This is a genomic window from Pseudomonas sp. BIGb0278 (genome assembly GCF_024809895.1).
Taxonomy (GTDB): domain Bacteria; phylum Pseudomonadota; class Gammaproteobacteria; order Pseudomonadales; family Pseudomonadaceae; genus Aquipseudomonas; species Aquipseudomonas shirazensis.
Genome location: NZ_JANUEL010000001.1, coordinates 1 through 55934 on the forward strand (window position 1 = coordinate 1; position 55934 = coordinate 55934).

54 protein-coding genes and 1 pseudogene (1 of these 55 running past the window's edge) are annotated in these 55934 nt (G+C 57.5%); 40 read left to right on the forward strand and 15 right to left on the reverse strand.

Annotated elements, in window-relative coordinates; genetic code table 11:
- Positions 1-267 precede the first annotated feature (267 nt).
- From M2396_RS00005 to M2396_RS00115, 23 genes are all read left to right on the forward strand, one after another.
- A complete protein-coding gene (locus M2396_RS00005; RefSeq protein WP_259074200.1) occupies positions 268-2475 on the forward strand; it encodes a bifunctional prephenate dehydrogenase/3-phosphoshikimate 1-carboxyvinyltransferase in 2208 nt (735 codons plus the stop codon).
- Positions 2472-3158, forward strand: a complete 687-nt coding sequence (cmk, locus tag M2396_RS00010; protein ID WP_101321651.1) for a (d)CMP kinase — start codon at positions 2472-2474, stop codon at positions 3156-3158. Before M2396_RS00005 ends, cmk begins: the two co-directional genes overlap by 4 nt.
- Positions 3159-3281: 123 nt before the next feature.
- A complete protein-coding gene (rpsA, locus tag M2396_RS00015) occupies positions 3282-4961 on the forward strand; it encodes a 30S ribosomal protein S1 (RefSeq protein WP_101321650.1) in 1680 nt (559 codons plus the stop codon).
- A gap of 283 nt (positions 4962-5244) precedes the next feature.
- A complete protein-coding gene (ihfB, locus tag M2396_RS00020; RefSeq protein WP_101321649.1) occupies positions 5245-5544 on the forward strand; it encodes an integration host factor subunit beta in 300 nt (99 codons plus the stop codon).
- A gap of 22 nt (positions 5545-5566) precedes the next feature.
- Complete coding sequence (locus M2396_RS00025) at positions 5567-5830, forward strand: LapA family protein (RefSeq protein ID WP_150571398.1); 264 nt, start codon at positions 5567-5569, stop codon at positions 5828-5830.
- A gap of 103 nt (positions 5831-5933) precedes the next feature.
- On the forward strand, positions 5934-7352 hold the full coding sequence (locus M2396_RS00030; RefSeq protein ID WP_259072230.1) for an MBL fold metallo-hydrolase: 1419 nt from the start codon (positions 5934-5936) through the stop codon (positions 7350-7352).
- Between the two features lie 216 nt (positions 7353-7568).
- Positions 7569-8618 (forward strand): LPS O-antigen chain length determinant protein WzzB, encoded by a 1050-nt coding sequence (locus tag M2396_RS00035; protein ID WP_259072231.1) that lies wholly within the window; start codon positions 7569-7571, stop codon positions 8616-8618.
- A 127-nt stretch (positions 8619-8745) separates the two neighbouring features.
- Positions 8746-10161 carry a Wzz/FepE/Etk N-terminal domain-containing protein gene (locus tag M2396_RS00040; protein WP_259072232.1) on the forward strand — a complete coding sequence of 472 codons (1416 nt, stop codon included), beginning with the start codon at positions 8746-8748 and terminating at the stop codon, positions 10159-10161.
- A 545-nt stretch (positions 10162-10706) separates the two neighbouring features.
- Positions 10707-11984 carry a Vi polysaccharide biosynthesis UDP-N-acetylglucosamine C-6 dehydrogenase TviB gene (gene tviB / locus M2396_RS00045; protein ID WP_259072233.1) on the forward strand — a complete coding sequence of 426 codons (1278 nt, stop codon included), beginning with the start codon at positions 10707-10709 and terminating at the stop codon, positions 11982-11984.
- Positions 11985-12042: 58 nt separating this feature from the next.
- Positions 12043-13065, forward strand: coding sequence for an NAD-dependent epimerase/dehydratase family protein (locus M2396_RS00050; protein WP_259072235.1), 1023 nt, complete (start codon positions 12043-12045; stop codon positions 13063-13065).
- A 64-nt stretch (positions 13066-13129) separates the two neighbouring features.
- Positions 13130-14323: a hypothetical protein gene (locus M2396_RS00055; protein ID WP_259072236.1), complete on the forward strand. Its 1194-nt coding sequence runs from the start codon at positions 13130-13132 to the stop codon at positions 14321-14323.
- A 1-nt stretch (position 14324) separates the two neighbouring features.
- Positions 14325-14861 (forward strand): acyltransferase, encoded by a 537-nt coding sequence (locus M2396_RS00060; RefSeq protein ID WP_259072238.1) that lies wholly within the window; start codon positions 14325-14327, stop codon positions 14859-14861.
- Complete coding sequence (locus tag M2396_RS00065; protein WP_259072241.1) at positions 14858-16186, forward strand: hypothetical protein; 1329 nt, start codon at positions 14858-14860, stop codon at positions 16184-16186. Before M2396_RS00060 ends, M2396_RS00065 begins: the two co-directional genes overlap by 4 nt.
- Positions 16183-17691, forward strand: a complete 1509-nt coding sequence (gene murJ / locus M2396_RS00070; RefSeq protein ID WP_259072244.1) for a murein biosynthesis integral membrane protein MurJ — start codon at positions 16183-16185, stop codon at positions 17689-17691. Before M2396_RS00065 ends, murJ begins: the two co-directional genes overlap by 4 nt.
- A 37-nt stretch (positions 17692-17728) precedes the next feature.
- Positions 17729-18643, forward strand: a complete 915-nt coding sequence (locus M2396_RS00075) for an SDR family oxidoreductase (RefSeq protein ID WP_259072247.1) — start codon at positions 17729-17731, stop codon at positions 18641-18643.
- 29 nt (positions 18644-18672) lie between these two features.
- Positions 18673-19683, forward strand: coding sequence for a polysaccharide biosynthesis protein (locus M2396_RS00080; RefSeq protein WP_259072249.1), 1011 nt, complete (start codon positions 18673-18675; stop codon positions 19681-19683).
- Positions 19676-20803 carry a non-hydrolyzing UDP-N-acetylglucosamine 2-epimerase gene (gene wecB / locus M2396_RS00085; protein WP_259072251.1) on the forward strand — a complete coding sequence of 376 codons (1128 nt, stop codon included), beginning with the start codon at positions 19676-19678 and terminating at the stop codon, positions 20801-20803. The genes M2396_RS00080 and wecB overlap by 8 nt, the downstream gene beginning before the upstream one ends.
- Positions 20804-20869: 66 nt before the next feature.
- On the forward strand, positions 20870-21994 hold the full coding sequence (locus M2396_RS00090) for a glycosyltransferase family 4 protein (RefSeq protein ID WP_259072253.1): 1125 nt from the start codon (positions 20870-20872) through the stop codon (positions 21992-21994).
- 40 nt (positions 21995-22034) lie between these two features.
- A complete protein-coding gene (locus M2396_RS00095) occupies positions 22035-22631 on the forward strand; it encodes a sugar transferase (protein ID WP_259072255.1) in 597 nt (198 codons plus the stop codon).
- Entirely contained in the window at positions 22628-23260 is a 633-nt protein-coding gene (locus M2396_RS00100) for an acetyltransferase (RefSeq protein WP_259072258.1), read from the forward strand. The genes M2396_RS00095 and M2396_RS00100 overlap by 4 nt, the downstream gene beginning before the upstream one ends.
- A gap of 81 nt (positions 23261-23341) precedes the next feature.
- A complete protein-coding gene (locus tag M2396_RS00105; protein ID WP_259072261.1) occupies positions 23342-24523 on the forward strand; it encodes a DegT/DnrJ/EryC1/StrS aminotransferase family protein in 1182 nt (393 codons plus the stop codon).
- Positions 24524-24626: 103 nt separating this feature from the next.
- Positions 24627-26624, forward strand: a complete 1998-nt coding sequence (locus M2396_RS00110) for a nucleoside-diphosphate sugar epimerase/dehydratase (protein ID WP_259074201.1) — start codon at positions 24627-24629, stop codon at positions 26622-26624.
- 703 nt (positions 26625-27327) lie between these two features.
- Positions 27328-27654 carry a ComEA family DNA-binding protein gene (locus tag M2396_RS00115; RefSeq protein WP_259072262.1) on the forward strand — a complete coding sequence of 109 codons (327 nt, stop codon included), beginning with the start codon at positions 27328-27330 and terminating at the stop codon, positions 27652-27654.
- Between the two features lie 40 nt (positions 27655-27694).
- Here the strand turns inward: M2396_RS00115 and M2396_RS00120 are convergent, their stop codons facing one another.
- Positions 27695-27862, reverse strand: coding sequence for a DUF2897 family protein (locus M2396_RS00120; RefSeq protein ID WP_103438184.1), 168 nt, complete (start codon positions 27860-27862; stop codon positions 27695-27697).
- 179 nt (positions 27863-28041) lie between these two features.
- Here M2396_RS00120 and pyrF point away from each other — a divergent pair, with 179 nt between their 5' ends.
- The gene (pyrF, locus tag M2396_RS00125) at positions 28042-28743 is read left to right on the forward strand and encodes an orotidine-5'-phosphate decarboxylase (RefSeq protein WP_259072265.1); all 702 of its coding nucleotides are present in this window, start codon (positions 28042-28044) and stop codon (positions 28741-28743) included.
- A 223-nt stretch (positions 28744-28966) separates the two neighbouring features.
- Positions 28967-29728 carry a lipopolysaccharide biosynthesis protein gene (locus M2396_RS00130; protein ID WP_409035084.1) on the forward strand — a complete coding sequence of 254 codons (762 nt, stop codon included), beginning with the start codon at positions 28967-28969 and terminating at the stop codon, positions 29726-29728.
- 40 nt (positions 29729-29768) lie between these two features.
- Here the strand turns inward: M2396_RS00130 and M2396_RS00135 are convergent, their stop codons facing one another.
- The 3 genes from M2396_RS00135 to M2396_RS00145 all read right to left on the reverse strand — a co-directional run bounded on the left by M2396_RS00135 (position 29769) and on the right by M2396_RS00145 (position 33025).
- Entirely contained in the window at positions 29769-30770 is a 1002-nt protein-coding gene (locus M2396_RS00135; RefSeq protein ID WP_101321610.1) for an NADP-dependent oxidoreductase, read from the reverse strand.
- Positions 30771-30934: 164 nt separating this feature from the next.
- Positions 30935-31783, reverse strand: coding sequence for a lipopolysaccharide kinase InaA family protein (locus M2396_RS00140; protein WP_259072269.1), 849 nt, complete (start codon positions 31781-31783; stop codon positions 30935-30937).
- Between the two features lie 48 nt (positions 31784-31831).
- Positions 31832-33025, reverse strand: a complete 1194-nt coding sequence (locus M2396_RS00145; protein WP_259072272.1) for an MFS transporter — start codon at positions 33023-33025, stop codon at positions 31832-31834.
- A gap of 124 nt (positions 33026-33149) precedes the next feature.
- Here M2396_RS00145 and M2396_RS00150 point away from each other — a divergent pair, with 124 nt between their 5' ends.
- From M2396_RS00150 to M2396_RS24215, 3 genes and pseudogenes are all read left to right on the forward strand, one after another.
- The gene (locus M2396_RS00150) at positions 33150-34574 is read left to right on the forward strand and encodes a PLP-dependent aminotransferase family protein (RefSeq protein WP_259072274.1); all 1425 of its coding nucleotides are present in this window, start codon (positions 33150-33152) and stop codon (positions 34572-34574) included.
- A gap of 1006 nt (positions 34575-35580) precedes the next feature.
- Positions 35581-35736: pseudogene (locus tag M2396_RS24210) on the forward strand (HAMP domain-containing protein); the annotation flags it as partial.
- On the forward strand, positions 35734-36597 hold the full coding sequence (locus M2396_RS24215; protein ID WP_375140281.1) for a methyl-accepting chemotaxis protein: 864 nt from the start codon (positions 35734-35736) through the stop codon (positions 36595-36597). The pseudogene M2396_RS24210 and the gene M2396_RS24215, both read left to right, overlap by 3 nt.
- Before the next feature lie 187 nt (positions 36598-36784).
- Here the strand turns inward: M2396_RS24215 and M2396_RS00160 are convergent, their stop codons facing one another.
- A complete protein-coding gene (locus tag M2396_RS00160) occupies positions 36785-37975 on the reverse strand; it encodes a benzoate/H(+) symporter BenE family transporter (protein WP_259072276.1) in 1191 nt (396 codons plus the stop codon).
- A 142-nt stretch (positions 37976-38117) separates the two neighbouring features.
- On the opposite strand from M2396_RS00160, the gene M2396_RS00165 reads away from it, so the two are divergent.
- Positions 38118-38720: a glutathione S-transferase family protein gene (locus M2396_RS00165; protein WP_207073721.1), complete on the forward strand. Its 603-nt coding sequence runs from the start codon at positions 38118-38120 to the stop codon at positions 38718-38720.
- A 40-nt stretch (positions 38721-38760) separates the two neighbouring features.
- Here the strand turns inward: M2396_RS00165 and M2396_RS00170 are convergent, their stop codons facing one another.
- The 5 genes from M2396_RS00170 to M2396_RS00190 all read right to left on the reverse strand — a co-directional run bounded on the left by M2396_RS00170 (position 38761) and on the right by M2396_RS00190 (position 41552).
- A complete protein-coding gene (locus tag M2396_RS00170; RefSeq protein WP_150571373.1) occupies positions 38761-39132 on the reverse strand; it encodes a glutaredoxin in 372 nt (123 codons plus the stop codon).
- A gap of 61 nt (positions 39133-39193) precedes the next feature.
- Positions 39194-39739: a GTP cyclohydrolase I FolE gene (folE, locus tag M2396_RS00175; RefSeq protein WP_101321602.1), complete on the reverse strand. Its 546-nt coding sequence runs from the start codon at positions 39737-39739 to the stop codon at positions 39194-39196.
- A 70-nt stretch (positions 39740-39809) separates the two neighbouring features.
- Complete coding sequence (locus M2396_RS00180) at positions 39810-40370, reverse strand: Smr/MutS family protein (protein WP_101321601.1); 561 nt, start codon at positions 40368-40370, stop codon at positions 39810-39812.
- Between the two features lie 188 nt (positions 40371-40558).
- Positions 40559-40879 (reverse strand): hypothetical protein, encoded by a 321-nt coding sequence (locus M2396_RS00185; RefSeq protein WP_101321600.1) that lies wholly within the window; start codon positions 40877-40879, stop codon positions 40559-40561.
- 82 nt (positions 40880-40961) lie between these two features.
- The gene (locus tag M2396_RS00190) at positions 40962-41552 is read right to left on the reverse strand and encodes a cysteine hydrolase family protein (protein WP_101321599.1); all 591 of its coding nucleotides are present in this window, start codon (positions 41550-41552) and stop codon (positions 40962-40964) included.
- A 178-nt stretch (positions 41553-41730) separates the two neighbouring features.
- Between M2396_RS00190 and prmB the strand changes: the two genes are divergently transcribed.
- Positions 41731-42639, forward strand: a complete 909-nt coding sequence (gene prmB, locus M2396_RS00195; protein WP_101321598.1) for a 50S ribosomal protein L3 N(5)-glutamine methyltransferase — start codon at positions 41731-41733, stop codon at positions 42637-42639.
- A gap of 134 nt (positions 42640-42773) precedes the next feature.
- On the opposite strand, the gene M2396_RS00200 is transcribed toward prmB, so the two are convergent.
- Both M2396_RS00200 and M2396_RS00205 read right to left on the reverse strand, forming a co-directional pair.
- Positions 42774-43559, reverse strand: a complete 786-nt coding sequence (locus M2396_RS00200) for a hypothetical protein (protein ID WP_259072281.1) — start codon at positions 43557-43559, stop codon at positions 42774-42776.
- 90 nt (positions 43560-43649) lie between these two features.
- Positions 43650-44609, reverse strand: a complete 960-nt coding sequence (locus tag M2396_RS00205; RefSeq protein WP_188036508.1) for an alpha/beta hydrolase — start codon at positions 44607-44609, stop codon at positions 43650-43652.
- Between the two features lie 157 nt (positions 44610-44766).
- On the opposite strand from M2396_RS00205, the gene aroC reads away from it, so the two are divergent.
- The 3 genes from aroC to M2396_RS00220 all read left to right on the forward strand — a co-directional run bounded on the left by aroC (position 44767) and on the right by M2396_RS00220 (position 47612).
- Positions 44767-45858: a chorismate synthase gene (aroC, locus tag M2396_RS00210; RefSeq protein WP_101321595.1), complete on the forward strand. Its 1092-nt coding sequence runs from the start codon at positions 44767-44769 to the stop codon at positions 45856-45858.
- Between the two features lie 63 nt (positions 45859-45921).
- The gene (locus M2396_RS00215) at positions 45922-47076 is read left to right on the forward strand and encodes an MFS transporter (RefSeq protein WP_188036507.1); all 1155 of its coding nucleotides are present in this window, start codon (positions 45922-45924) and stop codon (positions 47074-47076) included.
- Positions 47076-47612: an oxidase gene (locus M2396_RS00220; RefSeq protein WP_188036506.1), complete on the forward strand. Its 537-nt coding sequence runs from the start codon at positions 47076-47078 to the stop codon at positions 47610-47612. The genes M2396_RS00215 and M2396_RS00220 overlap by 1 nt, the downstream gene beginning before the upstream one ends.
- A 103-nt stretch (positions 47613-47715) precedes the next feature.
- On the opposite strand, the gene M2396_RS00225 is transcribed toward M2396_RS00220, so the two are convergent.
- The gene (locus M2396_RS00225; protein WP_101321592.1) at positions 47716-47988 is read right to left on the reverse strand and encodes a DUF3509 domain-containing protein; all 273 of its coding nucleotides are present in this window, start codon (positions 47986-47988) and stop codon (positions 47716-47718) included.
- A 270-nt stretch (positions 47989-48258) separates the two neighbouring features.
- On the opposite strand from M2396_RS00225, the gene M2396_RS00230 reads away from it, so the two are divergent.
- Both M2396_RS00230 and M2396_RS00235 read left to right on the forward strand, forming a co-directional pair.
- Entirely contained in the window at positions 48259-48780 is a 522-nt protein-coding gene (locus M2396_RS00230) for an ankyrin repeat domain-containing protein (RefSeq protein WP_101321591.1), read from the forward strand.
- A 59-nt stretch (positions 48781-48839) separates the two neighbouring features.
- On the forward strand, positions 48840-49370 hold the full coding sequence (locus M2396_RS00235) for a hypothetical protein (RefSeq protein ID WP_101321590.1): 531 nt from the start codon (positions 48840-48842) through the stop codon (positions 49368-49370).
- Between the two features lie 21 nt (positions 49371-49391).
- On the opposite strand, the gene M2396_RS00240 is transcribed toward M2396_RS00235, so the two are convergent.
- Complete coding sequence (locus M2396_RS00240; RefSeq protein WP_101321589.1) at positions 49392-50342, reverse strand: ZIP family metal transporter; 951 nt, start codon at positions 50340-50342, stop codon at positions 49392-49394.
- 124 nt (positions 50343-50466) lie between these two features.
- Between M2396_RS00240 and M2396_RS00245 the strand changes: the two genes are divergently transcribed.
- The 4 genes from M2396_RS00245 (at position 50467) to M2396_RS00260 (ending at position 53832) form a co-directional block, all read left to right on the forward strand.
- On the forward strand, positions 50467-50658 hold the full coding sequence (locus tag M2396_RS00245) for a PLDc N-terminal domain-containing protein (protein ID WP_101321588.1): 192 nt from the start codon (positions 50467-50469) through the stop codon (positions 50656-50658).
- A gap of 188 nt (positions 50659-50846) precedes the next feature.
- A complete protein-coding gene (locus M2396_RS00250; protein WP_259072282.1) occupies positions 50847-52922 on the forward strand; it encodes an LTA synthase family protein in 2076 nt (691 codons plus the stop codon).
- Between the two features lie 147 nt (positions 52923-53069).
- Positions 53070-53306, forward strand: a complete 237-nt coding sequence (locus M2396_RS00255; protein WP_101321586.1) for a hypothetical protein — start codon at positions 53070-53072, stop codon at positions 53304-53306.
- A gap of 193 nt (positions 53307-53499) precedes the next feature.
- Positions 53500-53832 carry a ribonuclease E inhibitor RraB gene (locus M2396_RS00260; protein ID WP_101321585.1) on the forward strand — a complete coding sequence of 111 codons (333 nt, stop codon included), beginning with the start codon at positions 53500-53502 and terminating at the stop codon, positions 53830-53832.
- A 48-nt stretch (positions 53833-53880) separates the two neighbouring features.
- Here the strand turns inward: M2396_RS00260 and M2396_RS00265 are convergent, their stop codons facing one another.
- Positions 53881-54681 (reverse strand): cytochrome c, encoded by an 801-nt coding sequence (locus M2396_RS00265; RefSeq protein WP_259072284.1) that lies wholly within the window; start codon positions 54679-54681, stop codon positions 53881-53883.
- Positions 54682-55208: 527 nt separating this feature from the next.
- Here M2396_RS00265 and M2396_RS00270 point away from each other — a divergent pair.
- A protein-coding gene (locus M2396_RS00270; protein ID WP_103438161.1) for an amidotransferase crosses the window boundary here: on the forward strand, positions 55209-55934 show its 5' portion. It continues 12 nt past the right edge of the window; 726 of the gene's 738 nt are visible here — the first part of the coding sequence; its start codon is at positions 55209-55211; its stop codon lies beyond the right edge, outside the window.

Genomic DNA, 55934 nt, shown 5'->3' on the forward strand with positions numbered 1-55934 from the left:
GGGGGGCGGCGGGCCCCCCGCCCCGCCCCCCCACCCGGCCTCGGCCGCCGCGGGGCGGGCGCGCGCCGCGCGGGGGGGGGGGGGGTGGGGGGGGGGGGGGGGGGGGGGGGGGGGGCCCCCCCCCCCCCCCCCCCCGCCCCCCCCCCCCCCCCCCCCCCCCCCGGCCCCGGTGCGGCAATCGATCAGCATGGTTTGATCCGGCACATGCTGCCGTTCTGAACAGGGTTCGCACTCGTGGTTGATGTGGTAGCAAACAAATCCGCGCCGATTATCGGCCGCCTGGTCGTGGTCGGCCTCGGCCTAATCGGCGGCTCGTTCGCCAAGGGCCTGCGTGAAAGCGGCCTGTGCCGCGAAGTCGTCGGTGTCGATCTCGATGCCCCGTCGCGCAAGCAGGCTGTCGCCCTCGGTGTAGTCGATCGCTGCGAAGAAGACCTCGCCAGCGCCTGCGTCGGCGCCGACGTGATCCAGCTCGCCGTGCCGATCCTGGCCATGGAAAAACTGCTCGCCGTGCTGGCCAGGCTCGACCTTGGCAATGCCATCGTCACCGACGTCGGCAGCGCCAAGTGCAACGTGGTCCGTGCCGCCCGCGAAGTGTTCAGCAGCAATCTGCCGCGCTTCGTTCCCGGCCACCCGATTGCCGGCTCCGAGCAGAGCGGGGTAGAGGCCTCCAACGCCGCGCTGTTCCGCCGGCATAAAGTCATTCTTACGCCACTGGCTGAAACCGACCCTGCCGCACTGACCATGGTCGACCGCCTGTGGCGCGCATTGGGCGCCGATGTCGAACACATGACGGTCGAGCGTCACGACGAAGTGCTGGCGGCTACCAGTCACCTGCCACACCTGCTGGCCTTCGGCTTGGTCGATTCGCTGGCCAAGCGCAATGAAAACCTCGAAATCTTCCGGTACGCTGCAGGGGGCTTTCGCGATTTCACAAGAATCGCCGGCAGCGACCCGATCATGTGGCATGACATCTTCCTCGCCAACCGCGAGGCGGTGCTGCGCACGCTAGATACATTTCGCAGCGACCTCGACGCCTTGCGCGACGCGGTCGATGCAGGGGATGGGCACCAGCTGCTGGGGGTATTTACCCGCGCACGGGTTGCCCGCGAGCATTTCAGTAAAATCCTGGCCCGCCGGGCCTATGTGGACGCTATGAACGCCAACGATCTGATTTTCCTGGCCCAACCTGGTGGCCGCGTGTCCGGACGGATCCGCGTTCCAGGCGACAAGTCGATTTCCCATCGCTCGATCATGCTCGGCTCGCTGGCCGAAGGCACCACTGAAGTCGAAGGCTTCCTTGAAGGCGAGGACGCTCTGGCGACCTTGCAGGCCTTCCGCGACATGGGTGTGGTCATCGAAGGCCCCAACCATGGCAAGGTCACCATTCACGGTGTCGGCCTGCACGGCCTGAAAGCCCCGCCCGGGCCGATCTACGTCGGCAACTCCGGCACCTCGATGCGCCTGCTGTCGGGCCTGCTCGCCGGCCAGCCGTTCGACGTGACCATGACTGGCGATGCTTCGCTGTCGAAGCGGCCGATGGGCCGTGTCGCCAACCCGCTGCGGGAAATGGGCGCAGTGGTCGAAACCGGCGCCGATGGCCGGCCACCACTGACCATTCGTGGCGGGCAAAAACTCAAGGCACTCAACTACACGCTGCCAATGGCCAGTGCCCAGGTCAAATCCTGCCTGCTGCTGGCCGGCCTGTATGCCGAAGGCGTGACCACCGTCACCGAGCCTGCGCCAACCCGCGACCACACCGAGCGCATGCTGCGCGGCTTTGGCTATGCGGTCGAGTCCAACGGCCCGGTCGCTTCGCTGCAAGCGGGTGGCAAACTCACCGCAACCCGTATCGAAGTGCCGGCAGATATCTCGTCTGCTGCGTTCTTCCTGGTTGCCGCGTCGATCGCCGAAGGCTCCGACCTGCTGCTTGAGCACGTCGGCATCAACCCAACCCGCACCGGTGTCATCGACATCCTGCGCCTGATGGGCGGCGATATCACTCTGGAGAACCAGCGTGAAGTCGGTGGCGAGCCGGTAGCCGACCTGCGTGTGCGCGGCGCCAAGCTCAAAGGCATCGAGATCCCTGAAGAGCTGGTACCACTGGCTATCGACGAGTTCCCGGTGCTGTTCGTCGCCGCGGCTTGCGCCGAAGGCCGGACCATCCTCCGTGGCGCCGAAGAACTGCGAGTGAAGGAATCCGACCGCATCCAGGTAATGGCCGACGGCCTGATCACCCTGGGCGTGACGTGCGAACCGACCCCGGACGGGATCATCATCGACGGCGGCCCGATTGGCGGTGGCGAAGTACACGGCCACGGCGACCACCGTATCGCCATGGCTTTCAGCATCGCCTCGCTGCGGGCCACTGCGCCGGTGCGTATCCATGACTGCGCCAACGTTGCCACCTCGTTCCCGAACTTCCTCGCGCTGTGCGCCGAAGTCGGCATTCGTGTGGCCGAAGAGGCCAAGTCGTGAACGCCCAGGCCCCGGTCATTACCATCGACGGCCCGAGTGGGTCGGGCAAAGGCACCGTAGCCGGGCTGCTGGCACGTGAGCTCGGCTGGCGCCTGCTCGATTCCGGCGCGCTGTACCGTTTGCTCGCCTTCAGCGCGCGCAACCATGGCGTCGACCTGACCAACGAAGAGCTGCTGACCAAGCTGGCCGCTCATCTGGATGTGCAGTTCTACCCGGCCGAGGAGGGTAAGCTGCAGCGCATCATGCTCGAGGGTGACGACGTCAGCCTCGACATCCGTACCGAAGCAGTCGGCGCCGGCGCCTCGATGGTGGCCTCGCTGCCCGCGGTGCGCGATGCCCTGCTGCAACGCCAGCGCGCGTTTCAGGAGGCTCCGGGGCTGATCGCAGACGGCCGCGACATGGGCACTGTGGTGTTCCCGGACGCGCCGTTGAAAGTGTTTTTGACCGCCAGCGCCGAGGAGCGGGCGCGTCGTCGTTATTTGCAGTTGAAAGCGAAAGGCGACGATGTTAGGCTGGCGAGTCTGCTAGATGAGATTAGTGCGCGCGATGAGCGCGATACCCAGCGTGCGGTGGCCCCGCTTAAACCGGCGGCCGACGCGATTCAGCTGGACTCTACCGAGTTGTCCATCGAGCAGGTGTTGCAACGCATCAAAAGCGAGATCGCCCTGCGCGGTATCGCCTGATGATCAGGAAAGCAGGCAGGGGCACCAGTCAACGTCTTGCCGGTTTTCCTTTAAATAACGAAACCCACATTGTCTGGAGTGTGGTTAGGGGCGTCTTCTTCGCCCAAATCTACAGGAATTAAAATGAGCGAAAGCTTTGCAGAACTCTTTGAAGAAAGCCTGAAAACCCTCAATCTTCAGCCGGGTGCGATCATCACCGGTATCGTTGTCGACATCGACGGCGACTGGGTTACCGTACACGCTGGCCTGAAGTCCGAGGGCGTCATCCCGCTCGAGCAGTTCTACAACGAAGCTGGCGAGCTGACCATCAAGGTCGGTGACGAAGTTCACGTTGCGCTGGACGCGGTCGAAGACGGCTTTGGCGAAACCAAGCTGTCCCGTGAAAAAGCCAAGCGCGCCGAGTGCTGGATTGTTCTGGAAGCTGCTTTCGCTGCCGAAGAAGTTGTCAAGGGCGTTATCAACGGTAAGGTTAAAGGCGGCTTCACTGTCGACGTTAACGGTATCCGTGCGTTCCTGCCAGGTTCGTTGGTTGATGTCCGCCCAGTGCGCGACACCACCCACCTCGAAGGCAAAGAGCTGGAATTCAAGGTCATCAAGCTGGACCAGAAGCGCAACAACGTCGTTGTTTCGCGTCGCAGCGTCCTCGAAGCCGAGAACAGCGCCGAGCGTGAAGCTCTGCTCGAAACTCTGCAAGAAGGCCAGCAAGTCAAAGGTATCGTCAAGAACCTCACCGACTACGGCGCATTCGTGGATCTGGGCGGCATCGACGGCCTGCTGCACATCACCGACATGGCTTGGAAGCGTATCAAGCACCCGTCGGAAATCGTCAACGTTGGTGACGAAGTTGATGTTCGCGTCCTGAAGTTCGACCGTGAGCGCAACCGCGTTTCGCTGGGTCTGAAGCAGATGGGCGAAGATCCGTGGGTAGCTATCACTGCTCGTTACCCAGAAGGTACTCGCGTACAAGCTCGCGTTACCAACCTGACCGACTACGGCTGCTTCGCTGAGCTGGAAGAAGGCGTTGAAGGTCTGGTACACGTTTCCGAAATGGACTGGACCAACAAAAACATCCACCCGTCGAAAGTCGTTCAGGTTGGCGACGAAGTGGAAGTTATGGTTCTGGACATCGACGAAGAGCGTCGTCGTATCTCCCTGGGCATCAAACAGTGCAAGTCCAACCCATGGGAAGACTTCTCCGGCCAGTTCAACAAGGGTGACAAGATCACCGGTACCATCAAGTCGATCACCGACTTCGGTATCTTCATCGGCCTGGACGGCGGCATCGACGGTCTGGTTCACCTGTCCGACATCTCCTGGAACGAAACCGGCGAAGAAGCCGTACGTCGTTTCAAGAAGGGCGACGAGCTGGAAACTGTCATCCTGTCGGTTGATCCAGAGCGCGAGCGCATCTCCCTGGGCATCAAGCAGCTGGAAGACGATCCGTTCTCCAACTTCGTTGCTGTCAACGACAAAGGTGCAATCGTCAAGGGTATCGTCAAAGAAGTTGACGCCAAAGGCGCCATCATCACCCTGGCCGACGACATCGAAGCTACTCTGAAAGCTTCCGAAATCAGCCGTGACCGCGTTGAAGACGCGCGTAACGTTCTGAAGGAAGGCGAAGAGATCGAAGCCAAGATCATCAGCGTTGACCGTAAGTCGCGCGTTATCAGCCTGTCGATCAAATCGAAAGACGATGCTGAAGAGCGTGAAGCTATCCAGAGCCTGAAACAGGCTCCTGAGGCAGCTGCTGCCGACACCACCATGGCTGCGCTGCTTCGCGAAGCAATGGCCAAACAGAACTAAGTTCTGCTTGATCGGTAGAAAAGGGGCGACTTAGGTCGCCCTTTTTTATTGCCTGCGATTTGTCGCCTGTTGCCAGAGGGTTGCGCAACTGCCCGCGGCGTCTGCGCCCAACTGGTGCAAACCCCTCTACCCAGCGCTGCCTAACCCGGTGCACCGAAAAAGTTCCCCGCGCACCAATCTTGAATTTTTTTATTAAGTCAAGAACCGCCCTGTTCAAATCCCCCTGAGCGTGCTACAAACTGGTTAAGCAATGATCTAGCTGCTTGATAACGAAGGGAAAAACATGACGAAGTCGGAGCTGATCGAACGTATTGTCACCCATCAGGGTTTACTCTCGTCCAAGGACGTCGAGTTGGCCATCAAGACCATGCTCGAGCAGATGGCCCAGTGCCTGGCAACGGGCGATCGCATCGAGATCCGCGGCTTTGGCAGCTTCTCGCTGCACTATCGCGCACCTCGCGTAGGTCGCAACCCCAAGACCGGCCAGTCGGTAAGCCTTGAAGGCAAGTTCGTGCCGCACTTCAAGCCGGGCAAGGAATTGCGCGACCGGGTCAACGAAGAAGAGCACGAAACCGAAGCCTGAGTGCAATCAAAGGATCAGACCGATGCGTAACCTCAAGCGCGCCCTGGCGCTGCTGTTCGTCCTGCTGCTGGCAGCAGTGGTGATGTTCTTCGTGCTGGAGAACCAGCAAACCGTCGCCCTGGTATTGTTCGGCTGGACTGCCCCTGCAGTGCCTGTAGCGCTGCCGGTACTCGCCGCCTTGGTGGTGGGGTTGGCCCTCGGTCCATTGCTTGGCGCCTACGGCGTCATGCGCAGTAAACGCAGGATTCGTGCATCGGCACGTCAGGCGGCCTTGGCAGAGAGCTGAGGAAACGTCCTACAGCTTTAGCAGATATAGCTGATATGAAATCTGCGAATAAAATGGAGTAATAGCCCGCTTCGTTTTCAACCCTGCGCAGGGCTTCAGCAGCATGACTTTCCCCGTTATCACGCATAATGGTGGCACCCGCGGCGTCACGGGCTCCTGTCATCAGCTGCACCTAGATTCCGCCACCAGCCTGCTCATCGATTGCGGGCTTGAGCAAGGCACCGATGCCCGCCCTGATTCCTCCGCGCTGGGCTTCGATATCAGCGGCATCCAGGCGTTGGTGATCACCCATGTGCACCTCGACCATGTCGGTCGCATTCCGGCACTGCTGGCCGCAGGCTTTCGCGGCCCGATCTTCTGTAGCGTGCCTTCCGCGAAGCTGCTCCCGCTGATTCTTGAAGATGCCTTCAAACTCGGCATCAGTAGCGAGCCCGCGCAGGTAGCGCGTTTTCTGCACCTGCTGAAAAGTCTGGTTGAGCCGATCGCCTTTGGTCAGTGGCACAGTCTGATCGAGCAAGGGCACCTGCAATGTCGCATCCGTCTGCAGCGTGCCGGCCATCTGCTCGGTTCAGCGTACGTCGAGTGTGACATCAGTACCCCTGCGCAATCGTGCAGCACCCGTGTGGTGTTCTCTGGCGATATCGGCGCGCCCTACAGCCCCTTGCTGCGTCCAGTCCAGCCGCCAGAGCGCGCCGATGTGCTGGTGCTCGAAAGCACCTATGGCGACCGCCTGCATCCTGACCGCAGCGACCGGCGCCAGCGTCTGGAAGCAGCGATAGATCGTGCCTTGGCTGACCAGGGCACGATCCTGATCCCCGCATTCAGTCTCGGTCGTACGCAAGAGTTGCTCTATGAGATTGAAGAGGTCCTTCACCTTAAAGGCCTGCTCGACACCTCGGGCGCGGCAGCCTGCGATGATCAGGTCGACTGGGCGCAGTTACCGATCATCCTCGACTCGCCGCTGGCTCAGCGCGTGACCCAGGTCTACCGGGAGCTGCATCAGTACTGGAATGACGAAGCCCGACTACGCTTGAGCGAAGGGCGCAAGCCGCTTGGCTTTTCCCAGTTGGTGTGTGTGGATAGCCACGCCAAGCACCAGCAAGTGGTCAATTATCTAAAGAGTACTGGCCGGCCAGCGATTGTGATTGCCGGCAATGGCATGTGTTCGGGTGGGCGGATCGTTAATTACCTCAAGGCCATGCTGGGTGATCCGCGGCATGAGGTGGTTTTTGTCGGGTATCAGGTCAAGGGGACGCCTGGGGCGGTTTTGCAGGCTGGTGCTGAGAAGGTGGAGTTGGATGGCGAGGCCTATCCGCGGCGGATCAAGGTCACGACGCTGACGGGCTATTCGGCTCATGCAGATCAAGCTGGATTGGTCGATTTTGCGTTGGGTGCGGGGAGGGCGGCCAGGCGGGTGGTGCTTGTGCATGGGGAGGGTAGGGCGAAGCGGGGGTTGGCGTCAGCGCTGCGCAGCAAATCTGCGGAACTCGGGTGCGAGGTGGGCGTCACAGTCCCAGCTTGACCGTTTGGCAGAGCACGCTTTGAAGCCAGTACGGAGTGGAACTTCCCAGGCTCAGACCTCTCTATAACGGATTAATGCTAAAGATATGTAATGGGCCATGCACATTGCTGAATTGCCGCTACGCTTCATCTTTACAGGTAGCAAGCCATGGGTTGGCGAAGGTCGTACCTGTTCAGGGAAGTCTGACTTCGACGGATCCAAGGAAAATTAGAATAAATGCGCAATGAACGTGAGCGCCTGAGTGGTGAGGGTGAAATTGATCTGGTCGAGTTGGTGCAGGGTGTCTGGAGAAGGAAGCTCTGGGTTGCACTGGTTGCGCTGCCGATAATTGGACTGAGCATCGCCTATGTGCTGCTCGTACAACCGGTATATGAGGCCAAGCTTTATGTTCAGCCGCCGTCGCAGAGCGAGATTGCTCAACTCAATAACGCTCGGGGTGGAGATTCAGGGTTGCCGATCTATTCCGTCAAGGATGTATACGACATCTACTTGAAGGCCCTGCAGTCAGAAGCACTACGTAACAAATTTTTCCGCACGGAATATTTGGCGCACCTCACGGATGAGCAGCGCAGTGGTTCGCGTGATGCTTTGTACAGTCACTTCAACAGTTTGATCAAAGTGTCTCAGGCCGGCAAAGACATGCCCTCTCGTTATGTCGTAACCGCTAATCTCGAAGACCCCCGTAGAGCTGCCGACTGGGTCACGACATACGTGGAAATGGCGTCTGAACGCGCTAAGCGAGAAGTGTTGAAGGGTAGCCACAGCGACCTCGCGATCATGGCTGACAACCTCGAGCGACAGATTCAAGCTGCTCAGGCCGGCGCACGCAAGCAGCGTGAAGACCAGATTGCTCAGCTGCAGGAGGCGCTTGCTGTGGCTGAATCCATTGGGCTGAAGAGGCCACCGATTCTTGCAGGTGACTTGTCGTCAGAAATTTCAGCGGGCATGGGAGGCAGCCTGACCTACATGCGCGGGAGTGAAGCGCTCAGAGCTGAAATCGATACCCTCAAATCGCGCGTCTCCGATGATCCATTCATCAGTGAGCTCAGGTCCAGGCAGGAAAAGCTGGGTATTTATCGCAGTATCAGCATTGATCCATCAGCCATCGCGGTATATCAGCAGGATGGCGCTGTCGAGCAGCCTGATAAGCCAATCAAGCCTAAAAAGTCGTTGATCGTTCTGCTGGCCAGTGCGGCGGGCTTGGGTTTGGGGGTGATGGTCGCGCTTGCCAGAGATGTCTGGATAAGGCGCCGTGTCATGGCTTGAGTGCTGTGACGTGGCCGGTTCTTGTCCCCAACCGTTGTTGGAAATTGCGAGAAATGCAACAATGCTCGCGGTCACCGATGGCATGGAAAAGCTGGACGCGCGCATGATGCGCTAAGCAGTGCCTGTCGTGGTAATTCTCAATCTATCTATCAGGCAAAGTGCATTGAACAGCGTCACGCGTGTACCGCCCGCTATCCCTACCAGCGAAATAGACCTTTTCGATCTCGTCCGCCGGCTGTGGCGACGTCGAGTTCTGATCCTCGGTGTAGCTGCCGTAAGTGCTGCGCTTGGCGTTGTCTATGCTCAGGTTGCAACGCCGGTCTATGAAACATCGACTATTTTGCGCCCGGTTGCCTTGAACGAGCTGGACGCCCTGAACCGCTCGCAAATCTACACCCTGCCGCCGGTTGAGGCGCTCAAGCGGGTAGGCGCGACCCTGGATTCCTATGACGCGCGGCTGGCCTTCTTCCGCGCTCGGCCGGAGCTGATCGAGGCGTTCGCAAGCCCGGGCCAGAGTCTGGAGCAGGCGTTCGATGCGTTCAACAGCGATGCACTGATGCTCATGCAGCCAGACCCCAAAAAGACTGATCTGCTCAGTACTTATATTGGTCTGAAGATTCGCTACGACCGGGGGCTTGATGGCGCCAGTGTGCTCAATGACTTTGTCGCTTATGCGGCCGAGCGAGAGCGAGCTCAGTTGGTCCAGGACCTGCAAATCATCAAGGCCAACCGCCTGACCGAAGTTGATGCCCAGCTGAGTTCGGCGATGGAGCAATACAGCGCTGGCAAAGAAAGCCGAATAGCGCGCCTGGAAGAGGCCGACGCCATCAAGCGTGCGGAGTTGAACGACGAGTTGAGCGCTCTCCGTGTGCAATCGAAACTGCGCAGAGAGGCGCGGCTGGCTCAGTTGGATGAGGCAATTGCCATTGCGCGAAGCCTGGGCCTGAGCCGGCCCTCTACACCGTCCCTGATGGCCAATGCAGATTCGGAAAGCAGCAATATCATTCGCACCGAAGTCAACAGCCAGCAAACGCCGTTGTATTTCCTTGGCTCGAATGTGCTCGAGGCAGAGCGCAATGCGTTGCGCCGACGTACTTCCGACGATTTCACCGAGCCGCGCATCGCGCAGATTCGCAAAGAGCTCGTCATGCTGTCCACTAACCGCAAGGTGCAGATGCTCAAAGCTCGGGCTAATGACGCGGCCTTCCTTGAAGGGATAGAGACCCTCCGAGCAGAAAAATCCCGCTTGCTTAACCTGGATACCAGCCTGCAAGGCCTGCGTTTGGTCAGTGTTGACCAATTAGCGGTTGAGCCGGTTCGTCCGATCCGCCCCCGCAAAGCCCTCATTGTCCTAGTTGCCTTGGTAGTCGGGTTGATGCTGGGTGTGCTGACCGCCTTGATCCGCAGCCTGGTCAAGGACCGCTTGCGGCAGATCCGGGTGCTTGAGATCAAGGGGACGGCAGAGCGAGTTTCTCCTAATGCAGGCGCAGAAACCGGTGCGTCCCGGATCAATAATGGGGAAACGAGCGGCGCGGGGACTTAGCATCGAAGCGCTGACCGCAGGAACTTGGCCAGCTTCGATGCGGTAGTGCTGGCGACCGACCACTGTCCTGATCGAGAGCAAGGCCAGAGCTGCGCGGGCGGTTCGCTCAGCCTGGGAAAACTGCGGATTTGGCATTTTGCCCCATTGAAAGGAAAACGCAGTGGTTGCTGGAGCTCTCAAGATTACCGTTGATAGGTTGCTGAAAGAAATTTAGGCTTGGTTGGTGTTCGCTCATCTCATACGCTCAAGTGTCTGGCACGCTCGAGATCGATTGGCTCCAGTTGATGTCAAATTGATATCCTGGGCGCAGTCGCACAGTGGTAGCTCTCGGCTAAGCAGCACGGTGGAAAGCCTGGGTGATTTGGCCTGTCTCGCTGACCGCGCACTGAAAAATGAAAATAGGCGTAGGCCAATAGGTCCGCCGAAGCTGGTAGTTAACGAAATTCGACAATCCATTGGCAGTACAGCAGGTGGATTATCAAAAAAATGAGTGGGCGCGTGGCTCCTCACCACTTGACTCAATTTGCAACAGGGTTGGATGAAATATGTTTTCACTTAAAGACGTGAAGCTCGCTGTAATCGGCCTTGGCTACGTCGGTTTGCCCTTGGCAGTTGAGTTTGGGAAAAAGCGTTCTGTTATTGGTTTTGATATAAATCAATCTCGAATCGAAGCATTACAAAGCGGCCACGATTCGACGCTGGAGGTGAGTGGCGAAGAGATGCGCGAAGCCCACCACCTACTTTACAGTGCCTGTCTCGACGATCTACGCGCCTGCAATGTATACATCGTAACGGTGCCAACTCCGATTGATGATTACAAACAACCGGACCTAACACCGCTGATCAAAGCCTCTGAGACGATTGGTAAAGTTCTGAAACGTGGCGATATCGTTATTTATGAGTCCACGGTCTATCCCGGCGCGACCGAAGACGATTGCGTACCAGTGCTTGAAAAAATTTCGGGTTTAGCTTTCAACTCAGATTTCTATGCAGGCTATAGCCCAGAAAGGATCAATCCAGGTGACAAAGAACACCGCGTCACCACCATTAAGAAGGTGACCTCGGGCTCTACTCCTGAAGTGGCCGAAGTAGTAGATGCTTTGTATCGTGAAATTATTATCGCCGGTACGCATAAGGCTAGCAGTATCAAAGTAGCTGAAGCCGCCAAGGTAATTGAGAATACTCAGCGAGACCTGAATATTGCCCTGATTAACGAACTGGCCTTGATCTTTAATAAGATGGGAATCGACACTGAGGCTGTCCTCGACGCAGCGGGTACCAAGTGGAATTTCCTGCCCTTCCGTCCAGGGTTGGTAGGTGGTCACTGCATTGGGGTAGATCCCTATTATTTAACGCATAAGGCCCAAAGCATCGGCTATCACCCAGAGATCATCCTCGCGGGTCGTCGCCTAAATGACAGTATGGCAGCGTATGTTGCATCCCAGTTGGTCAAGACCATGGTCAAGCGTCGGATTCATGTAGACGGCGCACGCGTATTGATTATGGGTCTCACGTTCAAGGAAAATTGCCCGGACCTGCGCAATACTAAGGTCGTGGATATTGTCAAAGAGCTGCAAGAATACAATATTCATGTAGATATTCATGATCCATGGGTCAATGTGGAAGAGGCCCACCATGAGTATGGCATCACTCCAATTCATGAAGGGGTCGGCGGTACCTACGACGGAGTAATTATCGCTGTAGCGCATCGACAATTCAAAGAGATGGGTGAAGCCGGTATTCGCGCCTTGGGTAAGCCTGAGCATGTACTTTACGACCTGAAGTATTTGCTGTCTGCTGATGAGAGCGATCTGCGTTTGTGACCGATGAGGTGGCCCGCAAGGGTGACCTCCCTAACTATCTCTGTGCGAGCGTGGATATATGACTACTTACGAGGATTTAACCCAGCGTCTCATGACCGAAAAAGCCACATGGCTCATAACGGGTGTAGCGGGTTTCATAGGTTCCAACCTACTCGAAAAACTACTTAAGCTAAATCAAAAGGTGATCGGCCTAGATAATTTTGCGACGGGTCACCAGCGGAATTTAGATGAAGTCAGAGGCGCGGTGACGCTTGAACAATGGGCTGCATTTGAGTTCGTTGAAGGCGATGTTCGTAACCTCGATGATTGTCACAAGGCTTGTAGGGGTGCAGATCATGTACTTCACCAAGCTGCGCTCGGTTCAGTGCCTCGTTCGATCAACGACCCTATCACTACCAATGCGACGAATATTGATGGTTTCCTGAATATGCTGGTCGCCGCTCGCGATGCAGGCGTGAAGAGTTTCACCTATGCGGCAAGTAGCTCGACCTATGGTGATCACCCAGCGCTCCCCAAAGTAGAGGATAAGATTGGCAAGCCACTTTCTCCGTACGCAGTGACGAAATATGTCAATGAGTTATACGCTGAAGTATTCGCAAAGACCTACGGTTTCAAAACAATAGGGCTGCGCTATTTTAACGTGTTTGGACGGCGTCAAGATCCCAATGGCGCGTATGCAGCAGTGATACCAAAGTGGACTGCGGCTATGTTAGCCGATGAGGACCTGAAAGTTAACGGAGATGGTGAAACCAGTCGAGACTTCTGTTTCATCGAGAACGTAATTCAAGCCAATCTCTTGGCTGCAACGGCAAATGAGGCAGCGAGAAATCAAGTTTACAACGTTGCGCTCGGTGATCGAACTACGCTGAATCAACTATTCTCATACTTGATTGAAGCGTTGGCGGAAAATGGTGTTAGTTACAAGCGGCCGCCAGTATATGTGGATTTCCGCGAAGGCGATGTGCGCCACTCACAGGCCGATATCAGCAAAGCAAATAACCTTTTAGGTTACGATCCCAGAATTGATATAAAAGAGGGGGTCAATAGGGCCATGCCGTGGTACGTAGAGCTATTTAAGTGAAGCTGAGGAACGGTGGCATATGCAGGCTCCTTACTGTAATTAGCACATTTGAAACGGGGGCGGAATGAGTAAGGGTACTGTTTTCTATATCGGTGGTTTTGAATTGCCTGATAAGAACGCAGCAGCACTGCGTGTTATTGCAAACGGCAAGATTCTTCGTTCACTTGGATATGAAGTGGTCTTTGTTGGTGTTGATAGCTCGCTGCGAGCTGGGTCAGATGCTCAGCGTGCCCTTTATTCAAACTTCGAATGTTGGTCGGTTCCTTACCCCAAGACGAGTGTCGAATGGGTACGTTATATTTGCGGCCTTCAAAGCGTTATGGGTGTTCTTCGAAAGTCTCGCACAGACAAAATGGTCGCTGCTATTTGTTATAACTACCCGGCTGTCGCAAGCCTACGAATCCGGCAACACTGTCGCAAGTTCGGTATGAAATTTATAGCAGATGCTACGGAGTGGTACGATGCCAGTGGCGGCCAATTAGTTCATCGACTAATCAAGTTCGCTGACACAGGCTTGAGGATGCATTTGGTAAATCAACTCTGCGATGGCGTTTTCACCACGAGTAAATATCTTACTGATTTTTATTCGAAAAGGGGGAAGACTACAGTCGAACTGCCTACACTGTTCGATGCAACTGTATTCTCGGCACCGCCCCTGCGAGACCCAGAGTCGCCTAAAAAATTTATCTATGTGGGCTCACCGTTTGATGTCGGTCGAGTAAATCGAGATCGCACAAACTTGAAGGAACGTTTAGATTCTTGTATCGAGCTTTTTTACGAGCTGTATCTCAAAGGTAAGATTTTCAGTTTTGATGTATATGGGATTTTAGAGGCAGACTATCTAAAAGTTTTCCCCGAACACGTGTCTGTCTTAAAGAAAATGATGGGCGCTGTGCGATTCCACGGACGAAGGCCTAATGCTGAAGTTTTATCATTTATCGCACAGAGCGACTTCAGTATATTTTTTAGAGACAAGACCAGAGTGACCCTTGCCGGGTTCCCTTCGAAATTGGCAGAGTCGATTACCATCGGTACTCCGGTAATTTCAAATACAATGATGAGTTTGGAACCCTATAGTGATGCTCCTGGGGTCATGCTCTTTGAAAAGGGTGGGGCGGTGAGAGGTGTTGAGTCGCTAATTGACCTCTCAAGTGATGGGGTTGACCAACTCAAGCGTAGGGCGTTCGAATCTAAAACTTTCAGCTATGAACAGTACGTATACGCAGTCTCAGACTTTATAGAAAAAGTGAGAATCTGACATGAATTTTCGTCGACTTCTGAAAATATTTACAGTTCCCTTTTCTAGGTTCTATGCTGTTTACGACCCCGTGGGGTATGCGCGGTATCGAGGAGTAAATATTAAGGGGGCGGTGAAGATCTATGGCTCCAGCTACTCGATGTTTAGTTCAGAGCCATATTTAGTAACGCTTGGTGATAATGTATTCATCAGTGTCAACGCAAATTTCGTATGTCATGATGGTTCCACGTTGCCCTTCCGTAGAGACATTCCAGACTTGGAGTTGGCTGGTGAGATTAGTGTAGGTAACAACGTCTTCATTGGTATGGGTGCACTCGTGCTTCCGGGAGTTAGTATTGGTAATGACTGTATCGTAGGTGCCAATTCTGTGGTAACTAAGAGTGTGCCCGACGGTTCTATTGTTGCTGGTAATCCAGCTCGAATAGTTGGTGAGACGGCGGAATTTGTCGAGCGGGCACAGGTTAAGTCTTTAAAAATAGGTCACCTAAGCGGCAACGAAAAGGTGGCGGCTTATAAAAGGATATTTAACAAGCCATGAAGATATTAGGCTATCGGTATTTGCCTGCAAATATGTACATGGCGTATTCGGTTTTTGTGTTGTTGAGTCTTTATATTGGCCCTATAGAATATATAGGGATGGACAGCATTTTGCTTTTAGCTTTCCTGGGGCCAGTATTGCTCTTGTTTTATTTGGGGTTCATACTCGGTGCACGAGGAAGCCTCCCTGAAAGCGCCAACGCTTTTCAACAACGCCGCCATTCTTTCCGCCAGATAAAAAAACTCATGGTAATGATGTTGTTTAGCGGGGCAGTGTCGGCGATTTTGCAGTGGTACTTTTTCCTGACTACGGGAGGAGGGTTATCATTCAATTCTATAGGCGAAAGTTATGTAGCTGGCTACGAAGGGTATGAGCGTGGGCGGGCGAGTGTGGATGCTGCCTATGTTCTTAATATTTTACAACAGAGTTTAACTCTGCTGCTATTGCTGTTTGGGTTTTACTATTACTCATCGCTGGGTCGGATTTCCAAAGCGACATTTATTTTTGTGGTTTTAACTTATTTATTGGTAAATGTTCTGGGTGCGGGTAAGCAAAAGTACCTAGGCGACCTTGTGATTTTTACATTTTTTGGTCTTGCAGTGAACTTTGCTGCTAGTCGCCGCCGATTTAAAATTTCAACTGTAATTCTGTCAGTTGCAGCAGGGGTATTGATATTTGCGTTGTTTGTCGAGATTCTTCGACAACGTTATCAAGCAGCGGGTATCAATATCGATAATATTTACGATAAAACTCATGCATTGATTGTTTGGAACAGAGATGCCTCGCTATTCGAGCTGGTGAATACCGATTACGCGCTCGCGTTAGGCATCTTTCTTGGGTACTTTACTAACGGTTTGAACGGGCTATACCTAAGTCTGACGTTGCCATTCGAATGGTCGTATTTTGTCGGTAATTCATATTCCCTGGGTCGTATCATAGAAATTATATTTTCAGCAGACGGAGCCGTGCTTCATCATACTTACCCCTATCGGGTTGGAGAAGTCTATGGATGGGGTTTTGATAAATGGCACTCAATGTTTGCTTGGTTGGCGTCTGATATTACCTTCCCGGGTGTAGTTATGTTCGCGCCACTGTTTGCATTCGTTTACGCGCGTGTCTGGATTCAGGCGATTAGATCTAGTAATCCTTTTGCGGGCGCGCTATTTATTTATCTGTCCATGGGCCTTGTCTTTAGTTACTCAAATAATCAATTGATGCACAGCCTTTCCGGCGTGCTGGTGTTGTTTTTTCTGCTGGTGGGTTGGCTTATTTTTCCAAATCGAAATTTTTCGACTGATCCCACAATTGAGAGGGGCGAGCCATGATAGGAAAACGCCACGGATTAATCGTGTTAGTGTTTTTTATCGTGATTATGGGGAAAGTAAGCGGATTATTTAAAGATTTGATGTTTACCTATTACTATGGAGTGTCAGATATAACGGATGGTTATTTTTTAGCTAACTCCATGTCTTCATTGGTTTATATTGCACTGTATGCGACCGTGCCTGTGTTAGTCGTGCCTCTATATTCGCGGCTACTCACTCAGGGAAATCAGAAGGTAACAGACTCTAGTCTTACAGTATCGATATTTTTTTTATGTTTTGTATCGGCGGTGTTAGCAGTTGTTGTAGGTTTTTTTTCTGATTATTTGATAGAAGTCATCACGGGTGGGGCAAGCGAGCAAGTCAAAGCGCTCGCAAGTGATTACTTGCGGATAATGGCGGCAACGTTTGTGCTATCTACTGCGGTGGGTTTTTTCAACGCGTTGCAAACGGTCAGGAAGTTATCCTTGCCCAGCTATATAGTCCCGCTAGTAAATAACATGGTCTTTTGCTCAGGACTGGTATTGTTCAGCCCGGAAGAGGGGTTGTCTAAGGTTTTATGGTTAGGTGTTGGAGGTTGGGGGCTATTACTAGTAAGCAACATCCTATTGTCCAAGGGGTACTTTTCGCTATCGACTTCCGGCGCTTGGCGTAGACTCAAGGAAATATCGCTGTTGGTGTTGGTCATGCCCGCGCTGCTTGCGTTTTTTATTGAGCAGGTTAATGGATTTGTTGGTGTGTATTTTGCCTCGAGTCTAGAGGCTGGAGCGATTTCTGTACTGGGTTATGCTGGTAAGCTGAATCTAATCTTTATATCGATTTTTCTAGTGTTCTTGACAGCAAAGTTATTTCCTAGAATTGCAGCGCTGGCAACCATCGAGTCAGGACGTGAATTGGGTGCTTATTTGTCACGTTGTGTGCGAATTATAGTGCTTGTGTCCTTGCCTGTTATTAGCTACATGATCTTTTACAGTCAATCAATAGTGGGTCTGCTCTTCAAGCGTGGAAAGTTTCTGGAAGAAGATGTCTCTCAGGTTTCCAGTCTCCTATCAATTTTACTGATCGCAGTTCCATTGGGATTGATTCGAGACCTTATGAATCGATTTTTCTTTGCTCGCGGTCGTAATGGTACGCCGATGCTGTTGTCACTCTTCGCTCTGATAGTGAACTTCATAATAAGTTTTTATATTCATGCCGACTTTGGCTTGAAAGGGCTGGCTACAGCCATGGTGGTATCTACACTCATTTGCTGCGGCGCCTCCATACATTTGGTCGCGCGGGATATCGGCGTGCGCTTAATGAAAAATAATTTTTGGGCATTACTGGTGGCAGCAGTCAGCCTGTTAGTCTCATTCTTGTTGTTAATGCTCCTGGATAACACCCTGTCAACGTATTGGATTGTTCTGTTCTTCCCATTCTCCTGCTGTTATATCGCTGTTCTGTATATATTCCAGGTGGAAGAGTGTGTCAACGCTGTCAATTGGATCAAACGCAGATGTGTTTTATAGTCGCCTTGATACAGGCTGAAATTTTAAGGGGTCACAAATGCGAGTGCTAATACTGGGTGCTTCGGGTATGCTCGGAAGTGCCATGATGCAGATATTCAGGCGCGATGTAGATCATGAGGTTTTTGGGACGCTACGCAGTCCATCCTCACTGCGTCTCTTGCCGGTAGCAATGCACAGTCAATTGCTAACCAACATTGATGTACTTGATCAAGACGTATTGGTGCGTACGCTGCAACGGGTCCGGCCTGATGTCGTCATCAATTGTGTTGGCCTGATTAAGCAGCTCGGTGATGCCAAAGATCCTCTTATCGCTCTACCGCTGAATACTTTATTTCCTCAGAAACTCTCACGGCTCTGTGGTTTGGCAGGCATTCGACTGGTGCACATTAGTACGGACTGTGTGTTTTCCGGGCGTGATGGTATGTATAAAGAGGAAGACATATCTGACTGTGAAGATTTGTATGGGAAATCAAAATACCTCGGCGAAATTCATGATGAGTCGTCTGCGATCACTCTTCGTACCTCGATCATTGGTCATGAGTTGAACTCGGCTGTTTCGCTCGTAGATTGGTTTTTGGCCCAGACTACCAGCGTGAAAGGCTACGCGAAGGCCATTTTTTCAGGGCTGCCTACAGTAGAGCTTGCTTCTATAATTAAGAATCAGGTCCTGGTAAACCCTCATCTATGTGGCCTCTACCATGTAGCGGCGGCGCCAATTAATAAATTTGATTTGCTGCAATTGGTCGCATCTGTGTACGAAAAGTCTATTGACATCAAACGAGACGAGTCAGTAGCGATTGATCGGTCGCTGGATGCCACCAGATTTTTGGTAGCGACTGGCTATCGAGCTCCTTCGTGGCCCGAACTCATTCGCAAAATGTACAATGAACAAAAGCTACGTGATACAGACCTGGCCGTGCTTAAACCGGTCACTATGTCTCCGGATGCATGACAGTTATAATTTACTCGGGTGGAATACGCATGTTTGATAATAAAATCTTGATGATTACCGGCGGTACTGGATCGTTCGGCAACACAGTGCTGAAGCGTTTTCTGAATACGAGCGTAAGTGAGATACGGATTTTTAGCCGAGATGAAAAGAAACAAGAGGACATGCGTATTGCCCTCTCAAATGACAAAGTGAAGTTTTACATTGGAGATGTACGCGACTATCAAAGTCTAGCTCAGGCGATGACCGGCGTGGACTATATCTTCCATGCAGCAGCTTTGAAGCAGGTTCCGTCCTGCGAGTTTTATCCTATGGAGGCGGTCAAGACCAACGTGATTGGTACTGAAAACGTACTCAACGCTGCGGTGGCGATGGGGGTCAAGCGGGTTGTGGTGCTTAGTACGGACAAAGCAGTTTATCCAATCAATGCAATGGGTATCTCCAAAGCCATGGCCGAAAAGATTATGGTGGCTAAATCACGGATGATACCTAATGATGGTCCGGTTGTTTGTGCAACGCGGTATGGTAACGTAATGGCGTCTCGGGGCTCAGTTATTCCTTTATTCGTAGAGCAGCTTAATCGTGGAGAGTCGTTGACAGTAACTGATCCGGAGATGACGCGATTTTTAATGTCATTGGAGGACTCGGTTGATTTGGTTTTGCATGCATTCGAACATGGTCAACAAGGGGACATATTTATCCAAAAAGCGCCTGCTTCAACAGTGGGTGATTTAGCAGAGGCGCTGAAGCAACTGCTTGGTAAAACTGCTCCTTTGAAAATAATTGGCACTCGCCATGGTGAAAAACTCTACGAGTCCCTTGTGTCACGAGAAGAGATGGCCAAAGCAGAGGACATGGGCCGATACTACAGAGTTCCTGCCGATAATCGCGATTTAAATTACAAAAAGTACTTTGTAGAAGGTGAGCAAAAGATATCTGATGGCGACGACTATACCTCTCATAATACCGAGCGGCTTGACGTCGAAGGTGTCAAGCGTATCCTGCTTCAACTCGAATTCATTAAAGGAGTGCTCAATGCTTAAGGTAATAACTCTAGTCGGCACCCGCCCTGAATTAATCAAGATGAGCCGTGTTATTGCGGAACTGGACAGGCAGGTTAATCATGTGCTTGTCCATTCTGGTCAAAATTATGATTATGAATTAAATCAGGTTTTTTTCGAAGAGCTCGATATCCGTAAACCTGATCACTTCCTGGGAGCAGTAGGTGAGACGGCCGCGCAAGCGATCGCGGAAGTAATTCGTAAATCTGACGAAATTTTCGAACTTGAGAAACCGGATGCATTGTTGCTGTACGGGGACACCAACACGTGCCTCGCAGTAATATCGGCCAAACGCAGGAAAATTCCGGTCTTCCACATGGAGGCAGGAAATCGTTGCTTCGATCAACGCGTACCTGAAGAACTTAACCGGAAGGTCCTTGATCACCTAAGCGATGTTAATATGGTGTTGACCGAACACGCACGCAGATACTTGATGGCCGAAGGTATTCGCCCAGAGACAATTTTCAAGACGGGTTCGCACATGAGTGAAGTCCTTGATCATTATCTCCCCAAAATTCGCCAGTCTGACGTTTTGGAACGAATGGGGCTTACTGCCGGGCGTTACTTTGTTGTCAGCACCCATCGTGAAGAAAATGTTGATAGTCCGGAAAATCTTAAGGACCTGATTGATTCACTGAACGCGCTGGCCAACTATTATGATATGCCAATAATCGTGTCAACCCACCCTCGTACTAGGAATAGACTGGAATCCAGCGGGGTGACGCTTGATAATCCACTGATAAGTTTCATGAAACCCTTTGGTTTTTTAGATTACATTAAACTGCAGATGTCGTCATTCTGCGTGCTTTCGGACAGCGGGACCATAACCGAAGAGGCCTCGTTGTTAAACTTGCCTGCTATTACGATCCGTAATGCACATGAGCGCCCCGAAGGTATGGACGAAGGTACATTGGTCATGAGCGGCCTCAAGCCAGAACGTGTGCTTGAGGCCGTCAAAGTAGTTACTAGCCAGCATGACGTAGATCGCCCCATCGTCTCTGTGGTAGGGGATTACCAAGGCGGAACGGTTTCCGTAAAAGTTGTCCGCATCGTGCTCAGTTACGTTGATTATATTAATCGAACAGTTTGGTCTAAGTCATAAGCCCAACAGATCTATCATTGTTATATGATTGCGGTATTACTTACACATAACTTTGCGATTTTGACTATGAAATATTTGATCATTGCCAGCTTCCCCGAGTCATTGTTGAACTTCCGCGGTGCACTTATGGAAAGCTTGAAGAGCAAAGGTGTAAGTGTTCACATAGCCGCGCCTGATCTGCCCGTGGATTCCGCTGTCAGGAAGCAAATCGAAGACCGCGGATATATTGTTCACCCTATCGAGTTGCAGCGAGTGGGTATGAACCCTTGGAAGGACCTCCTCTGTCTGATAGGGCTATGTCGCTTGCTCCGAAAAATCAAGCCAGATGCCGTTCTCGCCTATACTGTCAAACCTGTGGTGTATGGCCTGCTAGCTGCTCGTTTGATGGCTGTTCCTAAGCGCTTTGCCTTAATTACCGGGCTAGGTTACGCATTTCAGGGAGATGAAAGCGGCCGGTCCTCTAGGAGTGGTTTGCGCTCACTGGTGCAGAAACTCTATGCATTAGCGTTGCGGGGCTCATGCAAAACATTTTTCCAAAACCCCGACGATTTGAAGTTATTCAAGGAAAGAAAATTAATCTCTTCGTCCGCTCAGACATGTGTCGTCAATGGTTCCGGCGTCGATCTCAATAAATTTGAGTTGACTGCTCCTCCAACACCAATCAGTTTTTTGTTGATTGCGAGATTGTTAGGAGATAAGGGTGTTCGTGAATATGTTGCTGCAGCTCGGTTGATTCGACAATCGCAACCCGAGGTTATATTCAATTTGGTGGGATGGATCGATGATAATCCGGACGCTATTAGTGCCAATGAATTGGATGCTTGGGTAAAGGATGGCACTGTCCAATACTTGGGGCGCCTTAATGACGTTCGACCTGCGATCCGTGCAAGCAGTGTCTATGTATTGCCTTCCTATCGAGAAGGAACGCCTCGTACCGTGCTGGAGGCAATGGCGATGGGCCGCGCGATCGTGACAACAGATGCGCCGGGTTGCAGAGAAACAGTGCTCGATGGCGTCAATGGTTACCTTGTAGAGGTCAAGAATTCTGACAGTTTAGCTCAAGCCATGCTACGTTTCTTGCAGGATCCGAGCAAGGCTGAGACTATGGGGCAGGCTTCTCGTAAAGTTGCAGAAGAAAAGTACGATGTGCACATGGTTAATCAGATGATGTTACGCGAGATGGGTGTTTAAGACATAGCTATTAATTATTACACTTGTATGTAGGTGTTTCATGTTCAAACGTATTTTTGATGTGGTTTTTTCGTTGCTGGGCTTACTCGTGCTTTCACCAGTTATCCTATGGGTAATTTTAAAAATCAGGCGGAACTTGGGATCTCCAGTTTTTTTTCGGCAAGAACGTCCTGGTTTAAACGGTCGCCCCTTTGAAATGGTTAAGTTTCGAACGATGCGTGACGCGTTCGATGCTTCGGGAACTCCGCTATCCGATGCGGAACGTATGACAAAATTCGGCGCCTTTTTGCGAGCTACCAGTCTTGATGAATTACCAGAACTCTGGAATGTGCTCAAAGGAGATATGAGCCTGGTCGGCCCTCGTCCATTGTTGATGGAGTATCTACCACTCTATAATGAACGTCAGTCCAGACGCCATGCTGTGCGGCCGGGTGTCACGGGCTGGGCCCAAGTTAACGGGCGCAATTCGATAAGTTGGGAAGATAAGTTCGACTTGGATCTTTGGTATGTGTCCAATCATTCTTTGATATTGGATATGAAAATTATTCTGTTAACGTTGAAAAAAGTTGTCAAACGCGATGGGATCAGCGCTGAGGGGGAAGTGACAATGAGCAAGTTTACGGGTACTAAACCGTGAAAGTTCTTGCCATTCTCGGTGCCGGCGGACACGGAAAAGTGGTTGCAGATACTGCGGAAAGCAACGGCTGGGATTCAATTGTTTTTTTCGACGATGCTTGGCCTGTCTTGCAAAAGAATGGTGTTTGGGCAGTCGTGGGTACGTCGAGTGACCTCATCAGAACAGTCCAGGCATTCTCGGGCGTCGTTGTCGCGATTGGTAATAATGCGATTCGGCGCGCGAAACTAACCGAATTAGCGGCTATCGGCGCATCTCTCGTGACTTTAGTTCATCCGAGTGCGATCATCAGCAGGTATGCTTCACTCGGTCTGGGCTCTGTTGCGTTCCCGGGTGTCGTAGTGAATGCAGAGGCAGTTGTCGGCGAAGGCGCGATCCTCAATACTGGGTGTAGCGTCGACCATGACTGCCGGGTGGGCGCTGCTGTGCATCTATCGCCGGGAGTACGTTTGGCAGGCGGGGTAGAGGTAGGAGATTGCTCTTGGATTGGAATCGGTGCAACTGCTCGCCAGTTAGTCAAAATTGGTAATAATGTCGTTGTTGGCGCATCGGCTGCAGTGGTCAGTGACCTACCAGACGACACAGTCGCTATGGGCGTCCCGGCACGTATTGTAGTAAAACAGGTCCGTTGAGGTTCGCGCGCGTATTAGATATACAAATCTAGGTCAGCAACGCTGTTGGCCTCTGACTACTCTTTTTTCAGGAACGGTTCAGTGCTAAATTCTTCGTTTTCTCCTTGGCCATCTTTCACCGAAGAAGAGGCTGATCGCGCGCGCGATGTTATTTTGTCTAATAAAGTGAATTATTGGACCGGTCAGGAATGCCGCTTATTCGAGCAAGAGTTCGCAGCATGGGCCGGGGTGAATTATGCAATTGCGCTCACTAATGGAACGGTGGCTTTGGACCTTGCGCTGTATGCACTGGGTATAGGTCCTGGTGACGAAGTTGTTGTAACCTCACGCACTTTCCTTGCTTCCGTCTCAAGTATCGTCAATTCTGGCGCAACCCCTGTCTTTGCAGACGTCAATCGTGATTCTCAGAATGTGGATGTAACCAGTATCACTGCGGTGATAACTGAGCGAACAAAAGCCATCGTCTGTGTTCACTTGGCCGGCTGGCCATGCGATATGGATCCTATCATGGACCTCGCGGCAAAGCGTGGCTTTAAAGTCATTGAGGACTGTGCTCAGGCCCACGGTGCAACCTACAAAGGGCGTCCGGTCGGTTCCATTGGGCATATCGGAGCTTGGTCTTTTTGCCAGGACAAGATAATGACCACAGCCGGTGAGGGTGGCATGGTCACCACTCGTGATCCGGATCTGTGGGCTCAGATGTGGTCGTATAAAGATCATGGTAAGAGTTGGGAGGCTGTTTACGAGCGTCAGCACGAGCCCGGTTTCCGCTGGCTTCACGAAAGTTTTGGCACTAATTGGCGTATGACCGAGGTTCAAGGCGCGATCGGGCGCATACAATTAAAGCGAATGCCGTTCTGGCATACTCAGCGACATGCTAATGCCAAACTTATCTGGTCGTGCGCTCGTCGGCTCCCTGGATTGCGCGTTCCTGCCCTGCCTGATGACATCACGCATGCTGCCTATAAATGCTATATCTTTGTGGATCCGGAGCAACTGTGTGCAGGTTGGACAAGAGATCGCATTATTAATGAAATAACCGCGCAAGGAGTGCCATGCTTTTCTGGATCCTGCTCTGAAGTGTACTTAGAGAAAGCGTTTGAGGGCACTATATGGAGGCCTGCAACTCGGTTGCCAGTCGCGAAGGAGCTCGGTGAAACTAGCCTTATGTTTTTAGTTCACCCTACTCTAACGCCAGATGAAATGTCTCAGACGTGCGTTGCTCTGGAAAACGTTATGCGACAAGCTTGTAAAACCTCCTAGATAGAGACTTGTGCATCGCTGGACGTGGGGTGTTCGTTGCGCCTTGAGCTTATTGAAATGGAGGTTATTTAGAGTGGTTCGTAATCAGGAGGGTGGGTACATGATGGGGAAAATTCGAACAGGGATGCTCTCATTGCCCCGCCGTCATAAACGTGCGCTCCAAGTCGTCACCGATGTTGCGCTGGTGTGGTTTGCGCTCTGGATGGCGTTCATTGTTCGTCTTGGTACCGACGAAATTTTTGAGACCATCAGTCTACATTTTTGGCTTTTTGTAACAGCGCCGATTATTGCCATTCCAATATTCATTCGATTCGGTATGTACAGGGCTGTTATGCGGTACTTTGGTAATGATGCACTCATTGCGATCTTTAAGGCCGTCTCCCTATCTGCTCTATTGTTTGCCGTTTTTGTTTATTGGCATAGTAACCACTCTGTTATCGTACCCCGGTCCATTGTCTTCAATTACTGGTGGCTTAGCCTCGTGATGATTGGCGGACTCCGACTCCTCATGCGTCAGTATTTTCTGGGCGACTGGTTCGCCGCGCGTCAGCATGTGCCTTTTACTAGTCGGGACAACGGTCTGCCTAAAGTCGCGATTTATGGGGCGGGTGCTGCGGGAAACCAGCTGGTCGCGGCGCTGCGAATGGGGCGGGTCATGCGCCCTGTGGCTTTCATTGATGACGATGAAGGTGTTGCAGATCGGGTGATTTCTGGACTTCCGGTATGCCGCAGCAAAGACATTCAAAAGATGATCGACATGACCGGTGCCGAAGAAATTCTGTTAGCCATTCCTTCCGCCACGCGTGCGCGTCGCCGTGAAATTCTTGGGTTTTTAGAAGGTTATCCGCTACACGTACGTAGTATCCCTGGTTTTATGGACTTGGCTAGCGGTCGAGTGAAGGTCGACGACATTCAGGAAGTGGATATCGCAGACCTGCTTGGTAGAGATCCTGTGCCAGCACAAAATGAGCTTCTGGCGCGCTGTATTTCCAAGAAAGTCGTCATGGTTACAGGTGCCGGCGGGTCCATTGGTTCGGAATTATGTCGTCAGATTCTCATGCTGAAACCCAGGGCACTACTACTTTTTGAACACAGTGAGTTCAATCTCTACAGTATTCATAGCGAGTTGCAGCAGCGGATTGATCGTGAATCGCTACCTGTTAATCTCGTTCCCTTCCTCGGCTCAATTCGTAATCAAAAGCATATTTTTGACACCATGACAATGTGGCGCGTTGATACAGTGTATCATGCAGCAGCCTACAAACATGTGCCGATGGTGGAGCACAATATTGCTGAAGGCGTGCTCAATAATGTCATCGGGACATTGAACACTGCTCAGGCGGCACTGAAGGCGAATGTTTCCAATTTTGTGCTGGTATCGACGGATAAAGCTGTGCGTCCGACCAATGTTATGGGCGGTACTAAGCGGTTAGCCGAAATGGTATTGCAGGCGCTGAGCCAAGAGGCGCAACCTCTATTATTTGGTGAGTCCGATCATGTTTTTCGGTTAAATAAGACTCGTTTTACAATGGTTCGCTTTGGAAACGTGCTCGGCTCCTCGGGGTCTGTAATTCCGCTTTTCCACAAACAAATCAAGTCCGGTGGTCCGTTAACTGTTACCCATCCGAAGATTACTCGCTATTTCATGACGATTCCTGAGGCTGCTCAGCTGGTGATTCAAGCCGGTTCAATGGGACTGGGGGGCGACGTATTCGTACTGGATATGGGAGAGCCCGTCAGGATTGCCTCATTGGCTGAGAAAATGATTAACTTATCAGGCTTGAGCGTAAGATCGGAAACTAATCCACATGGTGATATTGCCATTGAGTTTAGTGGTCTGCGGCCAGGTGAAAAACTTTATGAAGAACTATTAATTGGCGATAATGTCTCGCCAACACAACACCCCATGATTATGACGGCGAACGAAGAATGCCTTACCTGGGAGCCTCTCAAAGAGCACCTTTCGGCTCTGGTTCAAGCTGTGACTAGGGAGGATTTCACTTTGGTAAGGCAGATACTTCGTGATCTGGTCAGCGGATACGAACCTGAGGGAGAAATAGTAGACTGGGTACACTTGCAACGTCGACTTGACATTTCTTAGATCGATTCGCAGCGCTTGATTGGTGGCGTTTACTCTTTCGGGCAGACCGTTGGAGTTCTGAGTACGACTATCAATGGGAACCCGGCCACCTCCGCGAACCGCGTGGATATTTCTTCAGCGCGCTAGATATACCCTATTGCCATAGACGGAGTAACCCTAGCCCCAGGTAATGTCGTGAGGGTCCATACTTATCACAATTATTGGCCCGGTGACGAACCGATCGCCGCTAATTAAGTTAGCTGGCCTAATGAGCGGCGTAGCTAGGTACACAGGTACTTTTCTTGATGGTTCGGGGCAGGCAGGAATATTGCGAAGGGCTCGAAAGTTTGCATGTAGAAGTACACTGATAAATAACCGGCGGAGTTCACCAGAAGCACGCCCAGTGCATGACATCGATAATGAGGTTCGCATGGACAGGGATTTTACTGTTGATGCTATTGCTCTGTTTTCAAATATGTTTCCATCAGTTGCGCTTGCATGAGAGCATTTTGCTGATGCTCGTATTGAGATCGTGCCTGCTTGGAATTATCCTACATATACCTTATCTCTTTCTGCAGTGATGGCGGACGATATTGGAATCGCTGTTTAAATCAGTAACGCATTCCCTTAGGTGCTCGCTTCTAAAGTGACCTGTTCATCGCTATTTTAATAGGGCAGCCAAGGAACGCTGCCAATATTTTATTAGCCGACAGGAGTATCCTATATGCCCAGTACTGTTCTTTCCTATCTGTTGCTCCCTTTATTCGCAGGCCTTTCATTCTCTGTAAATGCCGCACCAGCCGCAGTACCTGAGCCATTTCCGGTAGTAGCTCAAGCCGCCACAACGCCATTGGCCAAAACCAACCTAAACACTGCCGACGCCTCCACCCTCCAGCGCGAACTAAACGGCATCGGCCAAGCCAAAGCCCAGGCCATCGTCGCCCACCGCGAGGCAAACGGCCCTTTCCAGTCCGTTGATGAGCTTCTGGAGATCAAGGGAATCGGAAACGCCCTGATGGAGCGTAACCGCGACAGGCTCACCCTGGAGTAAACCCCAAGCGATGGCCGGCCTTGCGCCGGCCATCAATCATTCATAGGTCTTTGGATTCCTTGGCATCCATCTGCGCGTTACGTTCATGCACCTTGCGCAGCTGCTCCTCTGTCAACGGCAGCTTCTTCGCCGTATCACGCAGCATCATCAAACCACCCACGATCGAGCCGATGGCAACGACCAATATCAACCAGGCATACCAAGGCATCGTCATTCTCCTACGGGCAGTAAAAAGCTTCGCTAGTACCAATTACGAGCGGACGCCTCGCCCTTTGGTTCCATTATAGCCCTCGCAACCCCGGCCATTCTCGTGACCTGCGGCCTGCAAAGCGCACCCCACTTGGTTTACAATGCGCGCCGTTTACGACCCGCCATGAGACCCTGCCAATGCCTGCTTGCCAGACGCCCCTGATCGTCGCCCTGGATTTCCCTACCCGTGAAGCTGCCCTGCAGTTGGCCGACCAGCTCGACCCTGCACTTTGCCGGGTAAAGGTTGGCAAGGAACTGTTCACCAGCAGCGCTTCGGGTATCGTCGAGACCTTGTGCGCCAAGGGCTTCGAGGTGTTCCTCGATCTCAAATTCCATGACATCCCCAATACCACGGCGATGGCAGTCAAGGCCGCGGCCGAGATGGGCGTGTGGATGGTCAACGTGCACTGCTCGGGCGGCCTGCGCATGATGGCGGCGTGCCGCGATGTGCTGGACAAGCGTAGTGGGCCGCAGCCGTTGCTGATCGGTGTGACTGTGCTGACCAGCATGGAACGTGAGGACCTGGCCGGTATTGGTCTGGATATCGAGCCACAGGAGCAAGTGCTGCGTCTGGCGGCATTGGCAGAGAAGGCAGGGATGGACGGGCTGGTCTGCTCGGCGCTGGAGGCCACTGCACTGAAAGCGGCCCATCCGTCGCTGCAACTGGTGACCCCGGGGATTCGTCCTGCCGGCAGCGCACATGACGATCAACGCCGCATTCTCACCCCGCGCCAAGCACTGGATGCCGGGTCTGATTACCTGGTTATTGGTCGCCCGATCAGCCAAGCGGCCGATCCCGCCCAGGCACTTGCGGCAGTTGTTGCCGAGATTCGCGGCTGAATACAGCCCTGCACAGCCCCCGATAGATGAGTTTTATTTCATAGTCTTCGGGGGAACTACGACCAGCGCCTGAACTCCTCGCCGATTTTTCTGTCAGAATTGTCCGAAAATTCGGATTGGGGCAGACACTTTGGCGGCTACATCGGGCGGTACTGAGACTTCTAAGCCAGTCATTGGTGACTTTGCTGATGTGCGCAACATCGCCAACGGCTCGGTCATCATCATGGCCTCGGGCAGCTCCGCCAAGGACTTCCCGCTGGAGCGCTTCGCCGGTGTGCCGGTAATCACCATGAACGGCGCCATCTCGATGTTCGCCGACACGGCGATCAAGCCGTTCTTCTATATCTGCACCGACACCAGCTTCCCCAAGCAGCAGCCCGAGTTATTCGCCCAGGCGTTGAGCAGCAGCCAGCATGTAGCCTTGTGGTCGGAGCAGATCGCCGAGGTGGCCGGTACTTGCTCTGCCAAACTGTATCCGTTGCAGAAAGCCGCTGGATTTTCCTTGAAACAGTCGATGTCGCAAGGGCAGTCCGCGTGCGTGCGCCCTCGTTTTGCCTGGAATGCGCGTGCACGCTCGATCGGTTTCAGCAAGGACCTCAGTGAAGGCTTTTTCGATGCGCGCACAGTGGCATATGCGGCGTTGCAGCTAGCTTATCATCTGGGCTTCAGCAAGGTATTCCTGGTCGGGGTGGACTTGAACCAGGCCGCTGGACGCTTCTATGAAACAGCCGATTCTGCCAAGTCGCCCTGTGGGCTTGATCAGCATTATGAAGGGCGGGTATTGCCGTCGCTCAAGCTGATGGCCGAGCGGGTGGTGGACGAGCGTTTTGCCGTGTTCAACCTGTCTGCAGCGTCACGCATCCCGGCTTCGGTGATCCCAAAGATCACTGTCGAGCAAGCGCATTCGATGGTTTTCCGCAAAGGTGGTGCCAGGCCAAGGTCACTCAACGCTGAGCATCCCCAGCAGCAGCTGATGGCGGGGTAACGCCCAAAGGCGCTTCGCCCGCCATCCAGTGGCTACTTGATCAGACCTTCAACACCAACTTGCCGAAGTTCTCGCCGTTGAACAGCTTGAGCAGGGTTTCCGGGAAGGTCTCCAGCCCCTCGACCACATGCTCTTTGCTCTTGAGCTTGCCGCTGGCCATCCAGCCGGCGATCTCTTGTGCGGCCTTGCCATACTCCTTGGCGTGGTCCATCACCACAAAGCCTTCCATCCGCGCACGGTTGACCAGCAACGACAGGTAGTTGGCCGGGCCTTTGACCGCTTCCTTGTTGTTGTACTGGCTGATAGCGCCGCAGATGACCACGCGGGCCTTGAAGTTGAGGCGGCTGAGCACGGCATCGAGGATGTCGCCGCCGACGTTGTCGAAGTACACGTCGACACCTTTCGGGCATTCGCGCTTGAGCCCGGCCAGCACGTCTTCGGCCTTGTAGTCGATGACTCCGTCAAAACCGAGTTCATCCTGCAGGTATTGGCACTTGTCCTTGCCACCGGCGATGCCGACTACACGGCAGCCTTTGAGCTTGGCGATCTGGCCGGCGATGCTGCCAACCGCGCCGGCGGCGCCGGAGATGACTACGGTCTCGCCTTCTTTCGGTTGGCCGACGTCGAGCAGGGCGAAGTAGGCGGTCATGCCGGTCATGCCCAGTGCCGACAGGTAACGGGGCAGGGGTGCGAGATTGGGGTCGATCTTGTGCAGGCCCTGCGGCTCGCCGGTGAAGTAGTCCTGGATGCCGAGGGCGCCGCTGACGTGGTCGCCGGGCTTGAAGTCAGGGTGTTTGGAGGCAGTTACCTCGCCGACGCCGAGGGCGCGCATGACCTGGCCAAGGCCCACTGGCGGGATGTAGGACTTGCCTTCGTTCATCCAGCCGCGCATGGCCGGGTCGAGCGAGAGGTACAGGTTGCGGACCTGGATCTGACCCTCGGCAGGCTCGGCGGCGGGCCCTTGCTCAAAGCTGAAGTCTTCGCGGGTGACGGCGCCGACAGGGCGTTTGGCGAGCAGGAAGCGGCGGTTGGTCTGGGTCATGGGGGCTCTCACTGAAAAATGGACACTGCCTTTGATAGAGGTACGGACAGCCGCTGGCAAGGCTTGTGCGCGGGGCGAATGGCCGGTGATCCATCAGGGTGATGGCTGTGAGTCGCCCTGGTTCAGGATATACGGTTGGCTCAAGCGTCCGGGCTGACAGCCTATTAGCAGCCGGCTACCTGGCCCGTAAGAAAAATCTCGCGACGATCCAGGCGCCCGATGTGCTCATGCTTGGCGTATTCATAAACCCGACGGAAGGCGGCCTTATCAATCTCCGGGGCAAAGTTGCTCAGCGCAATGTCCACCCACGCGTCGTACTTGGCTTCGGTGATGTAACGGTAGATTTCGCGCAGGTAGAGAAAGCCAAACTGGAAGCCGAGGGTTTCACTGGCGAATGCAGTGGGTACGAAGAAGCTGTTTTCCAGGTCGATGGCTACGGGTGCACCTTCCTGGCGGTCGCAGAGCATGACGTTGCCGGCCCATAGGTCCATATGGGTGATGCCTTGCTTGTGCAGGCTGAACATCAGTTCGGTCGAGGCATCGAGCACGCGGTAGACGCTGCTGGGGTCTTGCTGCAGCACGCTGAGGCCATCGCTGTAGCCCTGCAGCAGGCGGGTGATGACGAACAGGTCCTGCACCAGCCCAAGCCGGGAGCGGGTGTAGCCAAAGCCCACCAGCTCGGGCACCGGGGCGCCGCGTTGATGGGCTTTGTAGGTATTGATGATTTCTTCGACGGCCCAGTCATAGGTGCCATCACTGCGCGCCGCGCCGCGCTGCACGCGCCACTTTTTCTTCAGGCTGTCGAGCTGCTCGCGCTTGGCGAACAGCTGGCTGCGCTCACAGTCCAGCGGTGCACTGATGCGCTTGGCGCCGGGCACGCGGGCGCGCTCGACCAGGCGTTCAAGGGCCGTACGGGTGTGCTCTGCCAGTGGCGTCTGGAAGTGCAGCGTGGTCCGGTGATGCTTGAGAGTGTAGGGGTACTCTTTTGGCCAGGTACTTGGGTCCGGTGACACACTGCATCCTTGCTTAATAGATCGGTTTTACAAACATTCACACTATTTTCACATTTCTTTCAGATTTGTCCTATAGGCACTGTGCTCTTTTTTGGATCCAAGACGTTTGCTGTGTTGCCGAGCCAGCGCGACGGCGATAGCGACACTGCCCGCCAGCAATGCCATGCCGAACAGCATCAACGCCATGCGCATGCCCAGCCAGTCGCCGATCAAGCCGGTAACGATCACCGGCAAACTGAAGCCGACATAGGCCAACAAAAAGAACCCAGCAGTGGCGCGGGTCTTTTCTTCGCTGGCCAGTTCATTCACCGCCGCCAGCCCGCCCAGGTAGATAAAGCCGTAACAGGCGCTGCTGGCGGCGACGGCGCCGAGCAGCACCGCCAGCAGCGCGCCGCGTTCTGCGCCCCAGGCCAGCAGCGCATAGCTGCAGGGCAGGATGACCAGCCCGAGCAGCACCGCCGTGGCACTTGGCAGGCGCTTGGCCAAGGGCTGAAACAGCACACCGCAGCTGATCACGCAGAACGTGGAAAACCCTGACCAGGCGCTCAAATCATGCTGACGCAGTACTGCCGGCAGCAGCCCGGTGACCAGCCCGACGCAGGCCCAGGCGAGCAGAATGGCGCACCCATACACCAGGCTGCCGGGCGGGTAGCAAGGCAGGCGCAGCATGGCCGCGCGTGCTGCCTGGCGTGGCTCCGGCAGGCGCCAGACCAGTATCAGCGCCAGCGCGGCCAGCAGCAGGTGCAGATAAAAGCTGGCCGGGCTCAGGCTGGGCCCGCGTAGCAGGCACAGGCTGGTCAGCGCAGCGCCCAGGCCGAAGCCCAGTGAGGTGCTGGCAGTGACCCAACTGGCGGCGTTGCTGCTGCGCTCGGCAGGCAGCAGTTCGCTCATGTACACCGTAGCGGTAGCCGAGGCGAGGCCGGTGCCGATACCCAGCAGCAGCCGCGCGACACCAATGCTGTACAGGCTGGGTAGGCTGAGCGCGAGTAGGGTGGCAATGATCGACAAGCTCAACGCGGCGATGATCATCGGCCGCCGGCCAATCCGGTCGGCAAGCCCGCCCAGAGCCAGCAGCACCGGCAGCACGCCCAGCACATAGGCGGAAAACGCCACGGCGGTAGCCGTCGCGCCCAGCCCGGAGAGTTCGGCATAGGTGGTGTAGAGCGGCGCCTGCAGGTTGACTGCAAGGGTGATGATGCACAGGGCGAAGGCGAGCAGGGCGGGGGCGTGGCGGTCGCGCATTGACGCAGGTCCTTGATTGAACGGGTACTGGCTGCAGGCTGCTCTTGCTGTGGGCGCGCAACAAGGCACAGCGGGCAGCCATTTATGCTTAACTGTTCGCATAAAAATCGCGAACAGTTGATCTATGCACCTCACCCTCGATCGCCTCAGCGCCGTGTCGCTGGTTCAGCAACTCACCACCCAGCTGCAAGCGTGGGTCGAGCAGCAACGCCTGCGTCCGGGCGCGCGGCTGCCGTCGATCCGGGCCTTGGCGAAAACCCACGGGGTCAGCGCCGCCTGTGTGATCGAGGCCTACGATCGGCTGGTGGCCAGCGGTTGGCTGGAGGCGCGCCACGGCACCGGCTTTTTCGTCGCCGAGCGCAAGGCCGGGCGGCCTGAGCAGGACGCAGCGCTGTGGGGCGAGACGGTCGATGGCAAGTGGCGGCAGTTCGATGAAGGCCAAGAGGCACTGCTCAAGCTCGGCTGCGGCTGGTTGCCGTCGGCCTGGCGCGCCGCAGATGAACTGGCCCAGGCCATTCGCCAGGTCAGCCGTGGCAACCGGGCTGACCTGTTCGACTATGCGCCGCCGCTCGGCCTGGCCAGCCTGCGCGAGCAGTTGCACAAGCGTCTGGAACGGCTGGATATCGCCGCAGGCACCGAGCGCATTGTCACCACCCACGGCGCCAGTCAGGCGCTCGACCTGCTGGTGCGCGCGTTGCTGCGTCCGGGCGATACGGTGCTGGTGGAAAACCCAGGGTACTACAACCTGTTCAACCTGCTGCGCAGCCACCAGGTAAACATGCTTGCCGTGCCGCGTACCGTCCATGGGCCGGATCTGGACGCGCTGCAGCGCCTGCTGGTCGAGCACCGGCCGCGCTGCCTGTTCATCAACAGCCTGTATCACAACCCGACCGGCACCAGCCTCACGCCCAAGGTCGCCTACCGCCTGTTGGAACTGGCCCGCGAGCATGACCTGCGGATCATCGAAGACGACATCTATGCCGACTTTCAGGAAGGCCCGGCGACACGGCTGGCGACCCTCGACAGTGAGCAGCGGGTAATCTACCTGGCGAGCTTTTCCAAGACCCTGAGCAGTTCGCTGCGGGTCGGCTATGTGGTCGCCGATGCAGCGCTGATCGCGTGCCTGGCCGAGTTGAAGATGGTCAGCGGCATCGGCACTTCGCGGTTTGCCGAGCAGGTGCTGGCGCAGATGCTGGCCAACGGCAGTTATCGCAAGAGCACCCAGCGCCTGCGTGTGCGTCTGGGTCAGCACAGGGCCAGGCTGTTGGCCCAGCTCGAGGCATATGGCTGGCAGGTGTTCGCCGAGCCCAATGGCGGCATGTTCGTCTGGGTGCGGGCGCCCGGGCACGATTTTGCCAGCCTCGAGCGCCTGGCGCTGGCGCATTCGGTGCTGCTCACGCCGGGTGCTGCGTTCGATTATCAGGGGTACAGCAGCGACTGGCTGCGGATCAATGTCGCCTATGCTCAGGACGTGCGCGCCCAGGGGTTTCTGCGCGCGGCGGGTGAGGCCAAAGGCGACCTCGATCATGCTCTGGGCGACATCACATAGCTATTTGACACTATTGTGGCGTCAATCCCTTGTGAGGGGGCTGGCGGCGTTGTCACTCTTGGCGTTCGCAACCGGGGGATGAGCAATGACGGCGAGCAAGCACGGTGTTCTGGCCAACCTGGGCATGGCCCGCAAACTCGGCCTAGGCTTTGCCCTGGTGCTGCTGCTGACCTTGGCGGTGGCGGCGATTGGCGTGGCTTCGCTGTACAGCGTCAGCCAGCGCTTCGACAGCCTGCGGCAGATGACTCAGTTCAACAGCGACCTGCTGCGCCTGCGCCAGCATGAGCAGGGTTTTGCCTTGCGTTCCGACAGCGAGGAGGCCGACAAACTGCGCAACGGCCTGCAAAATCTTCTTGAGCGAGCCCGCGGCGTGCCCCAGTTGAGCGCCACCGAAGCGGATCTGAGCGCCTATGGCCAGGCGTTCGACGCCTTTGTCGAGGCGGTTCAGGCCAAGGAGCTGGCGCTGGACACGGCCAGTTGGTCGGTCTCAAGCGTGGCCAACAACCTCGACGTGCTCCAGGCCGGCCTGGCTGATGACGGCGCCTACACCCTGAAACAATCCCAGGGCCAGCAAGGCAGCGAGTTCCTCGATCAGGCCACGCAGGTGGCAGCCGTCTCGCGCCTGATGCTGCAGGCGATGGACGAGGCCCGTGTGCGCCTGGAGCAAAGCCGCAAAGGCGAGGAGGTCAACAGTGGCCGCATCGCCCAGACCGTCGAGGCGGCCAGCCTGGTCGAGCAACTCAGAAGCGCAGTTGCCGACAGCGGCTATCAAGGTGTGCTCGCCGAGGTCGCCGGGCATATCGCCAGCTTTGCCGACAAGCTCAATGAATACACCGACCTGCTTGCGCAAGAGCAGGGCATCAAGGCGCAGTTGCAGGCGCGCGCCAACCAGGCCACCAGCGCGGTCGACCAGGCTTACGCCAGCCAGGAGCAGGCCATGCACAGCGAGCTCAAGCGCAACGGCGTGGCGATTGCCATTGCCACCGCGCTGGCGCTGCTGGTCGGCATGCTGGCGGCCTGGTTGATCACCCGGGCGATCGTCGGCCCGTTGCAGCGAGTCATCGGTCGCGCCCAGCGGATTGCCGCCGGTGACCTGGCCGGCGACGCCGAGGTGCCGCGCCGCGATGAGGTCGGCCAACTGCTGCTGGCGATGCAGCAGATGGCGGCGGGCTTGAGTGGCATTGTCAGCGGCCTGCAACAGGGTATCGAGCAATTGGCCGGCAGCGCCCAGTCGTTGTCGGCGGTCACCGAACAGACCAATCGCGAGGTCGGCAGCCAGCAGCAGGAGACCGAGCAGGTCGCCACCGCCATGCAGCAGATGAGCGCGACCGTGCACGATGTCGCGCGTAATGCCGAGCAGGCGGCGCAGGCGGCCGAAGTCGCCGACGGCAAGGTCGACTCGGGCCAGCAGGTGGTGCGTCAGAGCCTGCAGCGCATCGAGCAGCTGGCCGTGGCGGCAGAAGCGGCCAGCGCCGGCATCGACAGTTTGAGTGCCGAGATTCATACCATTGGCGATGTGCTTGAAGTGATCAAGAGCGTTGCTGGGCAAACCAACCTGCTGGCGCTGAATGCCGCCATCGAGGCGGCGCGGGCGGGCGAGCAGGGTCGCGGTTTTGCGGTAGTCGCGGATGAGGTGCGGGCGTTGGCCAAGCGTACGCAACAATCCACCGAGCATATTGAGCGCTTGGTCGCCAGCCTGCGCGGCAATGCCGAGCAGTCGGTGGCGCAGATTCGTGGCAGTACCGAGCTGGTGCGCCTGGCAGTGGCCGACACCTTGCAGACTGAAAGCGCCCTGGCCAGCATCGCCGTGGCAGTGTCACAGATCCAGCAGATGAACCAGCAGATTGCCGCTGCCGCCGAGCAGCAGAGTTCGGTCAGTGACGAGATCAGCCGCAGCGTCACGCAGATCCGCGGCAGCGCCGATCAGGCCGCGCTGGCGATGCAGGGCAATGCCCGTTCCAGTGTCGAGCTGGCCCAGTTGGGCGATGAGCTCAAGGGGATGGTTGGGCATTTCCGTTTGTAGGTTCTCCTGAATGGCTTGAGATCGTCGGGGCCGCTTTGCGACCCTTCGCGGGTAAAGCCGCTCCCACAGAGTATTGCATTGCCCGAGAGCGGCAGGGCTCCGCGAACCTTGTGGGAGCGGGCTTGCCCGCGAAGGGCTACGCAGCAGCCCCAGCATTGCTGACCGGCATTCAAGAAGACAGGCCGTATCAAGCCCTGCGCGGGTTGAGGATCAGCAGGGTAATCACCCCGGCAACAATCCCCCAGAACGCCGAGCCGATCGAGAACAGGCTCAACCCGGAGGCGGTAACCATGAAGGTGATCAACGCCGCCTCGCGCTCGCGTGGCTCGCTCATGGCCACGCTCAGGCCGTTCATGATCGAGCCAAACAACGCCAGTGCCGCAATCGACAGCACCAGCTCTTTGGGCAGGGCGGCAAATAGCGCGGCCAGGGTCGCGCCAAATACCCCGGCAATGCCGTAGAAAATCCCGCACCAGACTGCCGCGGTGTAGCGCTTGTTCGGGTCTTCATGGGCATGCGGGCCGGTGCAGATTGCCGCACTGATGGCCGCCAGATTGACCCCATGCGAGCCGAACGGCGCCAGCAGCAGTGAGGCGAAACCGGTGGCGGTGATTAGCGGCGAGGCCGGCACCTGGTATCCGTCGGCGCGCAGCACGGCCACGCCGGGCATGTTCTGCGAGGTCATCGCCACCACAAACAGCGGGATACCGATGCTGATGGTTGCTGCCAGCGAGAAGCTTGGAGTGGTCCACACCGGTGTAGCCACCTGCAGGTTGAAGTGGCTGAAGTCGAGCAGGCCCAACGCCCCCGACAACGCCGTGCCGACCACCAGCGCAGCGAGCACGCAGTAGCGCGGCGACAGGCGCTTGACCAGCAGATAGCTGAAGAACATGCCCAGCACCAGCAGGGTACGGTGTTGTGCGGCGACGAAGATCTCGCTGCCGATCTTGAACAGGATGCCTGCCAGCAACGCCGAGGCCAGCGATGCCGGGATGCGCTTGACCAGGCGCTCGAAGCTGCCGGTCAGGCCGCAGATCAGCACCAGCACCGCGCAGGTGATGTAGGCGCCGATGGCTTCGCCGTAGCTGACGCCGCCGAGGCTGGTGATCAACAGCGCGGCGCCCGGGGTCGACCAGGCCACGGTGATCGGTGTGCGGTAGCGCAGCGACAAACCGATGCTGCAGACCGCCATGCCGATCGACAGCGCCCAGATCCACGAGGAGATCTGCGCAGTGGTCAGCCCGGCCGCCTGGCCGGCCTGGAACATCAGCACCAGCGAGCTGGTGTAGCCCGTAAGCATGGCGATGAAGCCGGCGACCACCGCCGAGGGGGAGCTGTCTGCCAAGGGCCGCAGGCGCGCTGAGGTGGCATCGGTCATGGTGCTGTCCTTGTACATGTAAGTATTTTTTGCAGGCTAACGCGGCCAAGCTTGATCCTTGCCATACAGCGACCATTGCTTTTAGCCGTACAGTCGCCAACTATTGGCCCACGGTCGACAACTGCGCAGAGGGGAAGGGGCGATGTACAAGGTTTACGGCGATTACAAATCGGGCAACTGCTACAAGGTCAAGCTGATGCTGAACCTGCTCGGGCATGAATTTGAATGGCACCCGGTGGACATTCTCAAAGGCGAGACCGAAACCCCGGAGTTTCTCGCCAAGAACCCTAACGGCAAGGTGCCGGTGCTCGAGCTTGAAGACGGCACCTGCCTGTGGGAGTCGAACGCGATTCTCAACTTCCTCGCCGATGGCAGCGAGTTCCTGCCGACCGAGCCGCGCCTGCGAACGCAAGTGTTGCAGTGGCAGTTCTTCGAGCAGTACAGCCATGAGCCGTACATCGCCGTGGCGCGGTTCATTCAGTACTACCTGGGCCTGCCGGATGACCGCCTGGAAGAATACAAAGGCTTGCACAAGGGCGGCTACAAGGCGCTCAAGGTGATGAACAAGCAGCTGGAGATGACCCCATACCTGGTCGGCGAGCAGTATTCGATTGCCGATGTGGCGCTGTATGCCTACACCCACGTGGCGCATCAGGGCGGCTTTGACCTGGCTGGCTACCCTGCGGTGCGCGAGTGGCTGGCGCGGGTGGCCGAGCATCCGCGGCATGTGCCGATGGGGGAGTGAGGGCAGCGTAGATCGGGGCTGCGAACCAGCCCCGGCAGCCTCAGACTGTACCGAAGCGCTGATCCAGATAGGCAATGATCGCCTTGGACTCATACATCCAGGTCACTTCCCCGGCTTCTTCGATGCGCAGGCACGGTACTTTGACTCGGCCGCCGCCTTCGAGCAGCGCCTGGCGATGCAGCGGGTCGTTCTTGGCATCACGCAGCGCCACCGGCACGTTCAACCGATGCAGGTTACGCCGGGTCTTCACGCAGAACGGGCAGGCATGAAACTGGTACAAAGCCAGGCCCTTGGCCTGCTGCTCGACCGCAGCCTGGGCAGCGGCATTGCGCTTGCGCTTGGCTGGGCGGCTGATCAAGTCACCGAACACGATAAGCTGGCCGAGGCCGACCCGCAGGGCTTTGACGATCATGGGCAACTCCTGAACAAATAAAAAACCGACCCATCAGGGTCGGTTCGGGATCACCAGCCGATCACTTGATCAGGCTGAGAAACTCGCTGCGAGTCGCGGCATTGGCGCGGAACTCACCGAGCATCACCGAAGTGATCATGCTCGAATTCTGCTTTTCGACGCCGCGCATCATCATGCACATGTGCTTGGCCTCGATAACCACGGCCACGCCGGCAGCGCCAGTGACCTTCTCGATCGCCTCGGCGATCTGGCGGCTGAGGTTTTCCTGGATCTGCAGGCGGCGGGCGTACATGTCGACGATCCGCGCGACCTTGGACAGGCCGATCACTTTACCCTTGGGCAGGTAGGCTACATGCGCCTTGCCAATGAACGGCAGCATGTGGTGTTCACACATCGAATACAGCTCGATGTCCCGCACCAACACCATCTCGCTGTTGTCGGAGGTGAACAGCGCGCCGTTGGTGACCTCTTCCAGGGTCTGTTGATAACCGCGGCAAAGGTACTGCATGGCCTTTGCGGCCCGCTTTGGCGTGTCGAGCAGGCCTTCGCGGGAGACGTCCTCGCCAATCTGGCTGAGGATCTCGGTGTAGTTCTGTTCCAGGGACATGGATCTACCTGTGGGAGTAAACGCAAATACGCAAGGGTACGGCGGCAACGACGGCGCTGCAAGCGCGGCGTTATTCGTCGCGGCCGTCGAGCATGGTTCGTTTCAGAATCACGTATACCGCGCCAGTGCCGCCGTGGCGCGCCTGGCATGAGGTGAAGCCGAGTACCTGGGGGTGTTGGCGCAGCCAAGTATTGACGTGACTCTTGATCATCGGCCGCTTGCCGTCCAGCCGCGCCGCCTTGCCGTGGGTCACACGCACGCAGCGCACTTCCAGCTTGGTGGCTTCGGCGAGAAACGCCCAGAGGATCTCGCGGGCTTTCTCGACGCTCATGCCGTGCAAGTCGATGCTGCCTTCAAAGGCGATCTGGCCGAGCTTGAGCTTGCGCAGCTGGCTTTCCTGCACGCCATCGCGGCGCCATGACAGCTCGTCTTCGGCGGCTACGTCAATGACGAACTGGTCAGACATGCCGTCAACCACCAGCGGCTGATCACTGCGTACCGTGGCGGACTGGCGCAGGCCGGCCAGCTGCTTGCGGTCAGGCTTGGCTTTGCCGACCTCGGCGCGGTCATGCTTGATCGGCTTTACGCCGCGCACTTCGGCATGGAACAGGGAAAAGTCATCGTCTTGCATGCAGGCCTCCACGTGGGCCGGGGAGTTTACGCGAGTCTGCGGATCAGCGGGAGGCAGCAGGGGCCAGCTTTGCTGGCCTTTCGCGACACGAGGCCGCTCCTACAGGGGCCGCGTCCACCCAGCCTGACGCGGTCGCTGTAAGAGCGGCCTTGTGTCGCGAAAGGGGCGCAAAGCGGCCCCGAGGAACGTCAGTCGTGTTTCTTCATCAAGTGCGGGGCAATGTTCAGCTCACGGCCACGGCGCAACCTGATCCGGCTGCGCCGCCACAACCAAACCCCCAGCCACAGCAACAACACGCCGCCACCCAGCACGGTCGCTGCCAGCGGCCGGTTGGCATTCAAATCCGCCAGCGCTGCATAGTTGCCCAGCAAACCGGCAAACCCGGCCATCATCAACAGGATGCCCAAGGTCGCGATCAGCACAGACAGGCCAGCGCCCAACCGCGCCGTCCAGTTGCGCGGCGGGCGCGAGCGCAGGCGCTTGGCGTCGAAACTGTCAGAAAGCTTCATTGCGGATTTCCTCTGCGCTATCGGCCATTCGACCCACCTGCAGTCACCCGGTTCCGCCCGCCCGGCAGGCGCCTAACCGTGCTCAGACCAGGCTGGCAGTCGGTGCTACACAGGCAAAGTTGTCGGCCATCACGGCCATTTCGCCCTGGTGAATCTGTGCCGCTGGAATGACCGTGTCCTTGAACGCCAGATCGCGCGTGGCGGAGGCATCTTCGACCAGCGTGCAACGATAACCATAGTCCTTGGCGCGGCGCACCGTGGTGCTGACGCTGGAATGGCTCATGAAGCCGCACACGATCAGGTCCAGATGGCCCTTGTTCTGCAGGGTTTCGTGCAGCGAGGTGTTCTTGAAGGCATTGGGCATGCGCTTTTCGATGACGATCTCGTCACCGCGTGGCTCCAGGCCTTCGATGAACTCGCCGCGCGGGCCTTGTGGATCGAACAGGCCGCCAACGGTGCCCAGGTGGCGCACATGGATGATCGGCCGGCCAGCCTTGCGCGCCGCGTCGAGCAACCTGGCGATGTTGGCCACGGCCTCGTCCATGCCCGACAGTTGCAGGGGACCACTGAGGTACTCCTTCTGCGCATCGATGATGATCAGGCTGGCGTTGCCCAGCTTGGCCGGCGGATAGTCGCGGCCGCTGAGGCGGAACATCGTGGTTGGAACAGACATCAAGGGCTCCTTGAGCAGGGCTTTTGTCGGGCTATTGTCCCCTGCTTGGCGACCAATGGGAATGGTTGACATTGCAAGCGATGCAATTACTGGCATCTGTCCCACCGGCAGGGCGTTGGTGGAACATTTCAGCGGGTGGGCCTGTTAGACTTTCAGGCTGTCTGAAAAGGAGTCCCCCGTGATCACTTCACGCCTGCGCACTCTGCGCGACCATATTCGCTGGGCGGTCAGCCGCTTCCACGAGAACGAGCTGTTCTTCGGCCACGGTGCCGACAATGCCTGGGACGAAGCCCGCCTGCTGGTGCTGGGCTCGGTGCATCTGCCGTGGGAAATCGCCGACAGCTACCTCGACTGCCGCCTGGAAGACGATGAGCGCGTGCGCCTGCTGCACCTGCTCAAGCGCCGCATCGAAGACCGCGTGCCGACCGCTTACCTGCTCGGCGAAGCGTGGTTCTGTGGTATGTCGTTCATTGTCGATGAGCGCGTGCTGGTGCCGCGTTCGCCGATTGGCGAGCTGCTGGAAAAGCGCTTCGAGCCATGGCTGGCGCAGGAGCCTGCGCGCATTCTCGACCTGTGCACCGGCTCTGGCTGCATTGGTATCGTCGCGGCTGACGTGTTCCCCGAGGCCGAGGTGGTGCTGGCCGACCTGTCATTCGACGCTCTCGAAGTGGCCAACCAGAACATCGAACGGCATGGCCTCGATCAGCGGGTGTTCACCGTGCAGGGCGATGGTTTCGCCGGTCTGCCGGGGCAGCGCTTCGACCTGATCCTGTCCAACCCGCCGTATGTCGATGCCGAAGACTTCGCCGACATGCCGGCCGAATATCACCACGAGCCGGAGTTGGGCCTGGCCTGCGGCAACGATGGCCTGGACCTGGTGCGGCGCATGCTCGCCGAAGCGGCCGAGCACCTGACCGACAAGGGTTTGCTGATTGTCGAAGTGGGCAACAGCCAGGTCCACGTCGAGGCGCTGTACCCCGAGGTTGACTTCACCTGGCTTGAGTTCGAGCGGGGCGGCCATGGCGTGTTCATGCTGACTGCCGAGCAGTGCCGTCAGCACCAGGAGCTGTTCCAGGCGCGGGTCTGATTTGATTGTTTTGGGGCCGCTTTGCGGCCCTTCGCGGGCAAGCCCACTCCCACAGGATTTTGCAGCGCCGCCGTAACCTGTGGGAGCGGGCTTGCCCGCGAAGGGCCGCAAAGCGGCCCCGCCTGGCTAGCCGATCAGCGTGTAGCGATCCAGATCAGCAGGCCTGCCTGGAACACCGCAAAGGCCACCAGACAGGTGATGGTGAAGCGCAGCCCGCCGTCTTCGCGACGGTACTTGGCCACGCGTTCATCCCGCTCGCGGATCTGAGCTTCTTTCTCCAGCAAGGTCTGCTCGGCCTGTTGCAGCATGCCGGCCGATTCGAGGATGTCCACCCGCTGGACTTTCTCGGTGTTCCAGCCGCCCTTGAGCTGGCTGACGGCAAGCGCGGGCGTGCGCCCTTTGAGCAGTTGCCCTTCTACGTACTCGACTTCAACACCGACGCAGCGCAGCACATTGTCGCGGCGCAGGCGGGTGTCTTCGTTGAGTGCGTCCTTGTTTGGCAGTGCCACCGTCTCGATCTGGTAGTGCGACCAGTTGGCCTGCAGCCACTGCACCGCCTGAGCGAACAGAAACCGGCCCAGGCCGCGGTTGAGCGGCTCCATCTGCAGCCCGTTTTCGCCGCCAATCGAGACCCGCTGCAGCTGGTGATCGACGCGGATGTCGAGCTGATTCTGCTCTTTGCGCACCTTTTGTCCCGGCAGGGTGATCTGCATGCGCAGCAGGCTGTGCTCTTTGCTGTGGCGCTCGGCATAGCCAAACTGCACGAAACGCAGCGGTCGCGGGCCGGTGTGGCGGTCGGTGGGCAATGGCGCCAGGCGCAGCAACTGGAAGTGCTCGGCGGCCAGATCCGCCCAAGGCAGCGGGGCGCTCTCCGGGGCTTGCGGCTCTGCGGTCGCTTCGGCGGCTGGGGCATCGGTCATCACGGTCGTCCTCGAATCGGGGTCGGCCAGTCAAACGCGGGCCAATGCCTGCTTATCGGCAGGCGCAGGCAAGACCTGAGGGCGATCTACTCAGGCTGGTGGCAATTGCCGGATAAAAGCGACGATCCGCTGGCCAAGCTCGCGCGCCAGTGGCAGCTCTGGATTCTGGTAGGTTTCCCGCTGGCCACTGATGTCCCGCGGGCTGATGCGCAGGGTGTGGTTCATGCCATCGATCAACACCAGTTGCGCATCGGGCTTGGCCGCCTTGAGCAGCTCGGCGTCGGCCACATCCACCTGCACGTCGTTGCGGCCCTGGATGATCAGCGCCGGCACCTTGAGTTGGGCGAACGCTGCGGCCGGGTCCTGACGCAGCAGCGAGATCAAGTACGGCTGCACGGTCGGGCGGAATACCTGGCGCAGTGGCACCGGTACGTTGAGGCTGGTCTGCCCGGCCTGCAGGCTGTCGAGCAATGCGGTGCCCTGGGCCAGTTGCGCCGGCGCCAGGCGCTGGGCCAGTTGCTCACGGATGACCTCGGCCACCGGTCGCCCGCTGCCGGACAGGCTGATCACGGCGCTGGCGCCGGCCTGCTCAGCGGCCAGGGTGGCAATCAGCGCGCCCTCGCTGTGGCCGAGCAGAATCAGCGGGCCGAAGCGCGGGTCGGCCTTGAGCTCGTGCGCCCAGGCCACGGTATCGGCCACATATGCCTCGACGCTGAGGTTGCGTTCGTCTGGAGTCGCCGGCTGGCTGGCGGCCACGCCACGCTTGTCGAAGCGCACGCTGGCGATGTGTTCGCCGGCCAGCAGCAAGGCCAGCCGCTTGAGGTTGTCGATGCGCCCGCCCGCCGGGTTGTTGCCATCGCGGTCGGTCGGCCCGGAGCCGGCAATGATCAGCACCACCGGCGGCGGGGTGTCCTGTTGTGGCAACAGCAGGCTGCCGTACAGCACGCCATGGCCAGTATCGAGTTCGATCGGGCGTTGCAGAACGGTCGGGGCGGCGGCATTGGCGAGGGTGCTGCACAGCAGCAGAAGCAGGGCGGTGAGGCGCAGCATGGGCAGGGCTTCGTAGTGAGTTGAGGGTTTGACCCAGCGCTCTGACGAAGGTTCTGGCCGCTGCAGGCAACAAATCAGCCCGCAGACTCGTCGCAAGGCGGCTGCTTTCCGTATACTGCCCGCTGCACCCCATTCAGGCTGATTTCGCGGAGCGTCCATGTCCGGCAATACCTACGGCAAGCTGTTCACTGTTACCACCGCTGGCGAAAGCCATGGCCCGGCGTTGGTCGCCATTGTCGATGGGTGTCCGCCAGGTCTGGAAATTTCCCAGGCCGACCTGCAGCGCGACCTCGACCGGCGCAAGCCTGGCACCAGCCGTCACACCACCCAGCGCCAGGAGCCGGACGAAGTCGAAATCCTCTCCGGCGTGTTCGAAGGGCGCACCACCGGCTGCTCGATCGGCCTGCTGATCCGCAACACTGACCAGAAGTCCAAAGACTACTCGGCGATCAAGGACCTGTTCCGCCCGGCCCACGCTGACTACACCTATCACCACAAATACGGTGAGCGTGATTACCGTGGTGGCGGGCGCAGCTCGGCCCGCGAAACGGCCATGCGTGTAGCGGCAGGTGCCATCGCCAAGAAATACCTGGCCGGCCTTGGCATCACCGTGCGTGGCTACATGAGCCAGCTCGGCCCGATCGAAATCCCGTTCAAGACCTGGGACAGCGTCGAAGACAACGCCTTCTTCAGCCCCGACCCGGACAAAGTACCGGAGCTCGAGGCCTACATGGACCAGCTGCGCCGCGACCAGGACTCGGTCGGGGCCAAGATCACCGTGGTTGCCGAAGGCGTCATGCCTGGCCTGGGCGAGCCGATCTTCGATCGCCTCGATGCCGAACTCGCCCACGCGCTGATGAGCATCAACGCGGTCAAAGGCGTGGAAATCGGCGCCGGCTTTGCCAGCGTCGCCCAGCGCGGCACCGAGCACCGTGACGAGCTGACCCCGCAAGGCTTCCTCAGCAACAATGCCGGCGGCATTCTCGGCGGGATCTCCTCGGGCCAGCCGATTGTCGCCCACCTGGCCTTGAAGCCGACCTCGAGCATCACCACCCCAGGCCAGTCGATCGATATCCATGGCAATCCGGTGGAGGTCATCACCAAGGGTCGCCATGACCCGTGCGTTGGCATCCGCGCCACGCCGATCGCCGAGGCGATGATGGCCCTGGTGCTGATGGACCATCTGCTGCGCCACCGCGCGCAAAACGCCAATGTGCAGGTAACGACCCCGGTCCTGCGCCAGCTGTAAATTTCGCTCGCCACGGGCGGCCTGCGTGCGGGCCGCCAACGGCAGTACATGACGACCCCGCCCATGCCGCCCATCCCGTACTGGCGCCTGTCCAGTTTCTACCTCTGTTACTTCGCATTGCTCGGCTCTACTGCGCCGTTTCTGGCGCTGTATTTCGATCATCTGGGATTTTCTCCGGCGCGGATTGGCGAGTTGGTCGCGATCCCCATGCTGATGCGCTGCGTGGCGCCCAACCTGTGGGGTTGGCTGGGTGATCGCAGCGGTCAGCGGCTGTTGATCGTGCGCCTCGGCGCGCTGGCGACCCTGGCCAGTTTCTCGTTGATCTTCTTCGGCAAGAGCTACGCCTGGCTGGCGCTGGTGATGGCCCTGCATGCGTTCTTCTGGCATGCGGTACTGCCGCAGTTCGAGGTGATTACGCTGGCCCACCTACATGGCCAGACCTCGCGCTACAGCCAGGTGCGGCTGTGGGGCTCGATCGGCTTTATTCTGGCGGTGGTGGGACTGGGCCAGTTGTTTGAATGGTTGAGCCTGGATATCTACCCGCTGGCGCTGGTGGCGATCATGGCCGGGATTTTCGGCGCCAGCCTGTGGGTGCCTAACGCCCAGCCGGTGGAGAACGCCGAACGCAGCAGGGCAGGGGGATTCGGTCGCCAGCTACTGGCGCCAGGGGTGATTGCCTTTTATCTGTGCGTGGCGTTGATGCAGCTCAGCCACGGCCCGTACTACACCTTCCTCACCCTGCACCTGGAGCATCTGGGTTACAGCCGCGGCAGCATCGGTTTGCTGTGGGCACTCGGGGTTGTTGCGGAAGTGCTGATGTTCATGGCCATGAGCCGACTGTTCGCGCGCTTCTCGGTGCGCCAGGTGCTGCTGGTCAGCTTTGTTCTGGCGGGCTTGCGCTGGCTGCTGTTAGGTAGTCTGGCCGACCATGCTGGCGTGCTGATCGTTTCGCAGTTGCTCCACGCGGCCACCTTCGGCTGCTTCCATGCCGCCTCGATCGCCTTCGTCCAGGCCAGCTTCGGCGCCCGCCAGCAAGGCCAGGGCCAGGCGCTGTATGCGGCGCTGTCCGGCACTGGCGGCGCGCTTGGCGCATTGTATGCGGGCTACAGCTGGAACCTGTTGGGCCCCGACTTCACCTTTGGTATGGCCAGCGTCGCAGCCTTTGCCGCAGCCGGTATCATTGCCACTCGAATGACCGATAGCAGGAACAGCCCCTGATGAGCATCCTCAGTGTTTTCCACCCCTCCAGCCCCGGCCAGCCGAACAAGGTTCTGACCCACCACGACGACATCGCCGCCACCTTGGCCGAGCATGGCGTGCATTTTGCCCGGCAACCTGCAGATGTACGTATTCGTCCAGGTACGCCGGATGATCAGGTGCTCGATGCCTGGCGTGAGCCGCTCGATCAGTTGCTGACCGCCAACGGTTTCAGCGCGGTCAGCCTGCTCAATCAGGCAGGTGCCATCGAGTCGCAGATCGACCTGCGCGACGAGCATGTGCACAGCAGCGACGAGCTGTTCGCCGTAATCAGCGGACGTGCTCAAATGGCTCTGCGTCTAGGCGAATTTGTTTTTGCGGTGGTATGTGAGAAGGGCGATGTGTTGCACGTGCCGGCACAGACGCGACGCTGGATTGATCTGGGTAACTCGCCGTTTTGCCTGGCAGCGCGATTGTTCCGCGATCAGCAAGGTGTGCAAGCACAATTCACCGGGGATCCGGCAGCAAGGGAATTTTTGGGGATGGACGAACTCTGAAGGGTAGTGCTGGCGAGGATTGCGCCCTCGCCAGCGCTGCAAGGCTGCTCCTGTAAGGCCTGAACAGGCTGTGCAGGATCAGCTTCGCGGAGGTGCTTTTTGCTTAGCGATAAGTCGGCAGTGCAAAGCGCTGCTGGCTTTGCAGCATATTGATCATCGGCAGTTCGCTGGCTTGTTCAGCCAGGTCGCGGCGGATAGCGCTGATGGCCCACGACAGCTGCTCGGCACTGTGCATTTGACCGTAGGTCAGTACACGGCGGGTAACTTTGCCATCGGCAGCACGCAGGGTCAGCAGGATACCGCCGTCAGGGCGTGGCTGAGTGTTGACCGAGTAGGCGGAAAAGACCGAGGCGAATTTTTGCTGAATAAGGTCCATATCAACTCCTGGCTGAATGTGTGTGCAGACGTTGAGTTGATGGTTGCAGTGACCGTGCCAGCTTTTACCATGTAAAAAAACCCTTTAAAATCAGCAGCTTGAACCTATTATTGATTTTGCGCCTCGTGCAGTGTGCAAGGTCATGCAATTTGCACAGTGCATTTTGCAAGGTCATAGCCGCAGCCTCTTGCCCCCATAGAATCTGAACCTTTGACCCACTGGCAGTGCCTCACCAACACTTGGGCCATCCATTTTGCCAGGAGGTTACAGATGTCCGACCAACAGCCCGCCACCATGAATGACGATGAAGCAGCCGCATTTGCCGACGAGGTGTTCGACCGCGCCCGCCGTGGCGACGCCGACATGTTAGGGCGCCTGCTCGACAGCGGCCTGCCGGTCAACCTGCGTAACCACAAGGGCGATACCCTGCTGATGCTTGCCAGCTACCACGGCCATCATCAGGCCGTGCGCGTGCTGCTCGAGCACGGCGCCGATCCGCTGATTGCCAACGACAACGGCCAGTTGCCGATTGCTGGCGCGGCGTTCAAGGGTGACCTGCCGATGATCGAGCTGCTGATCGAGCATGGGGTACCGGTGGATGCCGCCGCTGCCGACGGGCGTACGGCGTTGATGCTGGCGGCAATGTTCAACCGCAGCGAAATTCTTGAGTTCCTGCTGGCCAAAGGCGCAGACCCGGTACGCCAGGATGTGCGCGGTGCCAACGCCCTGGCAGCAGCGCAGACCATGGGTGCGGCCGACACCGCAGCACGCTTGCAGGCGCTCGCCGGCTAACCCTCAGGGGGCGTTTGCGGCTATCCTTGGTGACATTTTTCACCTTGCAGAGCCCCCACATGAAAGACCAACTGCGCGAATTCATCAGCCTCATCGGTGCCGGCTGCATGCCCGATGACGAGATCGAGCGCATTGCCGACGAGGCCGCTCAGGCCTACGCCGACCCCGCCGCATTCCTCGCTGCCAACCCAGACATCAACTACGACGACAGCTACCCGATGCCGCTGGGCGAGTGGATCGTGCTCGGCAGCTTGCCGGAGACGGTGGTGTTCATCGGTGACAGCTATCAGGAGTTGTTCCAGGCGATCAGCGAGTCGTTCGACAGCAGCGTCGCCCTCAACCTCAAGCCCAAGCAACTGGCCAAGACCGAGGCGCTGACTGCGCTCAACCGCATTCAGGTGCAGATGGCTGCCTTGAACAAGGAGGCCGGCGGCTATGTACTGCTCAACTTCAGCCAGTTACTGGACGAGGAGCTGCAGATGGTCATGGTTGGCCAGCATGACCTGGCGCGGGTGCTGGAGCTGGGCCAGCAACTGAATATCAAGGTCGAGCCGGCACTGGAAGCCTTGAAGGTCGCGGTCCACGTCTGAGCCGCGGACCGCGCGCCGGGGTTAGCCAAGCGCGGTATCGAGAAACATCATCACCGCAAAGCCGCCCATCAAGCCCAGCGTTGCCGAAGTCTGGTGGCCATTGCGGTGGGTTTCGGGGATCACTTCGTGGGACACCACAAAGATCATCGCGCCAGCCGCCAGGCCCATGCTGATCGGGTAGGCCAGGGCAAAGCCGGTAGAGATGCCCAGGCCGATCACCGCGCCTAGCGGTTCCATCAAGCCCGAGCCGACGGCAACCAGCGCCGCTTTGAAGTTCGACAGCCCGGTCGCGCGCAGGGCCAGGGCGACTGCCAGGCCCTCGGGAATATCCTGAATGGCAATCGCGCTGGTCAGCGGCAGGCCGACAGCCATGTCGCCATTGGTGAAACTGACGCCGATGGCCATGCCCTCGGGCAGGTTGTGCAGGGTAATCGCCAGCACGAACAGCCACACCCGATTTATCCGCTCGGCCTCCGGCCCTTGCCGGCCGACGGTTTCGTGCTCATGCGGGGTGAAGCGGTCCAGGCCGAGCATCAGCAACACGCCCAGGCCCATGCCGACCACCACGGTCAGTGCTGCTGCTGCGCCGTTGCCGGTAATTTCCCGGGCTGCTTCCAGCCCCGGCAGAATCAACGAGAACGAACTGGCCGCGAGCATCATGCCGGCGGCAAAGCCGAGCATCACATCCTGGCTACGTGAGCTGACATCGCGCAGCACCACCGCCAATACCGCGCCCAGCGCCGTCGCGCCAAAGCCGGCGAGGCCACCTAGGACGGCCAGGTGCAGGTTCTCCGAGTGATCGCCATTGACCGCATTCCACATGCTGGCGCCGAGCAAGCCGAGGATGGCCAGCAAGGCCACCCCCAGGCCGAAGCTCAGCCACGGCGACGCCTGCGCATGCTGGCGCAGGCTACTGAACAGGCGGGAAACGGTCGGGCTGTCGACGGCGCTGTCGGTGTGAGCGGGGGGCATGCGAACCTCTGGGCAATGGATGAAGCAGTCTAAGCAGTGACCGCGCCTGCTCGCCAAGGATTCCCTTCTATCGACGTGATAGGCGACTATGCTCACCGGACATGACTTTATGGGGAGTACCTGCATGGGATCGACATTCAACGGCCTGATCGGCCTGATCATTCTTGCCCTGGATATCTGGGCGATCATCAATGTGGTCAAAAGCGGCGGGTCCACGGGCAGTAAATTGCTCTGGATCCTGCTGATTCTGGTGCTGCCGGTAGTGGGCCTGATCATCTGGGCCATCGCCGGGCCGCGCGGCAACGTGCGCGTCTGACCCTTGGCGGCAGTCAGCCCCGTGCCAGCGCGGGGCTGACTGCGCAGTCGCTGCTTCGTGACACAATTTTCACACTGGATTAACCAGAATCCGCGCCGCACAATGCCGCGTTTGCCCTATCGCCACGACCGCTGGCAGGGCTTATGGGCGCTGTCGCCTTCCCGCAAACTCCTAGGATCTCCCCATTCATGGCTAACACGGATGCCTTGAAACAACGGGCCGTGCCGGTTCGTTCCGCGCCAACCCTGCAATCGCACCTGGCCTACACCTTGCTCTGCGGCCTGGTCATCATGCTGATGCTCAGCCTGGTACGCCTTGGCCTGCTGGTCTACAACAGCGACATGATCGGCGATACGCCGTATTCCACAGTTGCCGAGGGCTTCCTCAATGGCCTGCGCTTCGACCTGCGGGTGGTGGTGTACCTGAGCATCCCGCTGCTGCTGGCGATCCTCAGCCCGGCCGCGATGGCAGCGCGTGGTGTATTCCGCGTGTGGCTGACGATCGCCTCGAGCGTGGTCATGTTCCTTGGCCTGATGGAGCTGGACTTCTATCGCGAGTTCCACCAGCGCCTCAACGGCCTGGTGTTCCAGTACGTCAAGGAAGACCCGAAAACCGTCCTGAGCATGCTCTGGTACGGCTTCCCGGTGGTGCGCTATCTGCTCGCCTGGGTGATCGGCACCTGGCTGCTGAGCCTGTTGTTCAAAGGCATCGATCGGCTGACCCGGCCTGCCAGCGGCGCGCTGCACGGCAACCCGCGCCCGCCTGTGGCCTGGTATTACCGCCTGGCCGTATTCATGGTGATCCTGCTGATTGCCGTGATTGCCGCCCGTGGCACCCTGCGCCAAGGCCCGCCGATGCGCTGGGGCGACGCCTTCACCACCGACTCCAACTTCATCAACCAGCTGGGCCTCAATGGCACCCTGACCCTGATCGACGCTGCCAAGAGCCGCTTCGGCGAAGATCGCGCCAATGTCTGGAAGCCGGTGCTCGATCAGCAAGTGGCACAGCAAACTGTGCGTGACCTGCTGCTGACGCCGCACGACACCCTGGTCGATGCCGACGAAGCTGCGATCCGTCGTGATTTCGTACCGCCAGCCGAGCGCACCCTGCCGATCAAGAACGTCGTGGTGATCCTGATGGAGAGCTTTGCCGGTCACTCGGTGGGCGCGCTGGGCAGCCCCAACAACATCACGCCGTACTTCGACAAGCTGGCCAAGGAGGGTCTGCTGTTCGACCGCTTCTTCTCCAACGGCACCCATACCCATCAGGGCATGTTTGCCACCATGGCGTGCTTCCCCAACCTGCCGGGCTTCGAATACCTGATGCAGACCCCTGAGGGCGGCCACAAACTGTCCGGCCTGCCGGCGCTGCTCAGTGCCCGCGACTACGACGATGTGTACGTCTACAACGGCGACTTTGCCTGGGACAACCAGTCCGGTTTCTTCGGCAACCAGGGCATGACCACCTTTATCGGCCGTAACGACTTCGTCAATCCGGTGTTCTCCGATCCAACCTGGGGTGTGTCCGACCAGGACATGTTCGACCGTGGTGCCGAAGAGCTGGCAAAAAACTACGGCAAGAAACCGTTCTACGCCTTGCTGCAGACGCTTTCCAACCACACGCCGTACGCGCTGCCCAAAGACCTGCCGGTTGAGCCTGTGACCGGCCAGGGCCGTCTCGACGAGCACCTGACCGCCATGCGTTACTCCGACTGGGCGCTGGGCCAGTTCTTCGAGAAGGCGCGTAAAGAGCCGTACTTCAAGGAGACCCTGTTCGTCATCGTTGGCGACCACGGCTTTGGTAACCATCAACAGGTCACCGAGCTCGATCTGGGCCGCTTCAACGTGCCGCTGCTGTTGATCGGTCCGGGCATCCAGGAGAAGTTCGGCGCGGTCGACCACACCGTCGGCACCCAGGTCGACATCGTGCCGACCATCATGGGTCGCCTGGGTGGTCAGACCCGTCATCAGTGCTGGGGCCGTGACCTGCTCAACCTGCCGGAAGGCGACCAGGGTGTGGGCATGATCAAACCGTCGGGCAGCGAGCAGATCGTTGGCCTGGTCAAGGGCGACCGCATTCTGATCGAGTCCAAGGACATGACGCCGCGCATGTATCGCTACCAGCTGGGCAGCGAGTTCAAGGCCGAACTGATCGAAAGCCCGGATCAGCCCGAACTGCTGAAAAACCTCGAAGCCTACATCCAGACCGCTACCAAGAGCCTGCTCGACAACACCGCAGGCGTGGTCCACGGCACGCCCAAATAGGGCGCGCTGAGGCACCGTGAAGGGCTCGCCGGGTAACCGGCGGGCCCTTTTTCATGTGCGCCTGGCGAGCGCGCTGAACAACTTCTGCAGCCAGTGGTCAAGCTAGAACGGATGTCAGTCAATTCCGTATCCACCGAGGGTTATTCGATGAAAGAGTGGGAAGTCATCTTTGCCGACCAGAAAGGTGAACCGACGACGCTGCTGCTTACCGGCGATCAGCGTCCCAGTGATGAAGAGGCGGCACGCGCAATACGCACCAAGCTTTTTCCGCTTTTGAATGAACTGGATTTGAATGACTTCCAGGACCGTAGCGACGCGCCGACGGCACGCTGGCTCAAGGAGCAGAACGGCGTAACCATCAGCGACATCCGCGAACTGCCTTGAGCAGCCCCTCTGGCGTAGTGCTGCGATAAGCACTACGCTAGTCTCACGCATCGGCCTCTTCTGCGGGCCGACGCGGTTTTCTTCGCGTCTTGCATCAGCTCGATCAGCTCGGCTTGTTTGCGGCCCTTCCCGGCGCCGGCAAGTGCGTAGTGCACGGAAAGTCTATCCATTGCATTATTCAGGAGGACGATTCATGAGCAGCCAGAACGACGACATCAGCAGCAATGTCCTGCGCCAGATGAAAGCTGGCGGTTTTGACTTCACCCAGATCCACCCCATCGAGTTCTATGCGGTATTTCCAGATGAAAGCGGCGCCCGCCAGGCGGCCGGGCGGTTTCGTGGCGAGTCGTTGAATGCTCAGGTACGAGAACGTGATGATGGCGGCTGGAACCTTGAATTGAGCAAGATCATGTATGCAACCTACCGCGGCATCGGTGCCTTCGAAGAGGCCTTCGAGGGGGTGGTTTCGCCCCTCGGTGGCGAAGTCGAAGGCTGGGGCGTCAAGCACGAGCGGCAAACCGCTTAAGTGCCATGGCCATTCGCGAGTGCGCTCGCGAATGGCTCTACCTGCGGCTCACCCTTTGCGCTTGCTCATGTGCGTCAGGTACGCCAGCAGCGCGTCCAGTTCCTGTTCACTCAATACACTTTCGGCAAAGCCAGGCATTTTTGCCTGCGACCACTGGCGCAAGCTTTGTGGGTCGCGAATGTATTTGCGCAAAAACGCCGGCTGGAAGTACTCGGTAGGATTGTAGGGGCGATTCAGGTCCGGGCCGAACTGCGCATCACCGGCGCCATTGAGGCGGTGGCAGGCCATGCAGTTCTGTTGATACAGGGCAAAGCCCTGGCGTACCGGGTCGTCACTGGGCAGGCCGGCTTCGGGCAGAAGTGCCGGGAAGCGTTGCTCGACCGCTGCCAGGCGGCGAATGGTGGCGATCTGGAACGGCCATTGCTCCGGGCGGATGGCACTGGCCTTAGGGTTGCTCCAGACCAGATAGAATGGCCCGGCGCTCGGCTGGTCTTTACCCAGTGCGGGCCATGGCTTGGCGCTGTCCTCTACCGCCAGCCACGCCTGCGCGGGGCCATTGGCCAACAGCGGCGCAGCGGGCATCTCGGCAGCAAAGCCATCCAGCGCAATGGCCTGCAGGTGTTCGCCTGGCTGCACGCCCTCGAGCAACACAGCCAAGGGCACTACGCGGTAATGCATGGGCCGCTTGTAGGCGACGTCTGCCGGAATGTCGATATCACGTGCCTGCGGATGGGCAAGCAGCTCAGCAGTTTGCCAATGGCGCGTGCGCTCACCCAGCTCAAGGTTCAGCTGCGCCGCAGCCACGGGCAGGCTGAGCAGCAGTGCCAGCAGGGCGAAGGTGATGCGCATAGGTAATCTCCAACCGGTGAGATCGGCAGATTACCTACGCAGTGTCTGAAATAGCCACACAAGCTGTCAGCCAAACAGCCGAGAAAGGTTCGGCAAGATCAGCAGCAAGGTGGTAGCGAACAATATGAGTCCGGCTTGGCGTACTTTTGATTGTCTGAACATGGCGGACCGCCTTCTTGTTGTTATTCCTGAATAGCCGTTGGCTTCCCTTTGCCGGGTCGGGTCGATCACAGCGGCGTGGCTACACGCCGGTTCTGCTGGCCTCCTGCTTTTGGGTATACATCCAACAGTAGGGTGTAGGTTATGCATGTTTGAGAACCCTTTGTTCTAAGTGCGGGCTTTGTCATTCAAGTTTCATTTAAGGCCACTTGCCAGCAGCCCGATATGTCTGGGCTAGACCGCTGCGCGATGGGGGTTACCAAGGGTGACACCCCTTACCGTTCGTCAGTACAGCCTACTTGCTTGTACGTGTCTTTCGCGGCAGTCTCTACAGCCAAACCCTCCTTGTGTCGTTCAGGACTATCGCTATGTCGTTACGCATCTGCATCCTTGAAACCGACGTCCTGCGGCCAGAGCTGACGGCGCAGTACCAAGGTTACGGCAGGATGTTCGAGCAGCTGTTCTTGCGTCAGTCGGTCAACCAGGCCGAGTTTCGTGTGTACAACGTGATGAACGGCGACTATCCCCCCGAGGGCGAGCGCTTCGATGCGTATCTGGTGACCGGCAGCAAGGCCGACTCATTCGGCGATGATCCGTGGATCCAGACCCTCAAGGCGTACCTGCTCAAGCTGTACGAGCGTGGTGACAAGTTGCTCGGTGTGTGCTTTGGCCACCAACTGCTGGCGCTGGTGCTCGGCGGCAAGGCCGAACGTGCCGACCGTGGCTGGGGCGTGGGCGTGCACCGCTACACCCTGGCTGCGCATGCGCCATGGATGGACCCGCAGGTAACCGAGTTGACCCTGCTGATCAGCCACCAGGATCAGGTCACTCAGCTGCCCAAAGGCGCCACGGTGATTGCTTCAAGCGATTTCTGCCCGAACGCTGCCTACCATGTGGGCGATCAGGTGCTGTGCTTCCAGGGCCATCCTGAGTTTGTCCATGATTACTCGCGGGCACTGCTCGATGCCCGCCAGGAGCATTTGGGGGACGAGGTTTACCAGCGCGCCATTGCCAGCCTCAAGCTGGAGCACCAAGGCGATCTGGTTGGCGAGTGGATGCTGCGCTTTGTCGCGCACGCACCGAGCGCCAAGGAA

What these genes read in the sequence shown, in the direction of transcription:
- rpsA (WP_101321650.1), top strand. Translation starts at nt 3,282, where the DNA reads ATGAGCGAAAGCTTTGCAGAACTCTTTGAAGAAAGCCTGAAAACCCTC.
- ihfB (WP_101321649.1), top strand. Translation starts at nt 5,245, where the DNA reads ATGACGAAGTCGGAGCTGATCGAACGTATTGTCACCCATCAGGGTTTA.
- M2396_RS00025 (WP_150571398.1), top strand. Translation starts at nt 5,567, where the DNA reads ATGCGTAACCTCAAGCGCGCCCTGGCGCTGCTGTTCGTCCTGCTGCTG.
- M2396_RS00030 (WP_259072230.1), top strand. Translation starts at nt 5,934, where the DNA reads ATGACTTTCCCCGTTATCACGCATAATGGTGGCACCCGCGGCGTCACG.
- M2396_RS00035 (WP_259072231.1), top strand. Translation starts at nt 7,569, where the DNA reads ATGCGCAATGAACGTGAGCGCCTGAGTGGTGAGGGTGAAATTGATCTG.
- tviB (WP_259072233.1), top strand. Translation starts at nt 10,707, where the DNA reads ATGTTTTCACTTAAAGACGTGAAGCTCGCTGTAATCGGCCTTGGCTAC.
- M2396_RS00050 (WP_259072235.1), top strand. Translation starts at nt 12,043, where the DNA reads ATGACTACTTACGAGGATTTAACCCAGCGTCTCATGACCGAAAAAGCC.
- M2396_RS00055 (WP_259072236.1), top strand. Translation starts at nt 13,130, where the DNA reads ATGAGTAAGGGTACTGTTTTCTATATCGGTGGTTTTGAATTGCCTGAT.
- M2396_RS00060 (WP_259072238.1), top strand. Translation starts at nt 14,325, where the DNA reads ATGAATTTTCGTCGACTTCTGAAAATATTTACAGTTCCCTTTTCTAGG.
- M2396_RS00065 (WP_259072241.1), top strand. Translation starts at nt 14,858, where the DNA reads ATGAAGATATTAGGCTATCGGTATTTGCCTGCAAATATGTACATGGCG.
- murJ (WP_259072244.1), top strand. Translation starts at nt 16,183, where the DNA reads ATGATAGGAAAACGCCACGGATTAATCGTGTTAGTGTTTTTTATCGTG.
- M2396_RS00075 (WP_259072247.1), top strand. Translation starts at nt 17,729, where the DNA reads ATGCGAGTGCTAATACTGGGTGCTTCGGGTATGCTCGGAAGTGCCATG.
- M2396_RS00080 (WP_259072249.1), top strand. Translation starts at nt 18,673, where the DNA reads ATGTTTGATAATAAAATCTTGATGATTACCGGCGGTACTGGATCGTTC.
- wecB (WP_259072251.1), top strand. Translation starts at nt 19,676, where the DNA reads ATGCTTAAGGTAATAACTCTAGTCGGCACCCGCCCTGAATTAATCAAG.
- M2396_RS00090 (WP_259072253.1), top strand. Translation starts at nt 20,870, where the DNA reads ATGAAATATTTGATCATTGCCAGCTTCCCCGAGTCATTGTTGAACTTC.
- M2396_RS00095 (WP_259072255.1), top strand. Translation starts at nt 22,035, where the DNA reads ATGTTCAAACGTATTTTTGATGTGGTTTTTTCGTTGCTGGGCTTACTC.
- M2396_RS00110 (WP_259074201.1), top strand. Translation starts at nt 24,627, where the DNA reads ATGGGGAAAATTCGAACAGGGATGCTCTCATTGCCCCGCCGTCATAAA.
- M2396_RS00115 (WP_259072262.1), top strand. Translation starts at nt 27,328, where the DNA reads ATGCCCAGTACTGTTCTTTCCTATCTGTTGCTCCCTTTATTCGCAGGC.
- M2396_RS00120 (WP_103438184.1), bottom strand. Translation starts at nt 27,862, where the DNA reads ATGCCTTGGTATGCCTGGTTGATATTGGTCGTTGCCATCGGCTCGATC.
- pyrF (WP_259072265.1), top strand. Translation starts at nt 28,042, where the DNA reads ATGCCTGCTTGCCAGACGCCCCTGATCGTCGCCCTGGATTTCCCTACC.
- M2396_RS00130 (WP_409035084.1), top strand. Translation starts at nt 28,967, where the DNA reads ATGGCCTCGGGCAGCTCCGCCAAGGACTTCCCGCTGGAGCGCTTCGCC.
- M2396_RS00135 (WP_101321610.1), bottom strand. Translation starts at nt 30,770, where the DNA reads ATGACCCAGACCAACCGCCGCTTCCTGCTCGCCAAACGCCCTGTCGGC.
- M2396_RS00145 (WP_259072272.1), bottom strand. Translation starts at nt 33,025, where the DNA reads ATGCGCGACCGCCACGCCCCCGCCCTGCTCGCCTTCGCCCTGTGCATC.
- M2396_RS00150 (WP_259072274.1), top strand. Translation starts at nt 33,150, where the DNA reads ATGCACCTCACCCTCGATCGCCTCAGCGCCGTGTCGCTGGTTCAGCAA.
- M2396_RS24215 (WP_375140281.1), top strand. Translation starts at nt 35,734, where the DNA reads ATGGCGGCGGGCTTGAGTGGCATTGTCAGCGGCCTGCAACAGGGTATC.
- M2396_RS00160 (WP_259072276.1), bottom strand. Translation starts at nt 37,975, where the DNA reads ATGACCGATGCCACCTCAGCGCGCCTGCGGCCCTTGGCAGACAGCTCC.
- M2396_RS00165 (WP_207073721.1), top strand. Translation starts at nt 38,118, where the DNA reads ATGTACAAGGTTTACGGCGATTACAAATCGGGCAACTGCTACAAGGTC.
- M2396_RS00170 (WP_150571373.1), bottom strand. Translation starts at nt 39,132, where the DNA reads ATGATCGTCAAAGCCCTGCGGGTCGGCCTCGGCCAGCTTATCGTGTTC.
- folE (WP_101321602.1), bottom strand. Translation starts at nt 39,739, where the DNA reads ATGTCCCTGGAACAGAACTACACCGAGATCCTCAGCCAGATTGGCGAG.
- M2396_RS00180 (WP_101321601.1), bottom strand. Translation starts at nt 40,370, where the DNA reads ATGCAAGACGATGACTTTTCCCTGTTCCATGCCGAAGTGCGCGGCGTA.
- M2396_RS00185 (WP_101321600.1), bottom strand. Translation starts at nt 40,879, where the DNA reads ATGAAGCTTTCTGACAGTTTCGACGCCAAGCGCCTGCGCTCGCGCCCG.
- M2396_RS00190 (WP_101321599.1), bottom strand. Translation starts at nt 41,552, where the DNA reads ATGTCTGTTCCAACCACGATGTTCCGCCTCAGCGGCCGCGACTATCCG.
- M2396_RS00200 (WP_259072281.1), bottom strand. Translation starts at nt 43,559, where the DNA reads ATGACCGATGCCCCAGCCGCCGAAGCGACCGCAGAGCCGCAAGCCCCG.
- M2396_RS00205 (WP_188036508.1), bottom strand. Translation starts at nt 44,609, where the DNA reads ATGCTGCGCCTCACCGCCCTGCTTCTGCTGCTGTGCAGCACCCTCGCC.
- aroC (WP_101321595.1), top strand. Translation starts at nt 44,767, where the DNA reads ATGTCCGGCAATACCTACGGCAAGCTGTTCACTGTTACCACCGCTGGC.
- M2396_RS00215 (WP_188036507.1), top strand. Translation starts at nt 45,922, where the DNA reads ATGCCGCCCATCCCGTACTGGCGCCTGTCCAGTTTCTACCTCTGTTAC.
- M2396_RS00220 (WP_188036506.1), top strand. Translation starts at nt 47,076, where the DNA reads ATGAGCATCCTCAGTGTTTTCCACCCCTCCAGCCCCGGCCAGCCGAAC.
- M2396_RS00225 (WP_101321592.1), bottom strand. Translation starts at nt 47,988, where the DNA reads ATGGACCTTATTCAGCAAAAATTCGCCTCGGTCTTTTCCGCCTACTCG.
- M2396_RS00230 (WP_101321591.1), top strand. Translation starts at nt 48,259, where the DNA reads ATGTCCGACCAACAGCCCGCCACCATGAATGACGATGAAGCAGCCGCA.
- M2396_RS00235 (WP_101321590.1), top strand. Translation starts at nt 48,840, where the DNA reads ATGAAAGACCAACTGCGCGAATTCATCAGCCTCATCGGTGCCGGCTGC.
- M2396_RS00240 (WP_101321589.1), bottom strand. Translation starts at nt 50,342, where the DNA reads ATGCCCCCCGCTCACACCGACAGCGCCGTCGACAGCCCGACCGTTTCC.
- M2396_RS00245 (WP_101321588.1), top strand. Translation starts at nt 50,467, where the DNA reads ATGGGATCGACATTCAACGGCCTGATCGGCCTGATCATTCTTGCCCTG.
- M2396_RS00250 (WP_259072282.1), top strand. Translation starts at nt 50,847, where the DNA reads ATGGCTAACACGGATGCCTTGAAACAACGGGCCGTGCCGGTTCGTTCC.
- M2396_RS00255 (WP_101321586.1), top strand. Translation starts at nt 53,070, where the DNA reads ATGAAAGAGTGGGAAGTCATCTTTGCCGACCAGAAAGGTGAACCGACG.
- M2396_RS00260 (WP_101321585.1), top strand. Translation starts at nt 53,500, where the DNA reads ATGAGCAGCCAGAACGACGACATCAGCAGCAATGTCCTGCGCCAGATG.
- M2396_RS00265 (WP_259072284.1), bottom strand. Translation starts at nt 54,681, where the DNA reads ATGCGCATCACCTTCGCCCTGCTGGCACTGCTGCTCAGCCTGCCCGTG.